Consider the following 47183-nt stretch of genomic DNA (forward strand, 5'->3'; position numbering starts at 1 on the left):
GTCGGCGCGGCGATCATGATGCCGCTGACACTGACCCTGCTCACCGCGGCCGTACCCGCCGCCAAGCGCGGCATGGCCTACGGCATCTGGGGCGCCGTCAACGGACTCGCCGTCGCCTCCGGACCGCTCATCGGCGGCAGCCTCACCGAACACGTCTCCTGGCACTGGATCTTCTGGCTGAACGTCCCGCTCGGCCTGGCCCTGATCCCGCTCGCCCGCCTCCGCCTCTCCGAGTCCCACGGCACCGGCGCCCCGCTCGACTTCCCCGGCACCCTCCTCGTCAGCGGCGGCCTCTTCGGGATCGTCTACGGCCTGGTCCGCGGCCCCGCCGACGGATGGGCCAGCCCGCTCGTCCTCACCGGACTGTTCGCGGGGAGCGCGCTGTTCGCCGGCTTCGTCCTCTACAGCGTCAACGCCAAGAACCCCATGCTCCCGATGCGGCTGTTCCGCTCCCGCGCCTTCTCCGGGATCAACGCGGCGAGCCTGCTGATGTTCCTCGGGATGTTCGGGTCGATCTTCCTGCTCAGCCAGTACATGCAGGGCGTCCTCGGCTACTCGCCCACCGAGGCGGGCCTGCGGATGCTCCCCTGGACCGGTATGCCGATGCTGGTCGCACCCGTCGCGGGCATCCTGTCCGACCGCGTCGGCGGCCGCCCGGTCGTCGCCGCCGGCCTCTTCCTCCAGGCCGCAGGGCTCGGCTACATGGCGTACATCGTCACCACCGACGTCTCCTACGCCGCCCAGCTGCCCGGCCTCATCCTCAGCGGGATCGGCATGGCCCTGTTCTTCGCACCGGCCGCCAACCTGGTCATGTCCAGCGTCCGCCCCTCGGAACAGGGCATCGCCTCCGGCGCCAACAACGCGCTCCGCGAGGTGGGCGGCGCGCTCGGCATCGCGATCATGGCGTCGATCTTCTCGGCGCAGGGCGGTTACGAGACCGGACAGAGCTTCGTCGACGGACTGAAGCCCGCGCTGGTCACCGGCTCGGGAGTGGTCGCCCTCGCCGGAATCGCGACCCTGCTGATCCCGACGCGGCGCCGCGCGGCGGAGCTCGTGAAGGTGGCCGAGTCGGCCGACAGCGCCGGGTCCGAGTCGGTCATGGAGTCGGCCGGCCGCTGAGCACGAACAACCGGCACGACCGGGAAGGAACGACCGGCACGACCGGGAAGGAACGACCGGCACGCGCGCGTGGGGCCCCACCAACACCGGTGGGGCCCCACGCGCGCGTGCGCGCCACCCCACCGCGCCCGGCGTTGTCAGTCCCGTCTCGTAGTCTTGGCCCCGTGCAGGAACTCCACGACGCTCCCCTCGCCCCGCTGACCACCTTCCGGTTGGGCGGTCCCGCGACACGCCTGATCACCGCAGGCACCGACGCCGAGGTGATCGACGCCGTCCGCGCGGCCGACGACACCGGGACGCCGTTGCTCGTCATCGGGGGCGGGTCCAACCTCGTCATCGGGGACAAGGGGTTCGAAGGCACCGCCCTGCGCATCGCCACCCGCGGCTTCGCCCTCGACGGCACACGGCTGGAGCTGGCCGCCGGCGAGGTGTGGACCGACGCCGTCGCCCGCACAGTGGAGGCCGGACTCGCCGGAATCGAGTGCCTCGCCGGGATCCCCGGCTCGGCGGGCGCGACCCCGATCCAGAACGTGGGGGCGTACGGCCAGGAGGTCTCCGCCACCATCACCGAGGTCGTCGCCTACGACCGCACCACCCGCGCGACGGTCACCCTCACCAGCGAGGAGTGCGCCTTCTCGTACCGCCACAGCCGCTTCAAGGCCGAACCCGAGCGCTACGTAGTACTGCGTGTCCGCTTCCAGCTGGAGGACGCGGACGGGCTGTCGGCGCCGGTCAAGTACGCCGAGACGGCCCGCACCCTCGGCGTCGAGCCCGGCGACCGGGTGCCGCTCGCGCGGGCCCGCGAGACCGTCCTCGCGCTGCGCGCCGGCAAGGGCATGGTCCTGGACGCGGAGGACCACGACACCTGGTCGGCCGGTTCCTTCTTCACCAACCCGATCCTCACCGAGGAGCAGTTCACCGCGTTCCACGCGCGCGTGCGGGAGCACCTCGGAGAGGGCGCGGAGCCGCCCGCCTATCCGGCGGGGGAGGGACACACCAAGACCTCCGCCGCCTGGCTGATCGACAAGGCGGGCTTCACCAAGGGCTACGGCAGCGGGCCCGCCCGCATCTCCACCAAGCACACCCTCGCCCTCACCAACCGCGGCGAGGCGACCACCGCCGACCTGCTCGCCCTGGCCCGCGAGGTCGTCACCGGCGTTCACGACACCTTCGGGATCACCCTCGTCAACGAGCCGGTGACGGTCGGCGTCAGCCTCTGACAGCGCCCTCCGGAGGGGCTCAATAGGCCACCCCCACCCCCTGCTTGACCGTCCCCGGATCGTCGGTCATCGCCAGCATCGCGTGCGCCACGTCCGCGCGGGCGATGAACCGGCCCTTGTCCGGGAAGCCGCCCACGACCGTGCGGTACGTGCCGGTCACCGGCTTGTTCCGCAGGCGCGGTGGGCGGACCGACGTCCAGTCGGTCGTACTGCGGGCCAACTCCGCCTCCATCTCCCGCAGATCGGCGTACACGTCCTTCAGGAGCGCCGAGATCAGCCCGCGCGCGGTGCGGTCGAGGAGACCGGCGCCCGCCGGTTCGGGGCCGACCGGACCGGCGCTCACCACCAGCACCCGGCGCACCCCCTCCGCCTCCATGGCCGCCAGAACCGTCCGGGTGAGCCGGGTCGAGACGCCGGCGTCCTTGCGACTGCGGGCACCGAGCCCCGAGAGGACCGCGTCCCGGCCCGCGACCGCGGGGCGCAGCGCCTCCGGGTCGGTGAGGTCCGCGCGGAACACCTCCAGGCCCTCGCCCCGCACGGCCAGCCGCGCGGGATCCCGGACGACCGCTGTCACCCGGTGACCCGAGGCCAGCGCCTGGCGGACGATCTCCTGACCGATGCCTCCCGTGGCACCGAAAACGGTGAGCTTCATGGCCTGCTCCTCAGCCTCACGGGGTGGGTGAGCATTTACTCACCCCTGCCTCCCTCTAGAGTGGGTAAGTACTCACCCACTCGTCAAGCCCGAACGGACCCGTCATGGAATCCTCGAAGCCCGCCCGGGTCCGCATCCTCGACGCCGCCCACGAGTTGATGTTCACCGTCGGGCTGGCCCGGGCGACCACCAAGGAGATCGCGAAGGCCGCCGACTGCTCCGAAGCCGCGCTCTACAAGTACTTCGCGAGCAAGGAGGAGCTGTTCATCAGCGTCCTCTCCGAACGGCTGCCGCAGCTGACCCCGCTGCTGCACAGCCTCGCCGCCGAGCCCGGACAGCACTCCCTGGAGGACAACCTCACCGAGATCGCCCGCCAGGCGGCCCTCTTCTACGAGCAGAGTTTCCCGATCGCGGCCTCCCTGTACGCCGAGACCCAGCTCAAGCGACGCCACGACGAGGCACTGAGAGAGCTCGGCTCCGGCCCCCACAAGCCGATCGAGGCCCTCGACGCCTACCTCCGCGCCGAACAGACCGCCGGCTGCGTCCGCCGTGACGTGGACACCTTCGCCGCCGCGTCCCTCCTCCTCGGCGCCTGCGCACAGCGCGTGTTCGCCTACGCGGCGACACAGACCGGCGTACGCCCGCCCGTGGACGAGTTCGCGCCACGCATCGCCAGGACGCTGCTGGGCGGAATCTCCGTTGCCGAGGACCCCTCCGGGCCGTGATCCTTGCCGTATGAGGCACGCCAAGTGGAGCTGAGGCTGACCCAGTTCAGGCCCAGGACCGGCCCCCACGAACACCGGGTCGTCCAGCCCAGGCAACCGCTGCGCCACACCTCACTGCGTGAGCCGGCGCCGATCGGGATGCTCGTGGGGGACCACGACGGGCTGAGCCGGCTCGCGGGGCTGTTCTCGTTCGCCGCCTGCTCGCGGCACACCATCGTGCACGTTCCGCTGCGGGACTGCGTGCCGCCCGACGAGGGGTGCGGGGAGCTGGTCGATCTGGTGCTGGCGCACTCGGAGGTGGGGCTGCGGCCCTCCAAGTGGCCCGAAATGAGGCGGGCGTTGGGGCGCGGCACACCGCTCACCGTGCGCACGGACGAGGCCCGTACCGAGCGGCACGCGCGCGCGTGGCTGGAGCGGCCGTACGACCGTGGGCTGTTGCGGCACACCACGCACGCGCGGACGTACTTCCTCATCGGCGGCCGTGAGGCGTTCTCCTATGCGGCCACCGCCTTCGCCTACGCGGCCGGCTTCGGGCCGCGGGACAAGCGGGTCGTCAAGGGAAAGTCGGCGTTCATGGCCGGCCTTCAGTACGAACTGGAGCCCACGCGCGGGGCTGGGCACCCGCCCGAGGTCCTGATCGGTTTCAAGCCGTATCTGCCCTACGCCCACTTCGAGCGACCGGGGCGCTGAGCCAGTCGTCGATGCCCGACAGCAGCTTGGTCTTCATGTCCTCCGGGGCCGCCGATCCCCGTACCGACTGCCGGGCCAGTTCGGCCAGTTCGCGGTCCGAGAAGGCGTGGTACCGGCGGGCGATCTCGTACTGGGCCGCCAGCCGGGAGCCGAACAGGAGGGGGTCGTCGGCGCCGAGCGCCAGTGGGACGCCCGCTTCGAAGAGGGTCCGCAGGGGCACGTCCTCGTGCTTCTCGTAGACGCCCAGCGCCACGTTCGAGGCGGGGCAGACCTCGCAGGTGATGCCCCGGTCGGCGAGCCGCTTCAGCAGCCGCGGGTCCTCCGCCGCGCGCACCCCGTGGCCGATCCGGGTCGCGTGCAGGTCGTCCAGGCAGTCCCGCACCGAGGCCGGGCCCGCCAGTTCACCGCCGTGCGGGGCGGACAGCAGGCCGCCCTCCTGGGCGATCGCGAAGGCCCGGTCGAAGTCCCGTGCCATACCCCGGCGTTCGTCGTTCGAGAGGCCGAAACCGACCACCCCGTGGTCCGCGTACCGCACCGCCAGCCGGGCCAGCGTGCGGGCGTCCAGGGGGTGTTTCATGCGGTTCGCGGCGACCAGCACCCGCATCCCGAGCCCGGTCTCGCGGGAGGTCGTCTCCACCGCGTCGAGGATGACCTCAAGCGCCGGGATCAGCCCGCCCAGGCGCGGCGCGTACGACGTCGGGTCCACCTGGATCTCCAGCCAGCCCGAGCCGTCCCTGACGTCCTCCTCGGCGGCCTCGCGCACCAGCCGCTGGATGTCCTCGGGTTCCCGCAGACACGACCGCGCCGCGTCGTACAGCCGCTGGAAACGGAACCAGCCCCGCTCGTCCGTCGCCCGCAGTCTCGGCGGCTCCCCGCTGGTCAGCGCGTCGGTCAGGGCGTCCGGCAGGCGTACGCCGTACTTGTCGGCCAGCTCCAGCACGGTGGTCGGCCGCATCGACCCGGTGAAGTGCAGGTGCAGATGGGCTTTCGGCAGTTCAGAGACATCACGTACACGCTCCATCCGGGAATCCTGCCGTACGTTCCCGCCGTGCCGGTACCAATTTCCCCGATAGTGGTCTTGCTCGCACACAGCAGCGGGCCGCCTTCCCGGAGGGAAACGGCCCGCACGCACGCGTGGAGCACGAAAAACGTCAGTCCTGGGCCTCGGCGAGCAGCTTCTGGATGCGGCTGACGCCCTCGACGAGGTCCTCGTCACCCAGGGCGTACGACAGCCGCAGGTAACCGGGGGTCCCGAAGGCCTCGCCCGGGACGACCGCGACCTCGGCCTCCTCCAGGATCAGCGCGGCCAGCTCGACCGAGTCCTGCGGACGCTTGCCGCGGATCTCCTTGCCGAGCAGCGCCTTGACCGACGGGTAGACGTAGAACGCGCCCTCGGGCTCCGGGCAGACCACGCCGTCGATCTCGTTCAACATGTGCACGATCGTCTTGCGGCGGCGGTCGAAGGCCTCGCGCATCTCCGCCACGGCCGTCAGGTCACCGGAGACGGCGGCCAGCGCGGCGACCTGGGCGACGTTCGAGACGTTCGACGTGGCGTGCGACTGGAGGTTGGTCGCGGCCTTGACGACGTCCTTAGGGCCGATGATCCAGCCCACCCGCCAGCCGGTCATGGCGTACGTCTTGGCGACGCCGTTGACGACGACGCACTTGTCGCGCAGCTCGGGGAGGATCGCGGGCAGCGAGGTGAACTTCGCGTCTCCGTAGACCAGGTGCTCGTAGATCTCGTCCGTCATGACCCACAGGCCGTGCTCGACGGCCCAGCGGCCGATCGCCTCGGCCTCCGCCTCGCTGTAGACGGCGCCGGTCGGGTTGGACGGCGAGACGAAGAGGACGACCTTGGTGTTCTCGGTGCGGGCCGCCTCCAACTGCTCGACGGTGACGCGGTATCCGGTCGTCTCGTCGGCGACGACGTCCACGGGGACACCGCCCGCGAGACGGATCGACTCCGGGTACGTCGTCCAGTACGGCGCGGGGACGATGACCTCGTCGCCCGGGTCGAGGATCGCGGCGAAGGCCTCGTAGATGGCCTGCTTGCCGCCGTTGGTGACCAGGATCTGGGAGGCGTCCACCTCGTAGCCCGAGTCGCGCAGCGTCTTCGCGGCGATCGCGGCCTTCAGCTCCGGCAGACCGCCGGCCGGGGTGTAGCGGTGGTACTTGGGGTTCGAGCAGGCCTCGATCGCGGCCTGGACGACGTAGTCCGGAGTCGGGAAGTCCGGTTCACCCGCGCCGAAGCCGATCACCGGACGTCCGGCGGCCTTGAGGGCCTTGGCCTTGGCGTCCACGGCGAGGGTGGCGGACTCGGAGATCGCGCCGACTCGGGCGGAGACCCGGCGCTCGGTGGGAGGGATTGAGGCGCTCATGGGTCCATCGTTTCAGACCGGAAACCCGCCCGGCACACCGGTTTCACAGACTGAACAGGATCGGGCGGGCACTGAACAACCGTCCGGATTCCCGCTCCCGCCTGGACGATCTTCCGTCGGCAATCCCCGTACAGGCACTTTCTGTTCGACGGCCGCCCCAGGACCACGTACACTCCTACCTCGTTGGCCTTCAGCAGCCGCGCCCTACTTGGTGCACACCGAGCACCCGGGTGGATGCGGTACGTTGGGGATGTCACAAAGGGTCGTAGCTCAATTGGTAGAGCACCGGTCTCCAAAACCGGCGGTTGGGGGTTCAAGTCCCTCCGGCCCTGCTACACACACCTTCACCAAGAGATGTGTGCGCAGCGCATGTACGTACAGCAATGCACCGCCGTGCGGCTCAGACCGGGCGCGGCACGGCCACGACCCGGGAACAGGTGAGGATGAATGGCGGACGCCGTGGGCTCCATCGACATGCCTGATGCCCAGGACGAGGTGTCGGAGTCCAAGAAGAAGGCCCGCAAGGGCGGCAAGCGCGCCAAGAAGGGCCCGCTGAAGCGACTCGGCATCTTCTATCGCCAGATCGTCGCGGAACTCCGCAAGGTCGTCTGGCCGACGCGCAACCAGCTGACGACGTACACGACCGTCGTGATCGTCTTCGTCGTCATCATGATCGGTCTGGTGACCGTGATTGACTACGGACTGAATCACGCCGCGAAATACGTCTTCGGCTGAGGCCGGAAGCGAAGGGCGCCCTGACCGGCGCCCCTTTCGCGTGTTCCACCCCCATGTATCCAGGAAGAAGCAGCCACCGTGTCTGACCCGAAGCTGAACGAGGCCGTCGAGCCGGACGAGTCCGTGGAAGACGAACTCGACATCGTCGAGGGCGCGGACGAGGACCTGGACGAGGTCGAGGCTGCGGATGCCGACGCGGGCGAGCCCGCCGAGGAAGCCGCCCTGCACGTCGAGGACGAGGACGCGGAAGCGACCGAGGACCTCGATGACGAGGACGACGAAGCCACGGCCGAGGACGACGAGGAAGAGGCCGAACCGGCCGAGCCCGTCGACCCCGTGGTCGCCCTGCGCGAGGAACTGCGTCTCCTGCCCGGCGAGTGGTACGTCATCCACACGTACGCTGGCTACGAGAACCGCGTGAAGACCAACCTGGAGCAGCGCGCCGTCTCGCTCAACGTCGAGGACTACATCTTCCAGGCCGAGGTGCCGCAGGAAGAGGTCGTCCAGATCAAGAACGGCGACCGCAAGACCATCAAGCAGAACAAGCTCCCGGGCTACGTCCTGGTCCGCATGGACCTGACGAACGAGTCCTGGGGCGTCGTCCGCAACACCCCCGGCGTCACCGGCTTCGTGGGCAACGCCTACGACCCGTACCCGCTGACCCTGGACGAGATCGTCAAGATGCTCGCCCCGGAGGCCGAGGAGAAGGCCGCCCGCGAGGCCGCCGAGGCCGAGGGCAAGCCGGTTCCGCAGCGCAAGGTCGAGGTCCAGGTGCTGGACTTCGAGGTCGGTGACTCGGTCACCGTCACCGACGGCCCGTTCGCGACGCTCCAGGCGACCATCAACGAGATCAACGCCGACTCGAAGAAGGTCAAGGGTCTCGTCGAGATCTTCGGCCGCGAGACGCCGGTCGAGCTGTCGTTCGACCAGATCCAGAAGAACTAGCACGTCACACAGCTTCCGTCCAGGTCAGGTCGGCTCTTCCGGAGCTGGCCTGACCTGCTCGGTTTCACGCCTCGCCACGATGTCCCTTATCGTGGTGCGGTTGCCTGGCTTCTGTCGGGCACAGCGAAGACCAACGAAGATAGAGGACCCGGAATGCCTCCCAAGAAGAAGAAGGTCACGGGGCTTATCAAGCTCCAGATCAACGCCGGTGCGGCCAACCCGGCCCCGCCGGTCGGCCCCGCGCTCGGTCAGCACGGCGTCAACATTATGGAGTTCTGCAAGGCCTACAACGCGGCGACCGAGTCGCAGCGTGGCTGGGTGATCCCGGTGGAGATCACGGTCTACGAAGACCGCTCCTTCACCTTCGTCACCAAGACTCCGCCGGCCGCGAAGATGATCCTCAAGGCCGCGGGTGTCGAGAAGGGCTCCGGCGAGCCGCACAAGACCAAGGTCGCCAAGATCACCCAGGCGCAGGTCCGCGAGATCGCCACGACCAAGCTCCCCGACCTGAACGCCAACGACCTGGACGCCGCGTCGAAGATCATCGCCGGCACCGCCCGTTCCATGGGCATCACGGTCGAGGGCTGACCTTCACCCGCAGAAGTGATTGTGGTGGGACCCGCTCGGTCCGTACCACGACTCCTCAGAACACATCAGGAGCAGTAGTGAGCAAGCGCAGCAAGTCTCTCCGCGCTGCGGACGCCAAGATCGACCGGGACAAGCTCTACGCCCCGCTTGAGGCCGTCCGTCTCGCCAAGGAGACCTCCACCTCCAAGTTCGACGGCACTGTCGAGGTCGCCTTCCGCCTGGGTGTCGACCCGCGCAAGGCCGACCAGATGGTCCGCGGCACCGTGAACCTCCCGCACGGCACCGGCAAGACCGCCCGGGTCCTGGTCTTCGCGACCGGTGACCGTGCCGAGGCCGCGACCGCCGCGGGCGCCGACATCGTCGGCTCCGACGAACTCATCGACGAGGTGGCGAAGGGCCGGCTGGACTTCGACGCCGTCGTCGCCACCCCGGACCTCATGGGCAAGGTCGGCCGCCTCGGCCGCGTGCTCGGTCCCCGTGGTCTCATGCCGAACCCCAAGACCGGCACCGTGACCCCGGACGTCGCCAAGGCTGTCACCGAGATCAAGGGTGGCAAGATCGAGTTCCGAGTCGACAAGCACTCGAACCTGCACTTCATCATCGGCAAGTCGTCCTTCGACGACACCCAGCTGGTGGAGAACTACGGCGCGGCCCTGGAGGAGATCCTCCGTCTGAAGCCGTCCGCCGCCAAGGGTCGCTACATCAAGAAGGCCGCGATCAGCACCACGATCGGCCCCGGCATTCCGCTCGACCCGAACCGCACCCGCAACCTCCTCGTCGAGGAGGACCCGGCCGCCGTCTGAGCCCCGCGCTCACCCCGGTAGCCGCGTCGCGTACGCGTCAGAATTGGACGAGCCCCGCAACCTTCGAGGTGCGGGGCTCGTCCTCTTTCGTACGGGGTGTCAGTGCTCTGCGCTAGCGTTTGGGACAGGCACAGCAATCGTTTAGGGGTGGGGGACGGATGAAGAGCAGGACCGTGCGCAGGATGGGTCTCTCGATCGCGTTGGGGACCGCGCTGGCCTCGGTGGCCGCTTGCAGTTCCACGGGTTCCTCCGGGGGCGACGGCAAGGACGACAAGACTGTCGGCAAGGGCACGGCCCATGTGAGCCCCATAGCGGCCCTGCGCACCGCAGAGCAGTCCACGGACAAGGCCGACTCCGCCAAGGTCGAGTCCTCCACGGTCCTGGGCACCCTGATGTCCATGGACGCCAAGGGCAACCTCGGCTGGAGCGACGGCATCAGCGGCACCCTCACGATGAACTACACCGGAGGCTCGATGGCCGACGCGATGCGCGCGGCCGGCAGCACCTCGATGGAGGCGCGCTATCTGCCCGACGCCTACTACGCCAAGATGGGCGAGAAGTTCGCCGCGCAGGCCGGCGGCAAGCACTGGATCAAGTACGCGTACGACGACCTCGCCAAGCTCGGCGGCAGCTCCGGCGCGTACCTCAAGGACCAGATGCAGAACTCCACGCCGAACCAGTCGGTGAAGCTCCTGCTCGCCTCCGGGGACGTCAAGAAGGTCGGTACGGAGTCGGTCCGCGGCCAGCAGACCACGCACTACTCGGGCACGGTCAACGTCGCGGACCTCGCCTCCAAGAACTCCAACCTCACGGCGAGCCAGCTCGACGGCCTGAAGAAGCAGCTCACCTCGGCCGGTGTCTCCACGGAGCAGGTCGACATCTGGATCAACGCCCAGGACCTGCTGGTCAAGAAGGTCGAGAAGGGCGAGATGTCGTCGGGCGAGTACAGCCAGACCGCCTACTACAGCGACTACGGCGTGAAGGTCGAGGCCACCGTGCCCCCGGCGAGCGACACCGAGGACTTCATGTCGCTGCTGAAGAAGCAGGGCGTGACCCCGGGCAGCTCCGACACGTCGACCGGGTCGGGCACCAGCTCCTGAGCCGCTCAACTCGCCCTGAGGCCTAGGGAATTCACGAGAGATCGGGTGCCGGGCTCGCCGCGCTGCTCCTCGCCGGGGAGCGGTCGGCTGCTCCAAGCGCGCCGAGGACCCCTCGACGGACACGGCGCCCGCGGCGACCGGGTCCGGCACCAGCTCCCGAGCCGCCCAACTCGCCCTGAGGCCAAGGGAATTCGGATGGCCGCGGCCGGCGCCGGGACCGCCGAGGCCGGCAAGAACCCCGCCGCCGAGGCCGAGGGCGGCGAGGGCCCGTTCGATATGACGGTCGCCGTCCCGTCCGCGAACGGCACCACCGACCTCGCCCAGCTGATGAAGGACGCCCGGGGCTGGGCCGTACGGGCGGATTTGCTTGAGGGTGTGGGGGTCCCGTACTCTTCGGGAGAAGCCAAAGACCGCTGGTCGTTGCCGTGTGCTCGTAAGAGGGCGCGGTGACCGAAGGATCCGCTGAACAGGTGGACGACCCGCGCAGGTGAACTGGATGTGCTCCCGGAGACGTTGTTTTCGGTCGAGCTACGCCCCGTGCGCCTGCGCCGGGGCGTTTTCTCTGTCCCAGCCCCTTCTGAGCGGTCCTCATCACCCGGAAGGAGGCCGACGCTCTATGGCAAGGCCCGACAAGGCTGCCGCGGTAGCCGAGCTCGCGGGACAGTTCCGCGACTCGAACGCCGCCGTGCTGACCGAGTACCGGGGTCTCACCGTGGCGCAGCTCAAGACGCTGCGTCGTTCGCTCGGTGAGAACGCCCAGTACGCCGTGGTGAAGAACACGCTGACCAAGATTGCGGCCAACGAGGCCGGGATCTCTACGCTCGACGACCTGTTCAACGGTCCGACGGCGGTCGCCTTCATCACCGGTGACCCGGTGGAGTCGGCGAAGGGTCTTCGTGACTTCGCCAAGGACAACCCGAACCTCGTCATCAAGGGCGGTGTCCTTGACGGCAAGGCGCTGTCCGCCGACGAGATCAAGAAGCTCGCGGACCTTGAGTCCCGCGAGGTTCTGCTCTCCAAGCTGGCGGGTGCTTTCAAGGGCAAGCAGACTCAGGCTGCGCAGCTCTTCCAGGCGCTCCCGTCGAAGCTCGTCCGTACGGTGGACGCCCTTCGCGCCAAGCAAGAAGAGCAGGGCGGTGCCGAGTAATTCGGCTCGCAGCATGACCGCCGCCTGAGGCTCCGCGCCGCAGGGCAACGGTCGTAGCGGGCCGAACGTACGCCCGCCAGACATGTACACACCGGCACCAGCCGAAAATTAGTGGAAGGAAGCCATCGTGGCTCTCACCCAGGACGAACTGCTCGCCGAGTTCGAGACCATGACCCTCATCCAGCTTTCCGAGTTCGTGAAGGCGTTCGAGGAGAAGTTCGACGTCACCGCCGCCGCCGCGGTCGCCGTCGCGGGTCCGGCCGGCCCGGCCGCCGTTGCCGACGCCCCGGAGGAGCAGGACGAGTTCGACGTCATCCTCACGGGTGCCGGCGAGAAGAAGATCCAGGTCATCAAGGTCGTGCGTGAGCTGACCTCGCTGGGCCTGAAGGAGGCCAAGGACCTCGTGGACGGCGCCCCGAAGCCCGTCGTCGAGAAGGTCGCCAAGGACGTCGCCGAGAAGGCCGCCGAGTCCCTCAAGGCCGCCGGCGCCTCCGTCGAGGTCAAGTAACACCTCCAGGTCGTGGACGAGGTCCCAAGGACCTTGTAACGCCTAAGCACCGAAGAGCGATCATCCATCTGGGTGGTCGCTCTTCGGCGTTCCTGGGTCGGGTGAGCGGCTGCCTTGCGGCCAGGGGTTCGCGGAGTATGGTGATCTTCTTCGTGCCTCCGAGCACCCTGGCGGCATGTGGGGTGGGCCATGGAGGTCTTGACGAACCGCACGCAGCGCGCAATTCTCAGGACGCGTCGTCACAACGATCCGAATCCGAGGCATGGATCGGCGGCGAAGAGGGCAGTATCAACGCGTTGAGGACGTGAGCTTGCCGAGGGTGTTGAGCACGACGAGGGTCTCAAAAAAGCGGGGCTGGACATCAGTGCGCCAAGTGGCTACACTGACCCTTTGCGCTGCCTGTTAGCTGCTCCCTGCCCGTCACCAGGGGCATGCCCTCGCTTTAGCACCGACGATCGGATCGTCCCTGACCTGGGACTTCTGTCTCTGTGCGCGAGTGGGGGGCCGGTACGCGCGTAGTGAGTCCGAGCCCTCGGAAGGACCCCCTCTTGGCCGCCTCGCGCACTGCCTCGACCGCGAATATGAACAACGGCGCCAGCACCGCCCCGCTGCGCATCTCCTTTGCAAAGATCAAGGAGCCCCTTGAGGTTCCCAACCTGCTCGCGTTGCAGACCGAGAGCTTCGACTGGCTGCTCGGCAACACCGCCTGGCAGAGTCGGGTCGAGGCGGCTCTGGAGTCGGGTCAGGACGTCCCCACCAAGTCCGGTCTGGAGGAGATCTTCGAGGAGATCTCCCCGATCGAGGACTTCTCCGGGTCGATGTCGCTGACCTTCCGCGACCACCGTTTCGAACCTCCTAAGAACAGCATCGACGAGTGCAAGGAGCGCGACTTCACGTACGCCGCCCCGCTCTTCGTAACCGCTGAGTTCACCAACAACGAGACCGGCGAGATCAAGTCCCAGACGGTCTTCATGGGCGACTTCCCGCTCATGACCAACAAGGGCACCTTCGTCATCAACGGCACCGAGCGTGTCGTCGTGTCGCAGCTGGTCCGTTCGCCGGGCGTCTACTTCGACTCCTCGATCGACAAGACGTCCGACAAGGACATCTTCTCCGCCAAGGTGATCCCCTCCCGGGGCGCCTGGCTGGAGATGGAGATCGACAAGCGCGACATGGTCGGTGTCCGCATCGACCGCAAGCGCAAGCAGTCCGTCACCGTCCTGCTCAAGGCTCTCGGTTGGACCACCGAGCAGATCCTGGAGGAGTTCGGCGAGTACGAGTCCATGCGCGCCACCCTGGAGAAGGACCACACCCAGGGCCAGGACGACGCGCTCCTCGACATCTACCGCAAGCTGCGTCCGGGCGAGCCCCCGACCCGCGAGGCCGCGCAGACGCTTCTGGAGAACCTCTACTTCAACCCGAAGCGCTACGACCTCGCCAAGGTCGGCCGCTACAAGGTCAACAAGAAGCTGGGCGGCGAAGCCCCGCTGGACGCCGGTGTGCTGACCGTCGAGGACATCATCTCGTCGATCAAGTACCTGGTGAAGCTGCACGCCGGCGAGACCGAGACCGTCGGTGACAACGGCACCACGATCGTCGTCGAGACCGACGACATCGACCACTTCGGCAACCGTCGTCTGCGCAACGTCGGCGAGCTCATCCAGAACCAGGTCCGTACGGGTCTGGCGCGTATGGAGCGAGTCGTCCGCGAGCGGATGACGACCCAGGACGTCGAGGCGATCACGCCGCAGACCCTGATCAACATCCGGCCGGTCGTCGCCTCCATCAAGGAGTTCTTCGGCACCAGCCAGCTGTCGCAGTTCATGGACCAGAACAACCCGCTGTCGGGTCTCACCCACAAGCGCCGTCTGTCGGCTCTTGGCCCGGGTGGTCTCTCCCGTGAGCGGGCCGGCTTCGAGGTCCGTGACGTGCACCCCTCGCACTACGGCCGCATGTGCCCGATCGAGACCCCGGAAGGCCCGAACATCGGCCTGATCGGCTCGCTCGCCTCCTACGGCCGCGTCAACGCGTTCGGTTTCGTCGAGACGCCGTACCGCCGGGTCACCGACGGTGTCGTCACCGACGAGGTCGACTACCTGACGGCCGACGAAGAGGACCGATTCGTCATCGCGCAGGCCAACGCGCCGCTGACGGAGGAGTTCCGCTTCGAGGAGTCCCGCGTCCTGGTCCGCATCCGCGGCGGCGAGGTCGACTACGTCCCCGGTGACGACGTCGACTACATGGACGTCTCCCCGCGCCAGATGGTGTCGGTCGCGACCGCGATGATCCCGTTCCTGGAGCACGACGACGCCAACCGTGCCCTCATGGGCGCGAACATGATGCGTCAGGCCGTGCCCCTCATCAAGTCCGAGGCGCCGCTGGTCGGCACCGGCATGGAGTACCGCTGCGCGGTCGACGCCGGTGACGTCCTGAAGTCGGAGAAGGACGGTGTGGTCCAGGAGGTCTCCGCGGACTACATCACCACCGCCAACGACGACGGCACGTACACCACGTACCGCCTCGCCAAGTTCTCCCGCTCCAACCAGGGCACCTCCGTCAACCAGAAGGTTGTCGTGGACGAGGGCGCGCGCGTCGTCGCCAACCAGGTGCTGGCCGACGGTCCGGCGACCGAGTTCGGCGAGATGGCGCTCGGCAAGAACCTGCTCGTGGCGTTCATGCCCTGGGAGGGTCACAACTACGAGGACGCGATCATCCTGTCGCAGCGCCTCGTACAGGACGACGTCCTCTCCTCGATCCACATCGAGGAGCACGAGGTCGACGCCCGTGACACCAAGCTGGGCCCCGAGGAGATCACCCGGGACATCCCGAACGTCTCCGAGGAGGTCCTCGCCGACCTCGACGAGCGCGGCATCATCCGGATCGGTGCCGAGGTCGTCGCCGGTGACATCCTCGTCGGCAAGGTCACGCCCAAGGGTGAGACCGAGCTGACCCCCGAGGAGCGCCTGCTCCGCGCGATCTTCGGCGAGAAGGCGCGCGAGGTGCGCGACACCTCGCTGAAGGTGCCGCACGGCGAGATCGGCAAGGTCATCGGCGTCCGCGTCTTCGACCGCGAGGAGGGCGACGAACTGCCGCCCGGCGTCAACCAGTTGGTCCGGGTGTATGTTGCGCAGAAGCGCAAGATCACCGACGGCGACAAGCTGGCCGGCCGCCACGGCAACAAGGGCGTCATCTCGAAGATCCTCCCGATCGAGGACATGCCGTTCCTTGAGGACGGCACCCCGGTCGACATCATCCTGAACCCGCTGGGTGTCCCGTCCCGAATGAACCCGGGACAGGTCCTGGAGATCCACCTCGGCTGGCTCGCCAGCCGCGGCTGGGACGTCTCCGGGCTCAGCGAGGACTGGGCGCGGCGCCTCCAGGTCATCGGCGCCGACCAGGTCGCCCCGGGCACCAACGTCGCGACCCCGGTCTTCGACGGTGCCCGCGAGGACGAGATCTCCGGTCTCTTCGAGGCCACGATCCCGAACCGCGACGGCGACCGCCTCGTCCAGGCGTCCGGAAAGGCCAACCTGTTCGACGGCCGCTCCGGCGAGCCGTTCCCGGAGCCGATCTCGATCGGCTACATGTACATCCTGAAGCTGCACCACCTGGTCGACGACAAGCTGCACGCCCGTTCGACCGGTCCGTACTCGATGATCACCCAGCAGCCGCTGGGTGGTAAGGCGCAGTTCGGTGGTCAGCGATTCGGCGAGATGGAGGTGTGGGCGCTTGAGGCCTATGGCGCCGCTTACGCCCTCCAGGAACTGCTGACGATCAAGTCCGACGACGTCACCGGCCGCGTGAAGGTCTACGAGGCCATCGTCAAGGGCGAGAACATCCCCGAGCCCGGCATCCCCGAGTCCTTCAAGGTGCTCATCAAGGAGATGCAGTCGCTCTGCCTGAACGTGGAGGTGCTGTCCAGTGACGGTATGTCCATCGAGATGCGTGACACCGACGAGGATGTCTTCCGCGCAGCGGAGGAGCTCGGCATCGACCTGTCCCGGCGCGAGCCGAGCAGCGTCGAAGAGGTCTGACGGGAGTCCGGAGACCTGCCGCGCGCAGGTCTCCGGCCCCAGGACCCCCGTATCAGACCCCAAGACTTACAACCCTGAGAGGGATTGACGCATAGTGCTCGACGTCAACTTCTTCGATGAGCTCCGGATCGGTCTGGCCACCGCTGACGACATCCGTCAGTGGAGCCACGGCGAGGTCAAGAAGCCCGAGACCATCAACTACCGCACGCTCAAGCCCGAAAAGGACGGACTCTTCTGCGAGAAGATCTTCGGTCCGACCCGGGACTGGGAGTGCTACTGCGGCAAGTACAAGCGCGTCCGCTTCAAGGGCATCATCTGTGAGCGCTGCGGCGTCGAGGTGACCCGCGCCAAGGTGCGCCGTGAGCGGATGGGCCACATCGAACTGGCCGCGCCCGTCACCCACATCTGGTACTTCAAGGGTGTCCCGTCGCGTCTGGGATACCTGCTCGACCTCGCCCCGAAGGACCTCGAAAAGGTCATCTACTTCGCGGCGTACATGATCACGTTCGTCGACGAGGAGCGCCGCACCCGCGACCTGCCCTCCCTGGAGGCGCATGTCTCCGTGGAGCGTCAGCAGGTCGAGAACCGGCGTGACTCCGACCTCGAAGCCCGCGCCAAGAAGCTTGAGGCCGACCTGGCCGAGCTGGAGGCCGAGGGTGCCAAGGCCGATGTGCGCCGCAAGGTGCGCGAAGGCGCCGAGCGGGAGATGAAGCAGCTGCGCGACCGTGCGCAGCGCGAGATCGACCGCCTGGACGAGGTGTGGACCCGGTTCAAGAACCTCAAGGTCCAGGACCTCGAAGGTGACGAGCTGCTCTACCGCGAGCTGCGGGACCGCTTCGGCACGTACTTCGACGGTTCGATGGGTGCCGCGGCGCTTCAGAAGCGCCTGGAGTCCTTCGACCTGGATGAAGAGGCCGAGCGGCTTCGCGAGATCATCCGCACCGGCAAGGGCCAGAAGAAGACCCGCGCCCTGAAGCGGCTGAAGGTCGTGTCCGCGTTCCTTCAGACCTCCAACAGCCCCAAGGGCATGGTCCTCGACTGCGTCCCGGTCATCCCGCCGGACCTCCGCCCGATGGTGCAGCTGGACGGTGGCCGCTTCGCGACCTCCGACCTGAACGACCTGTACCGCCGTGTGATCAACCGCAACAACCGCCTGAAGCGCCTTCTCGACCTCGGTGCCCCCGAGATCATCGTGAACAACGAGAAGCGCATGCTCCAGGAGGCCGTCGACGCGCTCTTCGACAACGGCCGTCGTGGCCGCCCGGTGACGGGCCCCGGCAACCGTCCGCTGAAGTCGCTGTCCGACATGCTCAAGGGCAAGCAGGGTCGCTTCCGTCAGAACCTGCTCGGCAAGCGTGTGGACTACTCCGCGCGTTCCGTGATCGTCGTCGGCCCGCAGCTGAAGCTGCACCAGTGCGGTCTGCCGAAGGCCATGGCGCTGGAGCTCTTCAAGCCGTTCGTGATGAAGCGCCTGGTGGACCTGAACCACGCGCAGAACATCAAGTCGGCGAAGCGCATGGTCGAGCGCGGCCGTACGGTCGTCTACGACGTCCTCGAAGAGGTCATCGCCGAGCACCCGGTTCTGCTGAACCGTGCGCCCACGCTGCACCGCCTCGGCATCCAGGCCTTCGAGCCGCAGCTGGTCGAGGGCAAGGCCATCCAGATCCACCCGCTCGTCTGCACCGCGTTCAACGCGGACTTCGACGGCGACCAGATGGCCGTACACCTGCCGCTCTCCGCGGAGGCGCAGGCCGAGGCCCGCATCCTGATGCTGTCCTCGAACAACATCCTGAAGCCGGCCGACGGTCGTCCCGTCACCATGCCGACCCAGGACATGGTGCTGGGCCTGTTCTTCCTCACCACTGACGGCGAGCTCCGTGACGTCAAGGGCGAGGGCCGCGCGTTCGGCTCCACGGCCGAGGCGACCATGGCGTTCGACGGCGGCGAGCTGGCGCTCCAGTCGGCCGTCGACATCCGCTTCCCGGTGGGCACCATCCCGCCGCGTGGCTGGGTGCCGCCGGTCCGCGAGGAGGGCGAGCCCGAGTGGCAGCAGGGTGACACCTTCCGCCTCCGTACGACCCTGGGTCGCGCGCTCTTCAACGAGCTGCTGCCCGAGGACTACCCGTTCGTCGACTACTCGGTGGGCAAGAAGCAGCTCTCCGAGATCGTCAACGACCTGGCCGAGCGCTACCCCAAGGTCATCGTGGCGGCGACGCTCGACAACCTGAAGGCGGCCGGCTTCTTCTGGGCGACCCGTTCCGGTGTCACCGTGGCCATCTCCGACGTCGTCGTTCCCGAGGCGAAGAAGGAGATCGTCAAGGGCTACGAGGCCAAGGACGAGAAGGTCCAGAAGCAGTACGAGCGCGGTCTGATCACCAAGGAAGAGCGCACGCAGGAGCTCATCCAGATCTGGACCCAGGCGACCAACGAGGTCGCCGAGGCGATGAACGAGAACTTCCCCAAGACGAACCCCATCTTCATGATGGTTGACTCGGGTGCCCGAGGAAACATGATGCAGATGCGTCAGATCGCCGGTATGCGTGGTCTGGTGTCGAACGCCAAGAACGAGACGATCCCTCGTCCGATCAAGGCGTCCTTCCGTGAAGGCCTGTCCGTGCTGGAGTACTTCATCTCCACCCACGGTGCCCGTAAGGGGCTGGCCGACACCGCCCTCCGTACCGCCGACTCGGGTTACCTCACCCGTCGTCTCGTCGACGTCTCCCAGGACGTCATCATCCGCGAGGAGGACTGCGGCACCGACCGCGGCCTCAAGCTGCACATCGCGGAGCGCGGCGCGGACGGTGTCCTGCGCAAGGCGGAGAACGTCGAGACCAGCGTGTACGCCCGTGCGCTGGCCGAGGACATCACCGTCGACGGCAAGGTGCTGGCCCCGGCCAACACCGACCTCGGCGACGTCCTCATCGACGAGCTGGTCAAGCACGGCATCGAGACGGTCAAGACCCGCTCGGTCCTGACCTGCGAGTCCGCCGTCGGCACCTGCGCCATGTGCTACGGCCGCTCGCTGGCCACCGGCAAGCTGGTCGACATCGGTGAGGCGGTCGGCATCATCGCCGCCCAGTCCATCGGTGAGCCCGGCACGCAGCTGACGATGCGTACCTTCCACACCGGTGGTGTGGCCGGTGACGACATCACCCAGGGTCTGCCCCGTGTCGTCGAGCTCTTCGAGGCTCGTACGCCGAAGGGTGTCGCCCCGATCTCCGAGGCCCAGGGCCGCGTGCGGATCGAGGAGACCGAGAAGACCAAGAAGATCGTCGTCACCCCGGACGACGGCAGCGACGAGACGGCGTTCCCGATCTCGAAGCGTGCCCGTCTGCTGGTCAGCGAGGGCGAGCACGTCGAGGTGGGCCAGAAGCTCACCGTGGGTGCCACCAACCCGCACGACGTGCTGCGCATTCTGGGTCAGCGTGCCGTCCAGGTCCACCTGGTCGGCGAGGTCCAGAAGGTCTACAACTCGCAGGGTGTGTCGATCCACGACAAGCACATCGAGATCATCATCCGGCAGATGCTCCGCCGCGTGACGATCATCGAGTCCGGCGACGCCGAGCTGCTGCCCGGCGAGCTGGTCGAGCGCTCCCGCTTCGAGCAGGAGAACCGTCGTGTGGTGCAGGAGGGCGGTCACCCGGCCTCCGGTCGTCCGCAGCTCATGGGTATCACCAAGGCCTCGCTGGCCACGGAGTCCTGGCTGTCGGCGGCGTCCTTCCAGGAGACGACCAGGGTGCTGACGGACGCGGCGATCAACGCCAAGTCCGACTCCCTGATCGGCCTCAAGGAGAACGTCATCATCGGTAAGCTCATCCCGGCCGGTACGGGTCTGTCCCGCTACCGCAACATCCGGGTCGAGCCGACCGAGGAAGCCAAGGCCGCGATGTACTCGGCCGTCGGCTACGACGACATCGACTACTCGCCGTTCGGCACGGGCTCCGGCCAGGCCGTCCCGCTGGAGGACTACGACTACGGTCCGTACAACCAGTAGTAGTTGGCTCTGAAGTACTAGGAGCACCAAGGGCGGCCATCCCGTTTCGTACGGGGTGGCCGCCCTTGGTCGTGCCGTCGTGTCTTTTTCCTCAGTACGGCCGCTGCGGCTGGAGGTACTGCCGCAGGTGGTGCAGCCGGGTGTGGTAGTCCGGATGCGAGGAGAGCAGCTTGCTCAGCGCGCTCTCCTCGACGGTGACCCCGCCGTTCCGCGCGGTCTGGGCGGCCTGTGCGTGCTGCTCTCCCTGGTGCAGCTTGTCGAGCACGGACGCCAGCATCGGGGCGAAGCCGAGGGCGGCGGCGTGTTCGTCGGCGCGCAGTTCGGCACGCCGGCCGACGGCGGCCAGTGCGTACGGCACCCCGAGGATCAGCAGGGGCAGCCCGTAGAGCGTGCTGATGGTGGCGAACGCGAGACCGCCGACGATCATCACGACGAAGGCGACGCCGAAGCAGCCGAAGGCGCGCGAGACGTGGAAGGCGAGCACGGAGAGCGCCTTCAGTACCCGCCAGGCCATCCGGCCCGGCAGCGCGTACCAGTAGCCGAGCAGTCCCGACCAGGCGTGGCCGCCGACATGGTGGCCGAGTTCGTGTGCCATGACGGCGGCCAGCTCGCCGTTGGGCAGCTCGTTCAGGGCGAACCGGGTGACACCGACGATGTGGCCGGCTGCGGCGACCGCGTTGAGGCCCTCGCTGTCCTCGACCCACAACTCGTAGTTACGGCCCTCGACGCCGGCGCGGGCGGTGACCTCCCGCCAGACCGGTTCGATTTTGGCTCGTTCTTGCGGAGTGGGGTAGCGGAGGTGGAGCAGACGGCGCGCGAGGGCGCTTTCCGTGGGGCGGTGGAACACGAGTGCGCCGCTGGCCAGCCAGAGCAGGATGATCAGGAACCCGAGCTTGCCGAAGAAGGCGGAGAACAGACCGACGACGCAGAGGCTGCACAGGAAGTTCGGCAGATAGAGCAGCAGATTACCGACCGCGGTGGCGTCCGTGTGGCGCTGCTGGCTGGCGATGTGGACACGGCGGGCGTCGGTGTTGATGTGGTTCGGATGGTCCGGGTCGTCGGCGGGCGCGGGCCGGGCGGCCGGCGTTGGGGCCGGGGCCGGGGCCGGGGGAGTCAGGGGCGCCTGGGGCGGGGTCTGCGGGTACTGCGGGGGTATCGGGGCGGAGGCCTGCGGGTAGGCGTACGGGTCCTGCGGATAGGTGGATGCGGGCTGCTGCTGCTGGGGGTACTGCGGGGGTACGGGGGACTGGGCGGCCCGGGTCGGGTACTGCGGGGGTATCTGCGGCTGAGGTGCCTGCGCCGGCTGCCCGGGGTACTCGGGGTACTCCGGGTACCCCGGTGGTGGTTGGGTCATGGTGCTTGCTTCCTTCTGAGGCGGGGACGGGTGCCGGTGCGGCGGTCAGCCGATCAGCAGTGAGGCGGGCAGCAGGACCGTGCCGGTGCAGAAGGCGATCAGGCCGGTACGGATCCACTGGTGTTTGCGGGCGACGATCCGGCTCAGCTCGGCGAGGGCCGTGGTCAGCCCGTTCGTGGGGTCACGCCGGGTGTCGCCGAGCGCGGTCTCCAACTGGCCCTGCCGGACGGCCTGTTGGATGTCACCGAAATAGGAGAGGGGTCGGCCGGGCGTCCACTGCTCGGAGCGGTAGCGGGGCAGTACGGCCAGCAGCAGCGCGAACAGTGAGAGCCCCAGCGATGCCAGTGCGACCCACCACAGCACGGTGGCCGTGGCCGAGAGCTCGCCCGGGGTCCACCCCCGCCCCGCCAACAGCCCGCTGAACACACCCCCGGTCATCCCCAGAGCCCCGACCAACACGGACGCCTTGCCGTCGGCGCGGGCGACTTCGCTACGGAGCTCGGAGAGCAGGCGCTCGCAGAGGGGGACGAGGTCGGTGGGGGTGGGGCGGGGGAGCGGTGGGGGTGGAGGAGTTGGGGGAGTTGGGGTGGGTGAGGGAGCGGGGTCGAGTGTGGTCATGCGCCGCCGCCCTCCGGCCTGTCGGGTTCCTCGACGTCCTCCGCCTCCGAACCCGCGGCCACTTCCGGCAGGGTCGGCGTCCGGCCGTATCCGGGCGGGGGCTGCCAGGCGGAGCCCTCGGGTGCGGGCGTCGGGGTCGAGGACTGCGAGTCGCGAACCTCGGATGCGGTGACGGGTGTTGGGGCCGAGGCTCCGGTTGTGCTGAGAGGCGACGGGTCGGCCGGGGCCTTGGACAGGGCGGCGGGTGTCGAGCCCTCGTGCTGTCCCGAAGGCTCCGGCAGAGCGGCCGGAGACGATGCCGGGGGCTGCGCCGGAGCGCCCGGGTACGGGCCCTGCGGTGCCTGCCCGACGGGCGGTGAGCCGTAGGGCGCGGACGCGGGCATGCCGGCGACCGACCCCGGCGGATACGGCGCGCCGGTGGCCGATCCGGCCGCTCCAGCGGGGCGAGCCGATCCGGTCGGCGCAGTCGGCCCGGCGGGCCCGGTCGGCCCAGCCGTGGTGGTCGGTCCACCCGGCCCGGCCTGAGCCGGAGGCCGGCCGGAAGCCACGTGGCCCGGGGCACCGGGGAACGGTCCGGCGGCGGTGCCGGGGACAGCCGTCGGCGCACCCGGGTAGGGCCCGCTCGGGTTCGGGCCGTTCGGGGTGGACCCGTTCGGATAGGGGCTGCCCGGATTGGATCCGCTCGGGTACGGATCGCTGGGGTCGGACCCGTTCGGGAACGCCCCTGATGCCGCGCCCTGCCCAGGGCTGTACGGGCTTGTCGCCGGGAACTGCCGGGGCCCGTACGGTCCCGCTCCCGGCGTTTGTCCGGATGCGTGCGGTCCCGGCGCCGAGGTCTGTCCGGATCCGTACGGCCCTGTCTCGGCCGCCTGCCCGGGCCCGTACGGCCCTGCCGGCGGTACCTGCCCAGGAACGTAGGCCCCGGACGCCGAGGGCTGCCCACCCGCGTACGCCCCGGGCGCCGCCCCCGGCCCACCCGGATGAGCCCCGGGCGCCGCCCCCGGCCCACCCGGATGAGCCCCGGGTGCCGCCCCCGGCCCACCCGGATGAGCCCCGGGTGCCGCGCTCTGCCCACCCGCATACGTCCCCGGTGTCGCACCGGGCGCACCCGCGTAAGCCTCGGGTGCCGTGCCCGGCCCACCCGGATGAGTCCCGGGCGCTCCGCTCTGCCCTGCCGTATACGTCCCCGGTGTCGCACCGGGCGCACCCGCGTAAGCCCCGGATGCCGCGTCCTGCCCACCCGTATACGTCCCAGGCGCCGCGCCCGGCCCACCCGCGTAACCCTCTGGCACCACACCGGGCCCACCCGCGTAAGTCCCGGGCGCCGCGCCCGGCCCACCCGCGTAACCCTCTGGCACCACACCGGGCCCACCCGCGTAAGTCCCGGGCGCTGAGCCCGGCCCACCCGCGTAAGTCCCGGGCGCTGAGCCCGGCCCACCCGCGTAAGCCCCAGGCATCGCACCTGGCCCACCCGCGTAAGCCCCGGGCAGGGAGCCTGGCCCACCCGCGTAAGCCCCGGGCAGGGAGCCCGGCCCACCTGCGTAAGCCCCCGCCCCCTGCCCCGCCGCATAACCCCCCGGCACTCCGCCCTGCCCAGCCGCATACGGCCCCATCCCCGTCGGCTGTCCGCCCGGCCCTTGCTCATCGGCAGGGTGGCTTCCCGGAGCCGTAGCCATCCCCGGGCCCACGCCCGCTGGCTCGCCGGGGTAGCCCGGGCCAACCCCCGGAGGCAGTGGCGGAGGTGGGTTCTGGGGGACGCCCGGGAGGCGTTGGGTGAGGATGTCGTTGACTGTGCGGAGTGCCAGTTGTTTGGGGCCTTCCAGTTCCCAGTTCTCGGCTGTGTCGCCGTTGAGGAGTTGTTGGACCAGTTCCATCTGGGCCTGGATCATGCGGAGTTGGTCCTCGCGCATGCTGTTCATGACCATGTGGGAGTCCTCCGGGTGCTGGGCGAGGTGGAGTGCCCACTGGTGGACGCCGCCCTGTTGGAGGTGGAACTGGTAGAACTCGATCTTCTGTGCCTCCAACTGCTGGAGTTCCAGCTGCTGTTGGCCCGCGAGCAGGGCCTGCGCGTGCTGCCAGCGCTGCTGTTGGAGGAGCAACTCCTGCTGGTGGGTGCCGTATTGCATGGCCCGGTCCAGTTGGAGCGAGTCGCCCTGGCGGGCGCGGCGGTCGACCTCGACGTCGATGTCCATGCCCCGCCGCGCCGCCCGGATCTGTTCGTCGGCGGAGTGCTCGATGGCCTGTTTGCGCAGCTCGTGCTCGATGTTGGCCTCGTCGCGCTTCAGCCGTAGCGTCCAGGTGACCTGGAGTCCGGCGGGGGCGCCGAGCGGGCCGAGGAGGTTCATCCGCTCCAGCAGTTCGACCTCGGCCGACGCGCTGTCGGCGATGGCGAACCGGCGGGTCACCGGCCGGGCCGCCTGCTGGAGTTCGCCCAGCAGCAGCCCGGGTACGTTCCGGTGGCCGCCGGCCACGAACCGGACCGGGTCGAGGACCTGCCAGGACAGGTCGACGGCGGCCGTGAACTCGAACGCGTCGTTGTCGCTGGGCAGCGTGAGGTCGCAGGTGTGCGGATGCACGCCCATGTCGACCTCGTACACGGCGGTGTAGCGGTTCGCCGCGATGTCCCCGCGGGTCGGCCGCTGCGGCGGGAGGTACGCCACGAAGCCGCCCTTGCCGGTGGCGAAGACCAGGGCGTTGTCGATACGGACGTACGACTTGAGGTTGAACTCGAAGCGCGACAGCTGCCGCACGGTGAGGACGGGGTCGACGATCTCGGTGTGCCGGTCGGCGGGCTGCTGCCACTCGGGCTGGCGGAAGGTGGGCATGGGCGTGTCTCCTCGGACGTACCACCCGGCGTGCGCGGGTCGTTCCGATGTGGGTCAGCGGATGGGGAGCGTGGTCAGAAGGCGGGCCGCCACCTGGGGCGGCGGTTTTCCGTCCTCGCCGGACATGGTGCGCAGCAGGTGGCTGAGCCGCTGGTGGTCCTCGGGCGTGGCCACCAGGGCCGGGAGCAGCGCGGCGAGCGCCCACTCGGTGGCGGTGGCGCGGTCGGCGATCAGCACCCACGCGCGCAGTACGTCGAGCGCCGGCCGGGTGGTGCGCAGATCGGCGAGGGCCGCCCGCCAGAGGTGGGGGATGCCGTACGCCGAGGCGCTGCCCGTGGCCACCGCGCGGGCGTACCAGTCGAGGACCAGCGGCATGCCGTAGCGCTCGTCGCCCTCGGTGCGCCCGCAGGCGTTGACGAAGCCGGCGAGCGTGAGGTCGCGGACGGCGCGGTCGTCGTCGAGGTGCTGGCGCAGCTCCGCGAGCGCCCGTTCCTCGGCCGAGGAGAGCAGCAACAGCCCTACGGCCTCGGCGAGTTCACGCCCGATCTCCAGGTCCAGGTCCTGGTCGTTGTCGTAGAGCCGGCGTACCGCCTTGCGCAGGGCGGCGAGTGCCTGCTCGGGGCGTTCCGAGCCGATCAGGCCGTACGACCGGACGCCCACCCAGCGGCGGCGCTCGTCGTCGCCCTCGCACCAGTCGTCGAGGATGCGCGGGATGTTGGGGGTGTCGATGAGGTGGGCGAGGGTCAGGGAGTTGACGGCGACCAGCCGGTGCCGGAACAGCTTGGAGGTGGCCCACACCTCGATGACCAGCGCCATCGCGGAGGGCAGGTCGGTGCGGGCGAGGATCGCGACGGTGGACGCGGCGCGGGTGCGGACCAGCGGACGGCCGTCGTCGGCGAGTCTGCGCAGCCAGTTGATGAGGGCCGGGCGGGCGGACGGATGGCCGGTCCACAGTTCGCGCAGCAGGACGAGTGAGGCCCGCTCGTCCAGGAACCGGGCCTTGTGCTGGGCGACCGGGCCCCACTCGGTGTGCTCGTCCTCCTCGTAGCGCGTGGCGCGGGCGAGTTGGAGGCGCTTGCCGATGTGGGTGCCGAAGACGGGGACCTCGGGGACGCGGGTGGGGTTCTCGGTCTCCTGGAGGAACCGGTAGAGGAGGTCGCTGAGTTCGGCGGTGAGGGCGTACGGGCCGCCGTCGAAGGCGGCGAGCGCGACCAGGAACGCCTTGTCCCGCAGATGGATCGCGCTCTCGTCCTCCTCGAACCACTCCCGGACCTGGTTCTCCAGGGAGATCAGCGAGAACTGCGCGATGGCGTCCGCGGCCACCTCGCCGGCCGCGTACCGGCCCAACTGCACGGCGTACGCGGCGACTTCGCGCAACTGGTGGTCACGGGTGAGGAACTCGACCACGTCCGGCAGGTCCAGCAGCTTGGCGGCGGTCTCCGCGTCGGTGCGGGTGCGCACATGCGCGGCGAGGACCTCGGCCGCGCTCGGCGGCCGCCACTCGACCTTCGGCACGTCCTCCAGTACGGCCGTGGGGCCGACGGTGATGACGAGATAGGCGTCCTGCTCGACGAGCCGGTCCTTCGCGGCGAGCACGTGCGGCTCGCGCAGCGGGCGGTCGCGGCGGGTGGCGAGGTCGGCCAGGAGGTAGCCGCGGGCCTGGTCCTCGGGGCTGAACCGCCCGGCGAGCGAGGCAGGTTCGGTGTCGCGGACCAGAGTGCGGACGGGGTCGGCGCCCAGCCGGTGCAGCAGCATCAGGGCGGCGGTGTGGCGGCCGGTGAAGCGGGCGCCGGACAGGACCAGGACGCGGTCGCCGCGCAGGCGTTCGAGGAGTCCGGCCATGTACTCCTCGTCGGCGACGAAGGTCTCGGCGAGGCGTTCCAGGACGATCCGCGGGACCTCGCCGGAGGCGGAGGCGGGCGCGGACAGGCCGGGTATCGCGTAGTGGATCGTCGTCTTGCTGCCCATGATGACGTCGCCGGTCACCCGGCCGCCGCTGACGCCGTGCTGGTCGTGGCCGACGAGGCCGCCGCCGAAGCGGGAGCGGTCGCCGACGTGCATGCTGCGCGGGCTGTGGTCGATCAGGTCCCGGCGGGCGGCCCAGGCGGTCTGCGGCTGGTCCCGTTCCTCGTCGTCGTCACCGCCCTGAGGGGCATCGTCGGCGGCCGTCTCGCCCTGCTTCGGGTCACCGGAACCCTTGGCGCCCTTGGCGCCCTTGGCGTTCTTCTGGTCCTTCGCGTTCTTCTGGTCCTTCGCGTTCTTCTGGTCCTTCGGGCCCTTCTGGTCCTTGGCGTCGGACGGGCCGCCGGACGCGGCTCTCGGCTTCTCCGGCTCCTCCTGGTCGCTCATGCGCCGTCCCCCCGCTCCTGCCCGCCGAGGTGGACGTCGCCGGTGACCTGGCCGCCGCTGACGCCGTGCTGGTCGTGGCCGACCAGGCTGCCGCCGAAGGACGGCGAACCGCCGTTGAAGTGGAAGACGACACCCGGCGCCGGGGCTCCCCGTGTTCCGTCCGGCGCCGGGCGGCCCTCCGGTGATCCGCCCTGCGGCGGAACCCGTTCCTCGTGGGGGCCCGGTGCGGGGGCGCCCGGACCCGGGGTCTGTGATGCGGGGGTGTCGGGCGCGGCGGCTTCCTGACCCGGGGTCTGCCGTGCCGGGGGCCCGGGCGCAGGGCGGTCCCCCGATCCGCCCTGCGCCTCCCCCTCCCCCTTCCCCGCGTCACCGTGGTTCTCGCCGGCCGCCCCTCCGGGCACCGGTCCGTGCAGCCATGCCCCCAGTGGGCCGTTCTTGCTCGCCACCGTCACCTGGTGGAAGTCGTCGGCCGGGATGCCCGGGTGGTCGTGGCGGACGACTCCCGCGTACAGGCCGTCCGAGACGCACAGCGCGAAGTCGGCGGTGCGCTCGCGCAGGGCGGCGCGCAGGACATCCGCGTCCAGCAGCCGGCACGCGTGGTTGAGGTCGGAGCCGACCCAGCCGTCGTGCTGGTCCACGGCCACGTACCCCGTGGCGACGACACCGCGCAGCCGGATCTGCGCGGAACGGGACGCCATGCGGTTGACCGCCTTCAGCCGGACGGGCACCTCCGTGAGCAGGGCCCGCAGCAGCGCCGTGACGGGAGCGCTCGCGTCGATCAGCTCCATCACCGAGTCGCCGCGGTCGGCCCGCAGCCGCCGGGTCTCGTCGATGCCCGCGCTCTCCAGCGTGCGGTCGGTGATGTCGTAGAGCATGCGGCGCAGATAGGCCTGTTCCACGTCGTCCCGGTCGCTGTACCTCTCGATGTCCAGCAGCAGGATCGTGCGGCTCACGGGGTCGCTCATGGTCGCCTTTCGCGGGGGCGTGCTTGTGCAGAGCAGCAGCGTGATGCTGACGGGGCCTCAGCGGTGAGGGAGGATGACGCACTTGGACTGTGAAGGTGTTCACAGTCCGGCTCCGCTCGGTCCTCCGCTCAGTCCTCCACCGGCCCCGGCGGCGACGGGATCCCCGCGGTCGGGCCCGCGGCGGCTATGCGGCGCAGGATGTCCGGGCGCATGATCAGCATCGTGCGGCGGCCGGTGGACACGGCCCCCTTGTCCCGTAACTCCTTCAGCAGGCGCTGGACCATCTCCCGGGACGCGCCGACCGACCCGGCCAGCTCCTGCTTGCTGAGGGGTACGGCGAGTTCGATGCCGTCGGGGGTACGGCGGCCGTGGGTGCGGGTCAGGTCCAGGAGCAGCACGGCGAAGCGTTCCCGCACGCTCATCGACGCGAACTCCAGCCGGCGCCGGTCGGCCGCGCGGGTGCGGTCCGAGGTGAGACCGAGGAGGGCGAAGGAGGTGGCGGGCGAACGGTTGAGGAAGTCCTTGAACTGGCCGCGCTCCACCGCCACCGCCCGCACCGGTTCCAGCGCGGTCACGGTCGCCGACCGCGGGCGTCCGGTCAGCGCGGCCGACTCGCCGACGATGTCGCCGGGGCCGCGCAGCGCGAGCAGGGCCTCGTAGCCGTTGGCGGCCGAGGCGGTGATCTTGGTCCAGCCGTGCACGAGGAAGAGGACATGCGCGGAGGGTTCGTGCTGGCGGACCAGGATCGTCCGGGGGGTGAAGTCCAGCGCGCGTCCCAGGGCCAGCAGCGCCGAGCGGTCCTCGCGTTCCAGCCGGGCCAGGAAGGGCACCTGGTCGTCCAGACCCCCGTCGTCCGGCGTGTACGCCGGTATCCCCGTTGTCATTTACATCCCCCGAATTCCGACAGTGGGTCGATCAACGTACTGAAAGCACGGAGTCGCGGAGAGTGAAAGTGCGGAAACCGGCCACTGGCGGAAGCGGGTACGTCGGCATGCCGGTTCGCGTCACCGGGGCCGATGGCGCGGGGTGGGGAACCGGTGCCGTTTTCGGCACGTTGGAGCATCATGGAGGCATTCGGTCTCCGGCGCCGGGGGAGGTACTCAGTGTCGTACCCGACACCGTGGCAGGGGCAGGGACCGCAGCAGCCGTGGCAGCCGCACGGCGGAGCGTCCATGCTGGCCGCGACCGCCGACCGCGAGCGTGCCGTGGATGTGCTCCGGGCGGGCTTCGCCGAGGGGCGGCTGCGGGAGGACGAGCTGGAGAAGCGGGTGGCGCGGGCCTACGACGCCCGTACGGTCGGCGAGTTGATGCTGCTGGTCGCCGATCTGCCCCAGGGTCCGCAGGCGGCGGTCGTCCAGGTGCCGCCGCCCGGTTTCCGTCCGGTGCCGCCGGCCTTCCTGCCGGCCCCGCTGCCGCCGACCAACGGCAAGGCGGTCGGCGCCCTGGTCTGCGGCCTGCTGATCGTGCCGACGCTGGGTCTGACCGGTATCCCGGCGGTGATTCTCGGCCACACCGCCCGCGCGGAGATACGGCGGACCGACGAGGTCGGTGACGGGCTGGCGCTGACCGGGCTGGTCTTCGGCTGGCTCGCGGTCAGCGCCTGGACCCTGTTCCTCATGCTGCTGGTGGTGGCCGGAGCCAGCTCCGCCTGACGTCTCCGCGCCGTAGATTCGAAGATCGCGGAGGGGATGCGGCTTCGGCATGTTCCGTGCCGAGCCGTGGGTGACACCCATTTGTTTTGACCGCAGCGAATGAGGTAGGTACGCTCAGACCTTGTGCCTGGGGTGTGCCCTGGCCCTCGTGCGTGCCTTGAACCGCACTAAGGGGGCCGACACTGGCCACCGCAATCTGCGCCCCTTTTGCTGCCCGGCGAAAGTCTGCGGGATTCGACACACCCGACCGCGTGGGTCGGCGATGTTCCAGGTTAGCTTCACCATCGGCACACAGAAACCGGAGAAGTAGTGCCTACGATCCAGCAGCTGGTCCGGAAGGGCCGGCAGGACAAGGTCGAGAAGAACAAGACGCCCGCACTTGAGGGTTCGCCCCAGCGTCGCGGCGTCTGCACGCGTGTGTTCACGACCACCCCGAAGAAGCCGAACTCGGCCCTGCGTAAGGTCGCGCGTGTGCGTCTGACCAGCGGGATCGAGGTCACCGCTTACATTCCGGGTGAGGGACACAACCTGCAGGAGCACTCCATCGTGCTCGTGCGTGGCGGTCGTGTGAAGGACCTGCCCGGTGTTCGCTACAAGATCATCCGCGGTTCCCTTGACACCCAGGGTGTCAAGAACCGCAAGCAGGCCCGCAGCCGCTACGGCGCCAAGAAGGAGAAGTAGAAAATGCCTCGTAAGGGCCCCGCCCCGAAGCGCCCGGTCATCATCGACCCGGTCTACGGTTCTCCTCTTGTCACCTCCCTGATCAACAAGGTGCTGCTGAACGGCAAGCGCTCCACCGCCGAGCGCATCGTGTACGGCGCCATGGAGGGCCTGCGCGAGAAGACCAGCAACGACCCGGTCATCACGCTCAAGCGCGCGCTGGAGAACATCAAGCCCACGCTTGAGGTCAAGTCCCGCCGTGTCGGTGGCGCCACGTACCAGGTGCCGATCGAGGTCAAGCCCGGTCGCGCCAACACGCTCGCGCTGCGCTGGCTGGTCGGTTACTCCCGCGCCCGTCGCGAGAAGACCATGACCGAGCGTCTGCTCAACGAGCTTCTGGACGCTTCGAACGGCCTCGGTGCGGCCGTCAAGAAGCGCGAGGACACGCACAAGATGGCCGAGTCCAACAAGGCCTTCGCGCACTACCGCTGGTAGTCGCTCCCCACGACGAGACCGAGAGAAGACCGAAGCCTTATGGCTACCACTTCACTTGACCTGGCCAGGGTCCGCAACATCGGGATCATGGCTCACATCGACGCGGGTAAGACGACCACCACAGAGCGGATCCTCTTCTACACCGGCGTCAGCTACAAGATCGGTGAAGTCCACGACGGCGCCGCCACCATGGACTGGATGGAGCAGGAGCAGGAGCGTGGCATCACGATCACCTCTGCTGCCACCACCTGTCACTGGCCGCTTGAGGACGACGACTACACCATCAACATCATCGACACCCCCGGGCACGTCGACTTCACCGTCGAGGTGGAGCGTTCGCTCCGCGTCCTCGACGGCGCCGTCACGGTGTTCGACGGCGTCGCAGGTGTCGAGCCGCAGTCCGAGACGGTGTGGCGTCAGGCCGACCGTTACGGCGTGCCGCGCATCTGCTTCGTCAACAAGCTCGACCGGACCGGCGCGGAGTTCCACCGCTGCGTCGACATGATCAAGGACCGCCTCGGTGCGGTTCCGCTGATCATGCAGCTTCCGATCGGCGCCGAGATGGACTTCAAGGGCGTTGTGGACCTGGTCCGCATGAAGGCGCTCGTGTGGTCCGCCGAGGCCGCCAAGGGCGAGATGTACGACGTCGTCGACATCCCGGCCACGCACGTCGAGGCTGCCGAGGAGTACCGCGGCAAGCTCGTCGAGGCCGTCGCGGAGAACGACGACGAGATCATGGAGCTGTTCCTGGAGGGCCAGGAGCCCACCGAGGAGCAGCTGTACGCCGCGATCCGTCGCGTCACCATCGAGACCGGCAAGTCCAACGGCATCACGGTCACCCCGGTGTTCTGTGGCACCGCGTTCAAGAACAAGGGCGTCCAGCCCCTGCTCGACGCGGTCGTGCGCTACCTGCCGACCCCCCTGGACGTCGAGGCCATCGAAGGCCACGACGTCAAGGACCCCGAGGTCGTCGTCAAGCGCAAGCCGTCCGTGGACGAGCCGCTGTCCGCGCTCGCGTTCAAGATCATGAGCGACCCGCACCTGGGCAAGCTCACCTTCGTCCGGGTCTACTCGGGCCGCCTGGAGACTGGCACCGCGGTGCTGAACTCCGTCAAGGGCAAGAAGGAGCGCATCGGCAAGATCTACCGCATGCACGCGAACAAGCGTGAGGAGATCGAGGCGGTGGGCGCCGGCGACATCGTCGCCGTCATGGGCCTGAAGCAGACCACCACCGGTGAGACGCTGTGCGACGAGAAGAACCCGGTCATCCTGGAGTCCATGGACTTCCCGGCGCCGGTCATTCAGGTCGCCATCGAGCCCAAGTCCAAGGGTGACCAGGAGAAGCTGGGTATTGCCATCCAGCGTCTCGCGGAGGAGGACCCCTCCTTCCACGTTCACTCGGACGAGGAGACGGGCCAGACCATCCTCGGCGGTATGGGCGAGCTGCACCTTGAGGTGCTGGTCGACCGTATGAAGCGCGAGTTCAAGGTCGAGGCCAACGTCGGCAAGCCGCAGGTCGCGTACCGTGAGACGATCCGTAAGGCCGTCGAGCGCGTGGACTACACCCACAAGAAGCAGACCGGTGGTACCGGTCAGTTCGCCAAGGTGCAGATCGCGATCGAGCCGATCACCGAGTCCGACGGTCCGGCGTACGAGTTCGTGAACAAGGTCACCGGTGGCCGTATCCCGCGGGAGTACATCCCGTCGGTGGACGCCGGTGCGCAGGAGGCCATGCAGTTCGGCATCCTCGCCGGGTACGAGATGACGGGCGTCCGCATCACGCTGCTCGACGGTGCCTACCACGAGGTCGACTCCTCCGAGCTCGCGTTCAAGATCGCCGGTTCGCAGGCGTTCAAGGAGGCCGCTCGCAAGGCGTCCCCCGTGCTCCTTGAGCCGATGATGGCCGTCGAGGTCACCACGCCCGAGGACTACATGGGTGAGGTCATCGGCGACATCAACTCCCGCCGTGGTCAGATCCAGGCCATGGAGGAGCGTGCCGGTGCCCGCGTCGTGAAGGGCCTCGTGCCCCTCTCGGAGATGTTCGGCTACGTCGGCGACCTCCGCAGCAAGACCTCGGGTCGCGCAAGCTACTCGATGCAGTTCGACTCCTACGCCGAGGTTCCCCGGAACGTCGCCGAGGAGATCATCGCGAAGGCCAAGGGCGAGTAACACACACCGTTTGCACGCTTTAGGCTTGACACCGACCGCCGGGGCTCACCCGGGAGGGCAGACCCCGGCGGGCGGCATCCCAGCAAAGATCACCTGGCGCCGATGAGTAAGGCGTACCAGAACCACTCCGCAGGAGGACCCCAGTGGCGAAGGCAAAGTTCGAGCGGACTAAGCCGCACGTCAACATCGGCACCATCGGTCACATCGACCACGGTAAGACGACCCTCACGGCCGCCATTACCAAGGTGCTGCACGACGCGTACCCGGACCTGAACGAGGCCTCGGCCTTCGACCAGATCGACAAGGCTCCTGAGGAGCGCCAGCGCGGTATCACGATCTCGATCGCGCACGTCGAGTACCAGACCGAGACGCGTCACTACGCCCACGTCGACTGCCCCGGTCACGCGGACTACATCAAGAACATGATCACGGGTGCGGCGCAGATGGACGGCGCCATCCTCGTGGTCGCGGCCACCGACGGCCCGATGCCGCAGACCAAGGAGCACGTGCTCCTGGCCCGCCAGGTCGGCGTTCCGTACATCGTTGTCGCCCTGAACAAGGCCGACATGGTGGACGACGAGGAGATCCTGGAGCTCGTCGAGCTTGAGGTCCGTGAGCTCCTCTCCGAGTACGAGTTCCCGGGCGACGACCTGCCGGTCGTCAAGGTCTCGGCGCTCAAGGCCCTTGAGGGCGACAAGGAGTGGGGTCAGACGGTCCTCGACCTGATGGCCGCCGTCGACGAGGCGATCCCGACCCCGCCGCGTGACACCGACAAGCCGTTCCTCATGCCCGTCGAGGACGTCTTCACGATCACCGGTCGCGGTACGGTCGTCACCGGCCGTATCGAGCGTGGTGTCCTGAAGGTCAACGAGACCGTTGACATCATCGGCATCAAGCAGGAGAAGACCACCACCACGGTCACCGGCATCGAGATGTTCCGCAAGCTGCTCGACGAGGGCCAGGCCGGTGAGAACGTCGGTCTCCTCCTCCGTGGCATCAAGCGCGAGGACGTCGAGCGCGGCCAGGTCATCATCAAGCCCGGCTCGGTCACCCCGCACACGGAGTTCGAGGCCCAGGCGTACATCCTGTCCAAGGACGAGGGTGGCCGTCACACGCCGTTCTTCAACAACTACCGTCCCCAGTTCTACTTCCGCACCACGGACGTGACCGGCGTCGTGACCCTCCCCGAGGGCACCGAGATGGTCATGCCGGGCGACAACACTGAGATGACCGTTTCGCTCATCCAGCCCGTCGCCATGGAAGAGGGCCTGAAGTTCGCCATCCGTGAGGGTGGCCGCACGGTGGGCGCCGGCCAGGTCATCAAGATCAACAAGTAGTTCCGATCTGACCTGGTAGTAGTTTCAGGTAGCGGTTTCCAGAGGGGCCCGTACGACTTCGGTCGTACGGGCCCCTTTGCCGTCGCCGTGCCCGCTGTTACGAAACTATTCGGCGGGTACGACCCGTTGTCCCCTCCTTCCCCTCGCTCCACCATTTGTCATGCCACTGAGCAAATCAGCTTGGGAGGGATGAGCCATGGGCGAGTACGTGAGCCGAAGAGCCGTACTGGGAGCGGGACTTGCCGCGGTGCCGCTGCTGTCGCAGGGGGTCCCGCGGTCTGTCGAGGCGGGTGCGTACATCTCCTTCTCGCGTACGACGGGCGCCTTCCCCCTGGTCGGCGCCCCGGTCGTGGTGGACCCCGACGATCACCCCGGAGTCGTACGGGTAGCAGGGGACCTGCGGGCCGACATCGAACACGTCACGGGTGTACGGCCAGGAGGTGTTCTCGCGCGTGAGCGTGACGTGGTGCTGGTCGGCACGATCGGCCGCAGCGCACTGATCGACGGCCTGGTGGCCGCCGGGAAACTGGACGTCTCCGGGATCCGCGGCAGCTGGGAGACCTCGCTCCAGACGGTGGTCGACCGCCCGCTGCCGGGCGTGGACCGGGCGTTCGTCGTCGCGGGCAGCGACCCGCGCGGCACGATCTTCGGCGCGTACGACGTCTCGTACGGCATCGGGGTCTCGCCCTGGCACTGGTGGGACGACGTACCGCCGACGCGGCGGAGCGAGGTGTGGGTGCTGCCGGGCCGCTACTCGCAGGGCACGCCGGCGGTGAAGTACCGGGGCTTCTTCATCAACGACGAGAACCCGGCGCTGGGGACCTGGGCGCCGGCGTACTTCGGTCCGGGCAAGGCGCCGGGATATCCGGGCGGCTTCACCGCGGACTTCTACGGCCGGGTCTTCGAGGTGCTGCTCCGCCTGAAGGGGAACTACCTCTGGCCGGCGGTGTGGGGACGGGCCTTCGCGGAGGACGACCCGGAGAACCACCGGCGGGCGTCGGAGTACGGAGTTGTCATGGGCACGTCTCATGAGGCGCCGATGATGCGGGGAATCGAGGAGTGGAACCGGCACGCGGTCGCCGCCGTCCGGGACTCCTCCGGCGCGATCGTGACACCGGGCCACGATCCGTACGGCGGCACCGGGGAGTGGTCGTACCGGCTCAACTCCCAGGCGATACAGGCCTATTGGCGGGCCGGAGTGCAGCGGATGGTCGACCAGGGCTTCGAGGGTGTCGTCACGCTCGGCATGCGCGGCAACGGAGACACCAGCCTCCCCGACGGCGACGGCATCGAGTTGATGCGGGAGATCATCGCGGCGCAGCGCCGGATCATCGAGGAGGTGACGGGCCGCCCGGCGGCGGAGACCCCGCAGGTGTGGACGCTGTACAAGGAGGTCCAGCGGTACTGGGACCGGGGGTTGAGGGCGCCGGACGACGTCACGGTCGTACTGACGGACGACAACTGGGGGAACATCCGCAAGTATCCGGACCCTGTTGAGCCTGGGCGCGTCGGGGGCTACGGGTTGTACTACCACTTCGACTATGTGGGCGCCGGACGGAACTACAAGTGGGTGGACACGGCGAACCTGCGGAACGTGTGGGAGCAGCTGCACGCGGCGCACGCGTACGGGAATCGGGGGTTGTGGGTCGCGAATGTGGGCGATCTCAAGGGCAACGAACTGCCGGCTGAGTTCTTCCTCAACTACGCCTGGAATCCGGAGGGTTGGGATGCCTCGCGGCTGGGTGAGTGGGAACTGCGGTACGCACGGCAGAACTTCGGGGCAGGGCAGGCCGGTGAGATCGCCTCGGTGCTGGCCGCGTACGGGCAGTTGCAGGCCCGCCGCAAACCGGAACTGCTGAACCGGCGGATCACTCTCGTCGACGGCCAGGTGGTCTACGACGACCAGCAGACACCGTTCGCCCTCGGAGACCGGGAGTTGGAGCGGGTCACGGAGGAGTGGCGGGAGCTGGGGCGGCGGGCCGAGCGGATCGGGCGGTGGCTGCCGGGGGGTGGGGTGCGGGACGCGTGGTTCGAACTCGTCGGGTACGCGGTGGCGGCGACCGCCAACCTGTATGAACTGCGGTCGGCCGAGTTCACGAACCTCCTGTACGCGGCGCAGGGCCGGGCCGCGACGAACTCCCTGGCGGACGCGGCGGAGGTGGCCCTCGCGCGTGACTTCGCGCTGGCCGAGCGCTTCAACTCGCAGGTGGCGGGCGGGAAATGGGCCGGTTTCCAGACACAGCCGCACATCGACTACGGGGATGTGGAGCGGTACGGACCCAACGCCGGCTGGCAGCAGCCGGAACGGGACAACGTGGCGTTGCCGGACGTGCTGTTTCCGGCGGTGCGGCGGATTGAGGTGGGGGAGGGGGCGGAGATGGGGGTGGCGGTGGGGGATGCGGTGGGTGATGCGGTGGAGGGTTCGGAGACGGGGGTGTGGTGGCCGGGAGGTGGGGCGGGGGTGGGGCTTGTCCTGCCGGTCTTCAGTCCGTACCAGACGCGGCCGCAGCAGTTCGTCGAGGTGTTCAACCGTGGGCGTACGGCTTTCGACTATCGGATCGATACGTCGTCGGTGCCGTGGTTGGTGGTGGAGGGGTCGCGGTCGCGGGGGCGGGTGGAGCGGGAGGTTCGGGTGGAGGTGGGGGTGGACTGGGCGCGGGTGCCGGTGGGGCGTGCGGAGGGGGTGCTGACGGTGACCGGTGCGGGGGCGTCGGTGGCGGTCAGCTGTGTCGCAGAGAAGCCGTCGGCCCGAGGACTACGGGGCCTACGGGGCCTACGGGGGCTACGGGGGCTACGGGGGCTACGGGGGTTCGTGGAGGCGGGCGGTTATGTGGCGATCGACGCGGAGCACCACGACCGGGTGGTCGGCGGGTGGCGTCGTATTGGCGGCATCGGGCGGACGGGGGCGGGGATGACGCCGTGGCCGGTGACGCTGCCCCGGCAGACGCCGGGTGGGGAGGGGTCGCCGCGGCTGGAGTACGAGGTGAGTCTGGTGTCGGCGCCTGCCGCGGGAGAGGTGACGGTGTGGGCGTATCTGTCCCCTCGTAACCCTGCGTTGCCGACGGGCGGTCTGCGCTACGGCGTCTCCCTGGACGACGGGCCGATCGAGACCGTCGACATCAACGTCGGTGCTGATGACGGCCTGTTGAACGCGGTATGGGCCCGCAACACCTCCGACAACGTCAACGCGACGTCGACGAAACACTCCGTGACGAAGGCCGGGGTCCACCGGTTGAGGTTCTGGATGATGGACCCGACGGTGGTGTTGCAGCGGCTCGTGATCGACACGGGGAGTCTGCCGGCGCTGTACCTGGGGCCGTTGGAGAGTCGGCGGGTGTAGCGAAGGGACTGCGGTGGGCGGGCCGAGTGGGTCGAGTGGGTTGAGTGGGTCGGGGGTGCCGAGGGAGTTGGGCGTTTCGGCGCTGAGTTCGGGGCCGAGGAAGCTGGCGTCCTCGCCGGGGGAGAAACGGGCGGCGGCGAAGGCGATCGAGGAGCACATCGGGCCAGACACGCTCGTGGCGGGGCGCTGGGCGGACGAGGAAGTGGGCGCCGCCGTACGGGAGTTCGCCGCGAAGGACGGGGACGGATGGCTCACCTCGGCCGCTCTCAAGAAGGCGCACGGGGCGTGGGCGGACCAGGTGAAGAACCTCATGGACCGGCTCGGCGCGGAGAAGGACGCGCTGCGGAGCGGGAACGCGGTGCTGACGAGTACGGATCTGGCGGTGGGGTCGACGTTGCGCGAGCAGTCCTCGCTGGACACGTACTGAGGCCAGTCAACTACAGGAACTATTGGGGCTGTTGGGCACATGCCGACGTATCACGAGATCATGACCACCGACCTCGCCACGCTGACCACGGCGGCCGAGCGCTGGGACGGCATGGCGGGCGAGTTCGAGAAACAGGAGACGGCGTACCGGCGGGATGTGCACGGCATCTCCATGGGCACGACGTGGACGGGGCTCAGCGCCGACGCGGCGAACGCCCGCTTCGACACCACGCTCAAGGAGTTCGGCTACGCGCAGACGGAGGCCAAGGCGATCGCGTCGCTGCTGCGGGACGCGCACGAGCGGTTCGTGGAGCTGCGGGGGCGGGTGGAGGCGGCGCGGGGGGATGCGATTCGGGCGGGCATGGCGGTTTCGGAACAGGGGGTCGTGAGCCCCGGCCCCGACCAGCCGGAGACCCCCGTCGATCCGCATGCCGCACAGCAGTGGCAGGACCACATCAGCAAGGCGGTGCGCGATGTGACGGATGCGGATACCGGCGTCCGGATCGCGCTGGCGGGGGCCGTGATCGACTCCGAACTGCTCGCCGGCGGGCGGGGGTTCAACGGCAGGGCGACGGGTGACGTAGAACGGTACGAGGCCGAGGAGACGGACCGGTACCTGGAAAAACTGAGCAGGGGCGGCGAGTTGACGGACACTCAACTCGCCGAACTGGAACGGTCCTTCCGAGACAACAGCGGCGACGAGGTGTTCGCGCGGACACTCCTGGACGACCTGGGCGCGACGGAAACGCTGAAACTGACGAACGAACTGAACGACCGTATCCACTTCCAGGGCGGCGCCGGTGCGGGCAGGTACGCGACGATCGAGACGGGCCTGGCGGACACGCTGGCCGCGGCGACAAGGCATCCCGGGTCGGACTGGTACCGGAAGTGGCGCACCGACATGCGGCACGCGGGCCTCCGGCACTACGCCACCGACGCGCAGGGCCTCCACCTCGACAAGGCGGTCGGCTACCAGTCGCTGGTCACGCTGATGGGGAAGGGCCACGGGTACGCGCCCGGGATGGTCGAGGACCTCACCGACGACATGATCGCGGCGGAGAAGAAGCACCCCGGGATCTGGCGGGTGAAGGGCACGTACGCCGGCGCGCGCGGCGGCTGGTTCGCCAACGACCCCGTCGACGGCATGCTCGGCATCATGAGCCGCGACCCCGCGGAGGCCGCGCGTTATCTCCATTCCGACGCCCACATGAAATACCTCATGAAGGACCGCGACTGGAATGTAACCCTCAATGACGAGGGGGTCTCGAAGGGCGGCCACTACGTACCCCGGTTGGACGCCGACGACCGGGCGGGATTCGGAGCGGCGTTGCAGGCGGCGGCGACGGGGATCGATCCGGCGCATCCGCACGGGCATCCGGTGGGGGATCGGGCGACGAACGACGCGGTGTTCAAGTCGGCGCTGAACTATCTGTCCGACAGCGGCGACGATTTCCCGCCGTCGCTCCGGAAGCCGATGGCCAATGTGCTCATCAATCATGGGGATACGGTGCATGCAGCGATGAGTGAAGTCGACGTCGCCCATTCTCCCTTGGACCAGCACAGGCTCTTCGAGGTCGCGAAACAGGTGTCCAAGGATGAGGGGGCGTATGGGACGTTGAACGGGGGGATGAACCAGGCGATGGTTTCGGCCATTCACCACGACCACTCGAACTCGGCCGATTCCCTGAGCGGAGCAGGCCGCACCGTCGGCTTCCTGGAGGAGGCCCGGGTCCAGGCTGCGGGTGACCCGAAGGTCGCGGCATTCGAGTCCAAGCCGCTCTTCGACAAGGCGATCAGTTATATCCCTATGGGTAGTGGGGATGTACAGATGGGGTTTGACTATGTGACGGATCAGTGGCTGGCTGATGAGCAGCGGCGACTGGACAACAAACAGGCGGACGACAATGTCCAGGCGTATACCAAGAGGAACGGTCAGCTGATGGCCCTTGCGAACGAGTGGAAGAAGACCCATCAGTTGGATGGCAATCCGTACTACAACGCCAAAGAGGAGATCGGTCGATCCGCCCGAGACGGGATGGCGCATGCCACTGGGATGTCCGGAGAACGAACCACGTGAACGCTTGCCGGATCCTGATCGTGCTGTTGCTGTCCATCCTTGCGTTGTCTTGCGGTAGTTCCACATATCACGAGGTTCCGAAGGCGATTTGCGGGACTCCTGTGGACCCGGCTCTCACTCGACTGCTTGTGACGTCCACGAAGCCATTCCATGAGTACAACCGAGTCGATCGATCCGATGCGATCACTGCGCCTTGCATCCTTCTGTCGGAGCACGACCCCGTTCTTGAGTTCCGTTTCTCGTGGGACGACACGGCAACGGACCTTATGTATCTGGCGACGGGCGCCGGGTCGATCTCACGTGTCACGGCACCACGGGGTATCAACCTCGGCTACAAGTCGATCGTCGGCACCGACGGAGCCATCTCGATTGCCCCCTGCAAGACCAACGGCGGCGACTACTTCACCCTCACCCTCCAAGTCCCCCAGATCAGCCTCATGGACCAAACCCACCGCAAGGACATCGAGAAGTTCATGCGGGCCTACTTCCCGGCGACCCTTAAGACCTTGGGGTGCAAGTGAGGTCAAGAGGCCGGCGGGCCTGAGTACTTGTGCTCATGTGTCGCCCCGTGCCCTGTAGTTGGCTCGGGGCATGTCGATTACACAGGGCACCTCGGTGCGCGGAACACGGGTCGGACAGCTGATCGCGACGGTGGTCACCCTTCCCGCCGCCTTCTTCGCGTACATCATCGGCAGCCTCACCCCCATGGCCTGCGACTCCTGCAACGGTGCGGAAGCCGATCACTTCTACCGGAGGTTCGACACTGCCTTCACGATCCTTCAGGTGGGGCTTCTGACCTCCCTGGCGCTGCTGCTCGCCAGTTGGGGCCTGCCGCAGACCGAGAAGACCGTCGCTCAGCGTGCTCTGTTCGCCGTCCTCGCGCCCAGCACCGTGATGTTCTCGTTCCTCCTGTTCACCGGCATCGTCCCGACCCCCAACTGACGGCGGCCGATTCTGACCGTCTCGTACTCCGGGGCGACGCGGGAGGCCCGGAACCCAGTCCTTCAGGACCGGTGATCGCCCAGCATCTTCACCGCCCGGTCGAACCCCGAATCCCGCCCCGCCGTGAACTCCTCCTTCGTGAATACAGGCACCGTCACCTCTGGCGGGATCCCTGTTCCGTCGAACGTGTGGCCCGAGTCGGTCAGGTACTCCTCGTTCGGGAGGTAGGCCGTCATGCTGTTGGGGAGTTTGCGTTCCATGACGTCGGAGAAGACGCCCTGGGTGGGCTGGCCGATGCGGATCGTGTGGCCGGGGCGGTCGATCAGGGCCTGGGTGAAGGTCTCGCCCGCGCTCACTGTCGAGCCGCCGGTCAGGATGGCCACCGGGCCGGTGTAGTGCGGGGCGTGGGCCGGGAGTACCGGGATCGGCTCGGGGTGGGTGTGGCGGTTCGGGTTTGTCGGGTTGTTGCGGGCGCGTTTGGAGTAGGCGATGTAGGGGGTGTCGGTGAGGCGTTGCGCGATGTGGATGCCGAGGGCGTCTGAGCCGCCGCCGTTGATGCGCAGGTCGATGATCAGGCCGTGCAGGTGTTGGGAACGTCGTGGCGTGAGGACTGTGTTCAACGCCCGGTCCAGTTCGGCCAGTTGGGCCGCGTACGACGCCTCGTCGTCCGGCAGGTAGCCGTCGAAGCCGGAGATGCGGAGATAGCCGATACGGCTGCTGCCCGGCAGGTCCGCGTACGTGATACGGCCGTTGGCGAAGTCTTGGCGGTACGGGGCGTTCGCCAGATCCCTCGCCTCGATGAACTTCTTGACCTTCGCGTCCAGTTCGTCGTCGGGCACCGCCGTGCCGGGGCGACCCTCGGCGAACACGCGGTCGCCGTCCTGGACCGCGACATGGGCGTCGTACAGCGGACGCACCATCCTGCTGAAGATGTCGAACAGTTCCGTCCTGGTCGTGTTCGCGTGTACCAGCGGGCGGTACTGGGCTCGCACGGCGTGCCAGTCGATGCCCTTGGCCGCGAAGAACGGGTAGTTCTCCTCGTACGACTGCCAGAAGACGTCGAACGACGTCAGGGGGTCCTTCGGGGTCGGGCGGGTGCAGGCGGCGGGCAGGGCCGGGATGCGGCGCAGGTTCCGGTGGCCCACCGAACTGGCCACCGCCACCGACGCGTGGTTCCCGTCCTTGCCCGGCCGCACCGTGACGACGTCACCGTCCATCGCGTACGTCCCCGGGCCCGTCTGCCGGGCGGTGTCGCCCTTGAGGCAGCTCACCGCGGTGGTCTGGTACTCCTGGTACCTCCCGTGACCGACGGCTACGACCGTGCCGTAGCCGTCCATCCGCCAGAGGCCGTCGGTGGTGTGATCCGAGCCGGTGGCGGACGCGGTCGGCGCGGCGAGGCCTGCGGCGAGGGTCAGGGCGATGACGGTGGCGGCGATGGTGGTACGCACGTTCTGTTCTCCCCGTGGTGCGGCGATCCGGCCTGCGTTACCCGCATGAACTCAGGTCTCACAACCCTGACCGATCGGCCACCGCCCGGGACATCCGGCACACCCGAGCATCGGAGTGAGGGAAACCCCCGGGGCCCGGGCGTCGGAGTGCGTATCAGGAAGCTCTTCGACCTGCGCGCTCCTCGTCGATCTCCATCGCCTGCCCGGCCAGATGCGCCCGTGCCGCCGCCTCCTGGTTCACGCGTTCGTCGGGGGAGAGGCGGTCGTACTCGCGGAAGCCCTGAACCATGCGGTCGCTCAGTGCCTCCGCGTACGAGGGGACACGGGCAGCCTCGCGCAGGCCCGTTCGGCCGCTGAGGACATCGCGTGCCATCTCGCGCAGCGGATCGTCGGGAGCATTGTCGTCGGCGAGTTTCTGAAGTGCCTTGCGCAGCGACCGGGCGCGGGCCTGGTCGCCGCCGGTGATGTCCATCAAGTCCGCGTCGCCGATGCGTAGTTCGTTGGGCATGCGCGTCCTCCTTGTGACGTGAGGGCGGTTTGTCGGGTGCTGGATGCCGTATCAGATCGACGGGCTCGGGTGGTCGTACTCGCCGATCTTCGTGAACTCGGAGATCGTTCCGTAGAGGGTCGCGCCGGTGGTCTCCACCAGACCGACGGCACCGTTCACGACGCCCTGGACGTTGCCGATGGCCTCGGTTGCCTGGCCCCAGAGGCGGAGCATGTTCGATCTCCAGTGCCGCGAGGCCGTAGCCCACCGCCGTGCCGGCGCCGGTCCACGACAGTGCGGTCCCGGCCGCCATCTCGACAGCGGTGATCAACAGGCTGTCGATGATGCCGCTCAGATAGCCGGTGATGGCCTCGGCTGTGGAATAAGCCGAGTGGGCCAGGTGGTCGTACTCGGTCCTCAGCTTGCCGAACTCGTCTCTGATCTCTTCGAGTTTCGCCGCGCAGGTGTGGAAATAGGTGTATGCCGCGTCGGCGGCATGCCCGTTCCACGTGGAGTCGAGGGTCCTGTTGCCGGACCTGACATTGCTGGAGACCGCGTCGACGGCTCTGCCCAACTGGTCCCAGATATCACCGCACTTGGCGAACGACTCCCAGTCGCCGGCGAACCACTGGACCACTTCGTCCAGAGGATTGAAGCCGAAGACCGCGTTGCACGCCTCCATCACCCAGTACGTCAGGCTCGCCAGGTCGCCGCAGTTGTTGAAGACATCGAGGATCGGTCCCTGGGAGAACTCGCTCGGTGCGGCCGGAGCCCGGAGCACACTCGTGGGCTCGGTGACGTCGATGAAGTCGGACACGGAGTTACTCGACCGGGCGCTTCACGAGGGGATAGGTCGCGTCGACGCGCGCTGCCACAGCCAGGTCTGTTTGCATGTAGTACTTCTTGTCGCGCTCCAGTTCCGAGCTCGCCGCACTCAGGACCTCTTGCAGTCTGTCCATCGCCTGGTTGACCGTCTCGACCGTCGACATGTGCGTGCTCAGGAAGAGGCTCAGCACGCCCTGGTCCGGTACACCGATATCGGTGTACCGGGTGCAGTGGCTCTTGAAGTCCGCCGCGTCGTGCGCCGCGCGGCTGATCTGCCTCGCATATCCGCTGAGGTCCCAGGGACTGACTCGGAGATTCACTTCGTGCCTTCCGTCCTCATGGCCGGGCTGCCTGCACTGCCAACTCCCGTGTGAGTGCGTACGTTTCGTGATTCGCCGGACGTGATGAGCAAACAGGGCTGTCCATCCCGGTAGGGTGCACGCCGTGATGAACCGCGGGAACGGGGCAAACCCTGACGAAGGAGTCCAGCTCGGCGACGGCACAGACGCGCTGGCCGCGGTCGACGACCGAGTTCGGAAGCTGTTCACCGGTCTCACCTGCGTCTTCGTGACACTGCTCGCCGTAGGCCTGCTGGCGGTCCTCCGCCGAGCCGCGACAGGCCAGGGCCAGGGGGAGGTGCCCGGCGTTCTTCAGGTGATCGCGGCCGTCATGGGGCTCGCGGTGGTTGCGGTCGCGGTGTGGTTAGTCGTCCGGGGCCGGCGCGTCCAGAGGTGGCTGCCGCTGGTGATCGCATGTGGGGGCTGCGTCGGCTGGATGGCCGTCATGGTTCTCGTGGCGCGGATTTACTGATCGTTTCAGAATGATCAGATCGCACCCGCACAGCCTGCCGATCAAGATTGCCAGACGCAAGCTCGCGGACTCGCTGAAGCCATCGATAAGATCGGCCGGTGAGTTTGTTCTGGCAGGATCGACGTATCGCCGATACCGCTTTCACCGCAGCCTGTACTGCAATCGGTCACGGCCCCGACGAGCGCTGGGAGGAAGGTGCCGGCACGGCCTTCTGGTGGACCAGCAGCCTTCCTGCGTGGCCTCACGGAGTGATCGTGTTCTGGCGGCACGGTCGGGACTGGCAGCTCATCCCCCTGGATCGGGATGAAAACCCAGTCCGGGACGGCACGGAGCGGCTCCCCTGGCCGGCCGAGTTGCCACCGGACGAGGCCGCTCAGCGGGTCGCAGAACTGCTTGCGGAGGACCGCCTAGCGTGAGGCCGCGACCGACGTAGCTGCCTTTCTGAAACGAGCAGTTTAGCCAGGGGGTTTCCTGTTCCCCTCAGGACTCTGGGTTGCCGGGCCCCGCATACCGCGGCAAGCCCTCCGTCGAGATGGTCCAGTCGGCGATGGTGACGTCCTCGCCGTAGACGAAGTCCTTGCGGGTGGCGTAGCGGGGGCCGTCGGGGGTGGCGTGGATGTCGGTGAGGACGGCGCCGGTGCCGGTGCGGGGGTCGAAGACGGCGTAGGTGGGGATCCCGATCAGGGGGTAGTCACGCATCTTGCCGACCCAGTCGTTGTCCGGGTTGGAGCGGGTGACGACTTCGATGGCGGCGATGAGTGTGTGCGGATCGATGGAGGCTTGGGTGTCCAGGTCGCTCCAGGCGATCACCATCACGTCAGGTGACGCATGATCCCCTCGGGCTCGTTCTCCACGTCGGGGGTCCCGTTATGAGCCAGCAAGTCGTCCGGCATGATCTTCTCAAGTCGCCGGCTGATGCGTGCTGCCGTGACCTCGTGCGGTCCTCCCGACGACATCATGTCGTGGACGATCCCTTCCTTGGTGATCTCGAACTTGCCGGGAAGCGTGTCGTCCATGCCCTGTAGGACGTCCCTCATGGCCCGGTACTGGTGGGCGGCGCCCTGCTGCGCGTTGTCCGAGGCGATGGTCATGGCGCTCGCTCCTCGTGGTCTGTGCCCAGGGGCAAGGATCGTCCCCTTCATGCTAGGCCGCCCCCGGCAGATCGGTTCGGCAGTCGTGGCAGTGGCCTGGGGTGGGGGAGCGGAAGGCTCGGTCGCAGTTGTCGCAGTTCTGGAGGGGGTGCCGTACGACTGGCGCCGCCGCCGGGGTGCGGAATGGTGGTGGGGGCGGGAGTTGGGCTGTCAGGCGGTGGGCCAGGAGGGCTGCGGGGCGGCGTAGGGCTTCGGGTGGGAGGTCTGTGGTGAGGGTGTGGCGTATGGCGGTGGGGGTGACGTCTCGTTCCAGCCAGGCTGCGACCCCCGGCGCGAGGTGGGTTGTGTCGCAGGTCGAGAGGAGCAGGCGGGGGTCGTGGCGGCGGAGGTCGGTGAGGAGGTCGGTGGCCTGTTGGATGAGGGTGGGGGAGGGGTAGGCGGGGCGTGGTACGGGCGGCAGTGCCTTGCGGGTGGCGGTCTTGGCGGCTTTGGGCCGCGTGTGGGGTTGGGACTCTTTGTGGTCTCTACGGCTGTTGCCGGGCTGGTTGCAGGAGATGGTGCGGGTGATGATGCGGCCGTTGGGGATGCGGTGGCGTTCGCGGCGGAGGTAGCCGTGGGTCTCCAGCTCGCGTAGGGCGGCGGCGATTCGGGTTTTGCCCTCGGGGAAGCGGGTGG

40 protein-coding genes, 1 tRNA gene and 2 pseudogenes (1 of these 43 only partly in view) are annotated in these 47183 nt (G+C 68.4%); 27 read left to right on the forward strand and 16 right to left on the reverse strand.

Annotated elements, in window-relative coordinates; translation table 11 throughout:
* Both ACWIHT_RS32040 and ACWIHT_RS32045 read left to right on the forward strand, forming a co-directional pair.
* Positions 1-1119: the 3' portion of a DHA2 family efflux MFS transporter permease subunit gene (locus ACWIHT_RS32040; RefSeq protein WP_456171772.1), read on the forward strand. Its footprint begins 336 nt before the window's first position; only the last 1119 of its 1455 coding nucleotides appear in the window; the start codon falls outside the window, past its left edge; its stop codon occupies positions 1117-1119.
* A 164-nt stretch (positions 1120-1283) separates the two neighbouring features.
* The gene (locus ACWIHT_RS32045) at positions 1284-2339 is read left to right on the forward strand and encodes a UDP-N-acetylmuramate dehydrogenase (protein WP_456171773.1); all 1056 of its coding nucleotides are present in this window, start codon (positions 1284-1286) and stop codon (positions 2337-2339) included.
* Positions 2340-2358: 19 nt separating this feature from the next.
* On the opposite strand, the gene ACWIHT_RS32050 is transcribed toward ACWIHT_RS32045, so the two are convergent.
* Positions 2359-2991 carry an NAD(P)-dependent oxidoreductase gene (locus ACWIHT_RS32050; RefSeq protein WP_456171775.1) on the reverse strand — a complete coding sequence of 211 codons (633 nt, stop codon included), beginning with the start codon at positions 2989-2991 and terminating at the stop codon, positions 2359-2361.
* Between the two features lie 104 nt (positions 2992-3095).
* On the opposite strand from ACWIHT_RS32050, the gene ACWIHT_RS32055 reads away from it, so the two are divergent.
* Together ACWIHT_RS32055 and ACWIHT_RS32060 are read left to right on the forward strand one after the other, a co-directional pair.
* Positions 3096-3716, forward strand: coding sequence for a TetR/AcrR family transcriptional regulator (locus tag ACWIHT_RS32055; RefSeq protein ID WP_456171776.1), 621 nt, complete (start codon positions 3096-3098; stop codon positions 3714-3716).
* 24 nt (positions 3717-3740) lie between these two features.
* The gene (locus tag ACWIHT_RS32060) at positions 3741-4406 is read left to right on the forward strand and encodes a hypothetical protein (protein WP_456171777.1); all 666 of its coding nucleotides are present in this window, start codon (positions 3741-3743) and stop codon (positions 4404-4406) included.
* Here the strand turns inward: ACWIHT_RS32060 and ACWIHT_RS32065 are convergent.
* Together ACWIHT_RS32065 and ACWIHT_RS32070 are read right to left on the reverse strand one after the other, a co-directional pair.
* Positions 4360-5427, reverse strand: a complete 1068-nt coding sequence (locus ACWIHT_RS32065; RefSeq protein ID WP_456171778.1) for an adenosine deaminase — start codon at positions 5425-5427, stop codon at positions 4360-4362. The genes ACWIHT_RS32060 and ACWIHT_RS32065 overlap by 47 nt on opposite strands.
* Positions 5428-5557: 130 nt before the next feature.
* Positions 5558-6784, reverse strand: a complete 1227-nt coding sequence (locus tag ACWIHT_RS32070; RefSeq protein WP_456171779.1) for a pyridoxal phosphate-dependent aminotransferase — start codon at positions 6782-6784, stop codon at positions 5558-5560.
* Positions 6785-7043: 259 nt separating this feature from the next.
* On the opposite strand from ACWIHT_RS32070, the gene ACWIHT_RS32075 reads away from it, so the two are divergent.
* The 11 genes from ACWIHT_RS32075 (at position 7044) to ACWIHT_RS32125 (ending at position 20638) form a co-directional block, all read left to right on the forward strand.
* Positions 7044-7116: transfer RNA gene (locus tag ACWIHT_RS32075), tRNA-Trp, on the forward strand.
* A 115-nt stretch (positions 7117-7231) separates the two neighbouring features.
* On the forward strand, positions 7232-7519 hold the full coding sequence (gene secE, locus ACWIHT_RS32080) for a preprotein translocase subunit SecE (protein ID WP_019055477.1): 288 nt from the start codon (positions 7232-7234) through the stop codon (positions 7517-7519).
* A 78-nt stretch (positions 7520-7597) separates the two neighbouring features.
* Complete coding sequence (gene nusG, locus ACWIHT_RS32085; RefSeq protein ID WP_456171780.1) at positions 7598-8464, forward strand: transcription termination/antitermination protein NusG; 867 nt, start codon at positions 7598-7600, stop codon at positions 8462-8464.
* A 153-nt stretch (positions 8465-8617) separates the two neighbouring features.
* Positions 8618-9052: a 50S ribosomal protein L11 gene (gene rplK / locus ACWIHT_RS32090; RefSeq protein WP_019072313.1), complete on the forward strand. Its 435-nt coding sequence runs from the start codon at positions 8618-8620 to the stop codon at positions 9050-9052.
* A gap of 77 nt (positions 9053-9129) precedes the next feature.
* A complete protein-coding gene (gene rplA, locus ACWIHT_RS32095) occupies positions 9130-9855 on the forward strand; it encodes a 50S ribosomal protein L1 (RefSeq protein ID WP_200710700.1) in 726 nt (241 codons plus the stop codon).
* 158 nt (positions 9856-10013) lie between these two features.
* A complete protein-coding gene (locus ACWIHT_RS32100; protein ID WP_456171781.1) occupies positions 10014-10955 on the forward strand; it encodes a hypothetical protein in 942 nt (313 codons plus the stop codon).
* A 195-nt stretch (positions 10956-11150) separates the two neighbouring features.
* Positions 11151-11405 carry a hypothetical protein gene (locus tag ACWIHT_RS32105; RefSeq protein ID WP_456171782.1) on the forward strand — a complete coding sequence of 85 codons (255 nt, stop codon included), beginning with the start codon at positions 11151-11153 and terminating at the stop codon, positions 11403-11405.
* 166 nt (positions 11406-11571) lie between these two features.
* A complete protein-coding gene (rplJ, locus tag ACWIHT_RS32110) occupies positions 11572-12102 on the forward strand; it encodes a 50S ribosomal protein L10 (RefSeq protein WP_033279978.1) in 531 nt (176 codons plus the stop codon).
* A 124-nt stretch (positions 12103-12226) separates the two neighbouring features.
* Positions 12227-12610, forward strand: a complete 384-nt coding sequence (gene rplL, locus ACWIHT_RS32115) for a 50S ribosomal protein L7/L12 (protein ID WP_262064007.1) — start codon at positions 12227-12229, stop codon at positions 12608-12610.
* Between the two features lie 548 nt (positions 12611-13158).
* Positions 13159-16644 (forward strand): DNA-directed RNA polymerase subunit beta, encoded by a 3486-nt coding sequence (rpoB, locus tag ACWIHT_RS32120; protein ID WP_200710702.1) that lies wholly within the window; start codon positions 13159-13161, stop codon positions 16642-16644.
* A gap of 94 nt (positions 16645-16738) precedes the next feature.
* Entirely contained in the window at positions 16739-20638 is a 3900-nt protein-coding gene (locus ACWIHT_RS32125; protein ID WP_456171783.1) for a DNA-directed RNA polymerase subunit beta', read from the forward strand.
* Positions 20639-20729: 91 nt separating this feature from the next.
* Here the strand turns inward: ACWIHT_RS32125 and ACWIHT_RS32130 are convergent, their stop codons facing one another.
* The 6 genes from ACWIHT_RS32130 to ACWIHT_RS32155 all read right to left on the reverse strand — a co-directional run bounded on the left by ACWIHT_RS32130 (position 20730) and on the right by ACWIHT_RS32155 (position 29633).
* Positions 20730-21992: a M48 family metalloprotease gene (locus tag ACWIHT_RS32130; protein ID WP_456171784.1), complete on the reverse strand. Its 1263-nt coding sequence runs from the start codon at positions 21990-21992 to the stop codon at positions 20730-20732.
* A 45-nt stretch (positions 21993-22037) separates the two neighbouring features.
* The gene (locus tag ACWIHT_RS32135) at positions 22038-22610 is read right to left on the reverse strand and encodes a Pycsar system effector family protein (RefSeq protein WP_456171785.1); all 573 of its coding nucleotides are present in this window, start codon (positions 22608-22610) and stop codon (positions 22038-22040) included.
* On the reverse strand, positions 22607-25435 hold the full coding sequence (locus tag ACWIHT_RS32140; RefSeq protein ID WP_456171786.1) for a hypothetical protein: 2829 nt from the start codon (positions 25433-25435) through the stop codon (positions 22607-22609). Before ACWIHT_RS32140 ends, ACWIHT_RS32135 begins: the two co-directional genes overlap by 4 nt.
* Positions 25436-25489: 54 nt before the next feature.
* Positions 25490-27784: a hypothetical protein gene (locus ACWIHT_RS32145; protein WP_456171787.1), complete on the reverse strand. Its 2295-nt coding sequence runs from the start codon at positions 27782-27784 to the stop codon at positions 25490-25492.
* Positions 27781-28749 (reverse strand): hypothetical protein, encoded by a 969-nt coding sequence (locus ACWIHT_RS32150; protein ID WP_456171788.1) that lies wholly within the window; start codon positions 28747-28749, stop codon positions 27781-27783. Before ACWIHT_RS32150 ends, ACWIHT_RS32145 begins: the two co-directional genes overlap by 4 nt.
* Before the next feature lie 128 nt (positions 28750-28877).
* Entirely contained in the window at positions 28878-29633 is a 756-nt protein-coding gene (locus ACWIHT_RS32155; RefSeq protein WP_456171789.1) for a Crp/Fnr family transcriptional regulator, read from the reverse strand.
* Positions 29634-29852: 219 nt separating this feature from the next.
* Here ACWIHT_RS32155 and ACWIHT_RS32160 point away from each other — a divergent pair, with 219 nt between their 5' ends.
* The 10 genes from ACWIHT_RS32160 to ACWIHT_RS32205 all read left to right on the forward strand — a co-directional run bounded on the left by ACWIHT_RS32160 (position 29853) and on the right by ACWIHT_RS32205 (position 41847).
* Positions 29853-30401, forward strand: coding sequence for a DUF1707 and DUF4190 domain-containing protein (locus ACWIHT_RS32160; RefSeq protein WP_456171790.1), 549 nt, complete (start codon positions 29853-29855; stop codon positions 30399-30401).
* Between the two features lie 309 nt (positions 30402-30710).
* Positions 30711-31082, forward strand: coding sequence for a 30S ribosomal protein S12 (rpsL, locus tag ACWIHT_RS32165; protein ID WP_003948652.1), 372 nt, complete (start codon positions 30711-30713; stop codon positions 31080-31082).
* 3 nt (positions 31083-31085) lie between these two features.
* Complete coding sequence (rpsG, locus tag ACWIHT_RS32170) at positions 31086-31556, forward strand: 30S ribosomal protein S7 (protein ID WP_005481264.1); 471 nt, start codon at positions 31086-31088, stop codon at positions 31554-31556.
* Between the two features lie 39 nt (positions 31557-31595).
* Positions 31596-33725 carry an elongation factor G gene (gene fusA, locus ACWIHT_RS32175; RefSeq protein WP_456171791.1) on the forward strand — a complete coding sequence of 710 codons (2130 nt, stop codon included), beginning with the start codon at positions 31596-31598 and terminating at the stop codon, positions 33723-33725.
* A gap of 143 nt (positions 33726-33868) precedes the next feature.
* Positions 33869-35062, forward strand: coding sequence for an elongation factor Tu (tuf, locus tag ACWIHT_RS32180; RefSeq protein WP_262063998.1), 1194 nt, complete (start codon positions 33869-33871; stop codon positions 35060-35062).
* 196 nt (positions 35063-35258) lie between these two features.
* A complete protein-coding gene (locus tag ACWIHT_RS32185; RefSeq protein WP_456171792.1) occupies positions 35259-38402 on the forward strand; it encodes a glycosyl hydrolase 115 family protein in 3144 nt (1047 codons plus the stop codon).
* A gap of 67 nt (positions 38403-38469) precedes the next feature.
* Complete coding sequence (locus ACWIHT_RS32190) at positions 38470-38829, forward strand: hypothetical protein (protein ID WP_456171793.1); 360 nt, start codon at positions 38470-38472, stop codon at positions 38827-38829.
* 60 nt (positions 38830-38889) lie between these two features.
* Entirely contained in the window at positions 38890-40905 is a 2016-nt protein-coding gene (locus ACWIHT_RS32195; protein ID WP_456171794.1) for a hypothetical protein, read from the forward strand.
* A 266-nt stretch (positions 40906-41171) separates the two neighbouring features.
* Positions 41172-41426, forward strand: coding sequence for a hypothetical protein (locus ACWIHT_RS32200; protein ID WP_456171795.1), 255 nt, complete (start codon positions 41172-41174; stop codon positions 41424-41426).
* 70 nt (positions 41427-41496) lie between these two features.
* Complete coding sequence (locus ACWIHT_RS32205; RefSeq protein ID WP_456171797.1) at positions 41497-41847, forward strand: hypothetical protein; 351 nt, start codon at positions 41497-41499, stop codon at positions 41845-41847.
* A gap of 62 nt (positions 41848-41909) precedes the next feature.
* Here ACWIHT_RS32205 and ACWIHT_RS32210 read toward each other — a convergent pair whose 3' ends face one another.
* The 5 genes and pseudogenes from ACWIHT_RS32210 to ACWIHT_RS32230 all read right to left on the reverse strand — a co-directional run bounded on the left by ACWIHT_RS32210 (position 41910) and on the right by ACWIHT_RS32230 (position 44927).
* A complete protein-coding gene (locus ACWIHT_RS32210) occupies positions 41910-43295 on the reverse strand; it encodes a S41 family peptidase (protein WP_456171798.1) in 1386 nt (461 codons plus the stop codon).
* Between the two features lie 154 nt (positions 43296-43449).
* Positions 43450-43803: a hypothetical protein gene (locus ACWIHT_RS32215; RefSeq protein WP_456171809.1), complete on the reverse strand. Its 354-nt coding sequence runs from the start codon at positions 43801-43803 to the stop codon at positions 43450-43452.
* A 51-nt stretch (positions 43804-43854) separates the two neighbouring features.
* On the reverse strand, positions 43855-44016 hold the full coding sequence (locus tag ACWIHT_RS32220; RefSeq protein WP_456171811.1) for a hypothetical protein: 162 nt from the start codon (positions 44014-44016) through the stop codon (positions 43855-43857).
* A 43-nt stretch (positions 44017-44059) separates the two neighbouring features.
* Positions 44060-44464, reverse strand: a pseudogene (locus ACWIHT_RS32225) (WXG100-like domain-containing protein); the annotation flags it as partial.
* Between the two features lie 139 nt (positions 44465-44603).
* On the reverse strand, positions 44604-44927 hold the full coding sequence (locus ACWIHT_RS32230) for a hypothetical protein (RefSeq protein ID WP_456171799.1): 324 nt from the start codon (positions 44925-44927) through the stop codon (positions 44604-44606).
* 127 nt (positions 44928-45054) lie between these two features.
* On the opposite strand from ACWIHT_RS32230, the gene ACWIHT_RS32235 reads away from it, so the two are divergent.
* On the forward strand, positions 45055-45417 hold the full coding sequence (locus tag ACWIHT_RS32235; protein ID WP_456171800.1) for a hypothetical protein: 363 nt from the start codon (positions 45055-45057) through the stop codon (positions 45415-45417).
* 98 nt (positions 45418-45515) lie between these two features.
* Entirely contained in the window at positions 45516-45833 is a 318-nt protein-coding gene (locus ACWIHT_RS32240; protein WP_456171801.1) for a hypothetical protein, read from the forward strand.
* A 64-nt stretch (positions 45834-45897) separates the two neighbouring features.
* On the opposite strand, the pseudogene ACWIHT_RS32245 reads toward ACWIHT_RS32240, so the two are convergent.
* Both ACWIHT_RS32245 and ACWIHT_RS32250 read right to left on the reverse strand, forming a co-directional pair.
* Positions 45898-46508, reverse strand: a pseudogene (locus tag ACWIHT_RS32245) (Uma2 family endonuclease).
* Positions 46509-46560: 52 nt separating this feature from the next.
* Positions 46561-47183 (reverse strand): helix-turn-helix domain-containing protein (locus ACWIHT_RS32250; RefSeq protein WP_456171803.1); only part of this gene is annotated, 623 nt, incomplete at its 5' end.

The organism is Streptomyces sp. NPDC002276 (assembly GCF_053891435.1).

Excerpts from the sequence above, each read along its gene's own strand:
- secE (WP_019055477.1), top strand. The coding sequence starts at position 7,232 with ATGGCGGACGCCGTGGGCTCCATCGACATGCCTGATGCCCAGGACGAG.
- ACWIHT_RS32145 (WP_456171787.1), bottom strand. The coding sequence starts at position 27,784 with ATGAGCGACCAGGAGGAGCCGGAGAAGCCGAGAGCCGCGTCCGGCGGC.
- fusA (WP_456171791.1), top strand. The coding sequence starts at position 31,596 with ATGGCTACCACTTCACTTGACCTGGCCAGGGTCCGCAACATCGGGATC.
- ACWIHT_RS32185 (WP_456171792.1), top strand. The coding sequence starts at position 35,259 with ATGGGCGAGTACGTGAGCCGAAGAGCCGTACTGGGAGCGGGACTTGCC.
- ACWIHT_RS32220 (WP_456171811.1), bottom strand. The coding sequence starts at position 44,016 with ATGCTCCGCCTCTGGGGCCAGGCAACCGAGGCCATCGGCAACGTCCAG.
- ACWIHT_RS32105 (WP_456171782.1), top strand. The coding sequence starts at position 11,151 with ATGGCCGCGGCCGGCGCCGGGACCGCCGAGGCCGGCAAGAACCCCGCC.
- ACWIHT_RS32100 (WP_456171781.1), top strand. The coding sequence starts at position 10,014 with ATGAAGAGCAGGACCGTGCGCAGGATGGGTCTCTCGATCGCGTTGGGG.
- ACWIHT_RS32070 (WP_456171779.1), bottom strand. The coding sequence starts at position 6,784 with ATGAGCGCCTCAATCCCTCCCACCGAGCGCCGGGTCTCCGCCCGAGTC.
- ACWIHT_RS32235 (WP_456171800.1), top strand. The coding sequence starts at position 45,055 with ATGAACCGCGGGAACGGGGCAAACCCTGACGAAGGAGTCCAGCTCGGC.
- ACWIHT_RS32150 (WP_456171788.1), bottom strand. The coding sequence starts at position 28,749 with ATGAGCGACCCCGTGAGCCGCACGATCCTGCTGCTGGACATCGAGAGG.
- ACWIHT_RS32195 (WP_456171794.1), top strand. The coding sequence starts at position 38,890 with ATGACCACCGACCTCGCCACGCTGACCACGGCGGCCGAGCGCTGGGAC.
- ACWIHT_RS32140 (WP_456171786.1), bottom strand. The coding sequence starts at position 25,435 with ATGCCCACCTTCCGCCAGCCCGAGTGGCAGCAGCCCGCCGACCGGCAC.
- ACWIHT_RS32055 (WP_456171776.1), top strand. The coding sequence starts at position 3,096 with ATGGAATCCTCGAAGCCCGCCCGGGTCCGCATCCTCGACGCCGCCCAC.
- ACWIHT_RS32155 (WP_456171789.1), bottom strand. The coding sequence starts at position 29,633 with ATGACAACGGGGATACCGGCGTACACGCCGGACGACGGGGGTCTGGAC.
- ACWIHT_RS32205 (WP_456171797.1), top strand. The coding sequence starts at position 41,497 with ATGTCGATTACACAGGGCACCTCGGTGCGCGGAACACGGGTCGGACAG.
- ACWIHT_RS32135 (WP_456171785.1), bottom strand. The coding sequence starts at position 22,610 with ATGACCACACTCGACCCCGCTCCCTCACCCACCCCAACTCCCCCAACT.
- ACWIHT_RS32130 (WP_456171784.1), bottom strand. The coding sequence starts at position 21,992 with ATGACCCAACCACCACCGGGGTACCCGGAGTACCCCGAGTACCCCGGG.
- rplJ (WP_033279978.1), top strand. The coding sequence starts at position 11,572 with ATGGCAAGGCCCGACAAGGCTGCCGCGGTAGCCGAGCTCGCGGGACAG.
- ACWIHT_RS32200 (WP_456171795.1), top strand. The coding sequence starts at position 41,172 with ATGTATCTGGCGACGGGCGCCGGGTCGATCTCACGTGTCACGGCACCA.
- ACWIHT_RS32065 (WP_456171778.1), bottom strand. The coding sequence starts at position 5,427 with ATGGAGCGTGTACGTGATGTCTCTGAACTGCCGAAAGCCCATCTGCAC.
- rplK (WP_019072313.1), top strand. The coding sequence starts at position 8,618 with ATGCCTCCCAAGAAGAAGAAGGTCACGGGGCTTATCAAGCTCCAGATC.
- ACWIHT_RS32215 (WP_456171809.1), bottom strand. The coding sequence starts at position 43,803 with ATGCCCAACGAACTACGCATCGGCGACGCGGACTTGATGGACATCACC.
- rpsG (WP_005481264.1), top strand. The coding sequence starts at position 31,086 with ATGCCTCGTAAGGGCCCCGCCCCGAAGCGCCCGGTCATCATCGACCCG.
- ACWIHT_RS32050 (WP_456171775.1), bottom strand. The coding sequence starts at position 2,991 with ATGAAGCTCACCGTTTTCGGTGCCACGGGAGGCATCGGTCAGGAGATC.